52 protein-coding genes and 2 tRNA genes (2 of these 54 only partly in view) are annotated in these 57,671 nt (G+C 59.0%); 35 read left to right on the forward strand and 19 right to left on the reverse strand.

Annotated elements, in window-relative coordinates; all coding sequences use genetic code 11:
- Together MPAL_RS14020 and MPAL_RS15585 are read right to left on the reverse strand one after the other, a co-directional pair.
- Positions 1-1,438 carry the 5' end (the start) of a PKD domain-containing protein gene (locus tag MPAL_RS14020; protein WP_012616812.1) on the reverse strand. The gene continues 3,566 nt to the left of window position 1, outside the view, so the window shows 1,438 of its 5,004 coding nt (coding positions 1-1,438); the start codon lies at positions 1,436-1,438; its stop codon lies beyond the left edge, outside the window.
- Positions 1,428-1,622, reverse strand: coding sequence for a hypothetical protein (locus MPAL_RS15585; RefSeq protein ID WP_148208084.1), 195 nt, complete (start codon positions 1,620-1,622; stop codon positions 1,428-1,430). Before MPAL_RS15585 ends, MPAL_RS14020 begins: the two co-directional genes overlap by 11 nt.
- Before the next feature lie 13 nt (positions 1,623-1,635).
- Here MPAL_RS15585 and MPAL_RS16040 point away from each other — a divergent pair, with 13 nt between their 5' ends.
- Positions 1,636-1,788 (forward strand): hypothetical protein, encoded by a 153-nt coding sequence (locus MPAL_RS16040; RefSeq protein ID WP_158303592.1) that lies wholly within the window; start codon positions 1,636-1,638, stop codon positions 1,786-1,788.
- A gap of 25 nt (positions 1,789-1,813) precedes the next feature.
- On the opposite strand, the gene MPAL_RS00530 is transcribed toward MPAL_RS16040, so the two are convergent.
- From MPAL_RS00530 to MPAL_RS00550, 5 genes are all read right to left on the reverse strand, one after another.
- Positions 1,814-5,758, reverse strand: a complete 3,945-nt coding sequence (locus MPAL_RS00530) for a type IV pilin (protein ID WP_012616813.1) — start codon at positions 5,756-5,758, stop codon at positions 1,814-1,816.
- 6 nt (positions 5,759-5,764) lie between these two features.
- A complete protein-coding gene (locus MPAL_RS00535) occupies positions 5,765-6,820 on the reverse strand; it encodes a hypothetical protein (protein WP_012616814.1) in 1,056 nt (351 codons plus the stop codon).
- Positions 6,821-6,929: 109 nt separating this feature from the next.
- Positions 6,930-8,984: a type IV pilin gene (locus tag MPAL_RS14025; protein ID WP_012616815.1), complete on the reverse strand. Its 2,055-nt coding sequence runs from the start codon at positions 8,982-8,984 to the stop codon at positions 6,930-6,932.
- Positions 8,971-9,987 (reverse strand): hypothetical protein, encoded by a 1,017-nt coding sequence (locus tag MPAL_RS00545; RefSeq protein ID WP_012616816.1) that lies wholly within the window; start codon positions 9,985-9,987, stop codon positions 8,971-8,973. The genes MPAL_RS14025 and MPAL_RS00545 overlap by 14 nt, the downstream gene beginning before the upstream one ends.
- A gap of 433 nt (positions 9,988-10,420) precedes the next feature.
- Complete coding sequence (locus MPAL_RS00550) at positions 10,421-12,187, reverse strand: right-handed parallel beta-helix repeat-containing protein (RefSeq protein ID WP_158303593.1); 1,767 nt, start codon at positions 12,185-12,187, stop codon at positions 10,421-10,423.
- A 202-nt stretch (positions 12,188-12,389) separates the two neighbouring features.
- Between MPAL_RS00550 and MPAL_RS00555 the strand changes: the two genes are divergently transcribed.
- From MPAL_RS00555 to MPAL_RS16050, 6 genes are read left to right on the forward strand one after another with little or no spacing between them, the layout of a single operon-like run.
- Positions 12,390-13,364 (forward strand): radical SAM protein, encoded by a 975-nt coding sequence (locus tag MPAL_RS00555; RefSeq protein ID WP_048145507.1) that lies wholly within the window; start codon positions 12,390-12,392, stop codon positions 13,362-13,364.
- A complete protein-coding gene (uppS, locus tag MPAL_RS00560; RefSeq protein ID WP_012616819.1) occupies positions 13,361-14,131 on the forward strand; it encodes a polyprenyl diphosphate synthase in 771 nt (256 codons plus the stop codon). Before MPAL_RS00555 ends, uppS begins: the two co-directional genes overlap by 4 nt.
- A gap of 49 nt (positions 14,132-14,180) precedes the next feature.
- Positions 14,181-15,575: a zinc ribbon domain-containing protein gene (locus tag MPAL_RS00565; RefSeq protein ID WP_012616820.1), complete on the forward strand. Its 1,395-nt coding sequence runs from the start codon at positions 14,181-14,183 to the stop codon at positions 15,573-15,575.
- Between the two features lie 47 nt (positions 15,576-15,622).
- The gene (locus MPAL_RS00570) at positions 15,623-16,387 is read left to right on the forward strand and encodes a hypothetical protein (protein ID WP_148208085.1); all 765 of its coding nucleotides are present in this window, start codon (positions 15,623-15,625) and stop codon (positions 16,385-16,387) included.
- A gap of 11 nt (positions 16,388-16,398) precedes the next feature.
- Positions 16,399-16,536, forward strand: coding sequence for a hypothetical protein (locus MPAL_RS16045; RefSeq protein ID WP_158303594.1), 138 nt, complete (start codon positions 16,399-16,401; stop codon positions 16,534-16,536).
- The gene (locus MPAL_RS16050) at positions 16,529-16,666 is read left to right on the forward strand and encodes a hypothetical protein (protein ID WP_012616822.1); all 138 of its coding nucleotides are present in this window, start codon (positions 16,529-16,531) and stop codon (positions 16,664-16,666) included. Before MPAL_RS16045 ends, MPAL_RS16050 begins: the two co-directional genes overlap by 8 nt.
- A gap of 7 nt (positions 16,667-16,673) precedes the next feature.
- Here the strand turns inward: MPAL_RS16050 and MPAL_RS00575 are convergent, their stop codons facing one another.
- Complete coding sequence (locus MPAL_RS00575; protein ID WP_012616823.1) at positions 16,674-17,264, reverse strand: undecaprenyl diphosphate synthase family protein; 591 nt, start codon at positions 17,262-17,264, stop codon at positions 16,674-16,676.
- Complete coding sequence (gene polX / locus MPAL_RS00580; RefSeq protein WP_012616824.1) at positions 17,261-18,949, reverse strand: DNA polymerase/3'-5' exonuclease PolX; 1,689 nt, start codon at positions 18,947-18,949, stop codon at positions 17,261-17,263. The genes MPAL_RS00575 and polX overlap by 4 nt, the downstream gene beginning before the upstream one ends.
- Positions 18,950-19,049: 100 nt before the next feature.
- Here polX and MPAL_RS00585 point away from each other — a divergent pair, with 100 nt between their 5' ends.
- From MPAL_RS00585 to cas5d, 17 genes are all read left to right on the forward strand, one after another.
- Positions 19,050-19,679 (forward strand): metal-dependent transcriptional regulator, encoded by a 630-nt coding sequence (locus MPAL_RS00585; protein ID WP_012616825.1) that lies wholly within the window; start codon positions 19,050-19,052, stop codon positions 19,677-19,679.
- Positions 19,676-21,535, forward strand: coding sequence for a ferrous iron transport protein B (feoB, locus tag MPAL_RS00590; RefSeq protein WP_012616826.1), 1,860 nt, complete (start codon positions 19,676-19,678; stop codon positions 21,533-21,535). Before MPAL_RS00585 ends, feoB begins: the two co-directional genes overlap by 4 nt.
- Positions 21,536-21,548: 13 nt before the next feature.
- Positions 21,549-22,262, forward strand: coding sequence for an RAD55 family ATPase (locus tag MPAL_RS00595; protein ID WP_012616827.1), 714 nt, complete (start codon positions 21,549-21,551; stop codon positions 22,260-22,262).
- Positions 22,263-23,018 carry a diphthine synthase gene (dph5, locus tag MPAL_RS00600; protein ID WP_012616828.1) on the forward strand — a complete coding sequence of 252 codons (756 nt, stop codon included), beginning with the start codon at positions 22,263-22,265 and terminating at the stop codon, positions 23,016-23,018.
- Entirely contained in the window at positions 23,015-23,578 is a 564-nt protein-coding gene (locus tag MPAL_RS14030) for a DUF357 domain-containing protein (RefSeq protein WP_012616829.1), read from the forward strand. The genes dph5 and MPAL_RS14030 overlap by 4 nt, the downstream gene beginning before the upstream one ends.
- A gap of 67 nt (positions 23,579-23,645) precedes the next feature.
- The gene (locus MPAL_RS00610) at positions 23,646-24,995 is read left to right on the forward strand and encodes a mannose-1-phosphate guanylyltransferase/mannose-6-phosphate isomerase (protein WP_048144967.1); all 1,350 of its coding nucleotides are present in this window, start codon (positions 23,646-23,648) and stop codon (positions 24,993-24,995) included.
- 152 nt (positions 24,996-25,147) lie between these two features.
- Entirely contained in the window at positions 25,148-27,598 is a 2,451-nt protein-coding gene (locus tag MPAL_RS00615; RefSeq protein ID WP_012616831.1) for a heavy metal translocating P-type ATPase, read from the forward strand.
- A gap of 265 nt (positions 27,599-27,863) precedes the next feature.
- Positions 27,864-28,988: a hypothetical protein gene (locus tag MPAL_RS00620; protein WP_012616832.1), complete on the forward strand. Its 1,125-nt coding sequence runs from the start codon at positions 27,864-27,866 to the stop codon at positions 28,986-28,988.
- Between the two features lie 78 nt (positions 28,989-29,066).
- Positions 29,067-29,924 (forward strand): hypothetical protein, encoded by an 858-nt coding sequence (locus MPAL_RS00625; protein ID WP_012616833.1) that lies wholly within the window; start codon positions 29,067-29,069, stop codon positions 29,922-29,924.
- Positions 29,925-30,170: 246 nt separating this feature from the next.
- Entirely contained in the window at positions 30,171-31,151 is a 981-nt protein-coding gene (locus MPAL_RS00630; protein ID WP_148208086.1) for a hypothetical protein, read from the forward strand.
- Between the two features lie 437 nt (positions 31,152-31,588).
- Entirely contained in the window at positions 31,589-31,768 is a 180-nt protein-coding gene (locus MPAL_RS16055; protein WP_158303595.1) for a hypothetical protein, read from the forward strand.
- Between the two features lie 35 nt (positions 31,769-31,803).
- Positions 31,804-32,286, forward strand: a complete 483-nt coding sequence (locus tag MPAL_RS00635; RefSeq protein WP_048144971.1) for a hypothetical protein — start codon at positions 31,804-31,806, stop codon at positions 32,284-32,286.
- The gene (locus tag MPAL_RS14035; RefSeq protein ID WP_012616836.1) at positions 32,283-32,732 is read left to right on the forward strand and encodes a tetratricopeptide repeat protein; all 450 of its coding nucleotides are present in this window, start codon (positions 32,283-32,285) and stop codon (positions 32,730-32,732) included. Before MPAL_RS00635 ends, MPAL_RS14035 begins: the two co-directional genes overlap by 4 nt.
- Before the next feature lie 84 nt (positions 32,733-32,816).
- Complete coding sequence (gene cas6 / locus MPAL_RS00645) at positions 32,817-33,674, forward strand: CRISPR system precrRNA processing endoribonuclease RAMP protein Cas6 (protein WP_012616837.1); 858 nt, start codon at positions 32,817-32,819, stop codon at positions 33,672-33,674.
- Complete coding sequence (gene cas10d / locus MPAL_RS00650; RefSeq protein WP_048144973.1) at positions 33,664-36,876, forward strand: type I-D CRISPR-associated protein Cas10d/Csc3; 3,213 nt, start codon at positions 33,664-33,666, stop codon at positions 36,874-36,876. Before cas6 ends, cas10d begins: the two co-directional genes overlap by 11 nt.
- A 1-nt stretch (position 36,877) precedes the next feature.
- A complete protein-coding gene (gene cas7d, locus MPAL_RS00655; protein ID WP_012616839.1) occupies positions 36,878-37,864 on the forward strand; it encodes a type I-D CRISPR-associated protein Cas7/Csc2 in 987 nt (328 codons plus the stop codon).
- 11 nt (positions 37,865-37,875) lie between these two features.
- Positions 37,876-38,625, forward strand: a complete 750-nt coding sequence (cas5d, locus tag MPAL_RS00660; RefSeq protein WP_012616840.1) for a type I-D CRISPR-associated protein Cas5/Csc1 — start codon at positions 37,876-37,878, stop codon at positions 38,623-38,625.
- A 305-nt stretch (positions 38,626-38,930) separates the two neighbouring features.
- On the opposite strand, the gene MPAL_RS00665 is transcribed toward cas5d, so the two are convergent.
- A complete protein-coding gene (locus MPAL_RS00665) occupies positions 38,931-40,694 on the reverse strand; it encodes a right-handed parallel beta-helix repeat-containing protein (protein WP_012616841.1) in 1,764 nt (587 codons plus the stop codon).
- Positions 40,695-40,865: 171 nt separating this feature from the next.
- Positions 40,866-42,572: a right-handed parallel beta-helix repeat-containing protein gene (locus tag MPAL_RS00670; protein ID WP_012616842.1), complete on the reverse strand. Its 1,707-nt coding sequence runs from the start codon at positions 42,570-42,572 to the stop codon at positions 40,866-40,868.
- A gap of 205 nt (positions 42,573-42,777) precedes the next feature.
- Here MPAL_RS00670 and MPAL_RS00675 point away from each other — a divergent pair, with 205 nt between their 5' ends.
- From MPAL_RS00675 to MPAL_RS00695, 6 genes are all read left to right on the forward strand, one after another.
- Positions 42,778-43,395 (forward strand): acyltransferase, encoded by a 618-nt coding sequence (locus MPAL_RS00675; protein ID WP_012616843.1) that lies wholly within the window; start codon positions 42,778-42,780, stop codon positions 43,393-43,395.
- A gap of 59 nt (positions 43,396-43,454) precedes the next feature.
- A complete protein-coding gene (locus MPAL_RS14895; protein WP_012616844.1) occupies positions 43,455-43,604 on the forward strand; it encodes a YHS domain-containing protein in 150 nt (49 codons plus the stop codon).
- Positions 43,605-43,683: 79 nt separating this feature from the next.
- Positions 43,684-43,754: transfer RNA gene (locus MPAL_RS00680), tRNA-Gly, on the forward strand.
- A gap of 8 nt (positions 43,755-43,762) precedes the next feature.
- Positions 43,763-44,443, forward strand: coding sequence for a DUF5612 domain-containing protein (locus tag MPAL_RS00685; protein ID WP_012616845.1), 681 nt, complete (start codon positions 43,763-43,765; stop codon positions 44,441-44,443).
- The gene (locus MPAL_RS00690; RefSeq protein WP_012616846.1) at positions 44,443-45,024 is read left to right on the forward strand and encodes an L-threonylcarbamoyladenylate synthase; all 582 of its coding nucleotides are present in this window, start codon (positions 44,443-44,445) and stop codon (positions 45,022-45,024) included. The genes MPAL_RS00685 and MPAL_RS00690 overlap by 1 nt, the downstream gene beginning before the upstream one ends.
- Positions 45,015-45,950, forward strand: coding sequence for a nucleotidyltransferase domain-containing protein (locus MPAL_RS00695; RefSeq protein ID WP_012616847.1), 936 nt, complete (start codon positions 45,015-45,017; stop codon positions 45,948-45,950). Before MPAL_RS00690 ends, MPAL_RS00695 begins: the two co-directional genes overlap by 10 nt.
- On the opposite strand, the gene MPAL_RS00700 is transcribed toward MPAL_RS00695, so the two are convergent.
- Entirely contained in the window at positions 45,930-46,625 is a 696-nt protein-coding gene (locus tag MPAL_RS00700; protein ID WP_012616848.1) for a CRISPR-associated protein Cas4, read from the reverse strand. The two genes, MPAL_RS00695 and MPAL_RS00700, sit on opposite strands and share 21 nt — an antisense overlap.
- Complete coding sequence (locus MPAL_RS00705; RefSeq protein WP_012616849.1) at positions 46,597-48,366, reverse strand: thiamine pyrophosphate-dependent enzyme; 1,770 nt, start codon at positions 48,364-48,366, stop codon at positions 46,597-46,599. The genes MPAL_RS00700 and MPAL_RS00705 overlap by 29 nt, the downstream gene beginning before the upstream one ends.
- Positions 48,367-48,581: 215 nt before the next feature.
- On the opposite strand from MPAL_RS00705, the gene eif1A reads away from it, so the two are divergent.
- Both eif1A and MPAL_RS00715 read left to right on the forward strand, forming a co-directional pair.
- Positions 48,582-48,890, forward strand: coding sequence for a translation initiation factor eIF-1A (gene eif1A / locus MPAL_RS00710; RefSeq protein WP_012616850.1), 309 nt, complete (start codon positions 48,582-48,584; stop codon positions 48,888-48,890).
- A 56-nt stretch (positions 48,891-48,946) separates the two neighbouring features.
- Positions 48,947-49,378, forward strand: a complete 432-nt coding sequence (locus MPAL_RS00715; RefSeq protein ID WP_012616851.1) for a GNAT family N-acetyltransferase — start codon at positions 48,947-48,949, stop codon at positions 49,376-49,378.
- A 96-nt stretch (positions 49,379-49,474) separates the two neighbouring features.
- Here MPAL_RS00715 and MPAL_RS00720 read toward each other — a convergent pair whose 3' ends face one another.
- Both MPAL_RS00720 and MPAL_RS14040 read right to left on the reverse strand, forming a co-directional pair.
- Positions 49,475-50,320, reverse strand: a complete 846-nt coding sequence (locus MPAL_RS00720; protein WP_012616852.1) for an aldo/keto reductase — start codon at positions 50,318-50,320, stop codon at positions 49,475-49,477.
- Positions 50,321-50,423: 103 nt separating this feature from the next.
- A complete protein-coding gene (locus MPAL_RS14040; RefSeq protein WP_012616853.1) occupies positions 50,424-52,937 on the reverse strand; it encodes a PAS domain S-box protein in 2,514 nt (837 codons plus the stop codon).
- Positions 52,938-52,946: 9 nt separating this feature from the next.
- Here MPAL_RS14040 and MPAL_RS16060 point away from each other — a divergent pair, with 9 nt between their 5' ends.
- Positions 52,947-53,084, forward strand: coding sequence for a hypothetical protein (locus MPAL_RS16060; RefSeq protein WP_158303596.1), 138 nt, complete (start codon positions 52,947-52,949; stop codon positions 53,082-53,084).
- Positions 53,085-53,116: 32 nt separating this feature from the next.
- Here the strand turns inward: MPAL_RS16060 and MPAL_RS00730 are convergent, their stop codons facing one another.
- The 3 genes from MPAL_RS00730 to MPAL_RS00740 are packed head-to-tail and all read right to left on the reverse strand — an operon-like array spanning position 53,117 to position 56,323.
- Complete coding sequence (locus MPAL_RS00730) at positions 53,117-53,377, reverse strand: hypothetical protein (protein ID WP_012616854.1); 261 nt, start codon at positions 53,375-53,377, stop codon at positions 53,117-53,119.
- A 58-nt stretch (positions 53,378-53,435) separates the two neighbouring features.
- On the reverse strand, positions 53,436-54,515 hold the full coding sequence (locus MPAL_RS00735) for an ABC transporter permease (RefSeq protein WP_012616855.1): 1,080 nt from the start codon (positions 54,513-54,515) through the stop codon (positions 53,436-53,438).
- Positions 54,512-56,323, reverse strand: a complete 1,812-nt coding sequence (locus MPAL_RS00740; RefSeq protein ID WP_012616856.1) for an ABC transporter permease — start codon at positions 56,321-56,323, stop codon at positions 54,512-54,514. Before MPAL_RS00740 ends, MPAL_RS00735 begins: the two co-directional genes overlap by 4 nt.
- A gap of 79 nt (positions 56,324-56,402) precedes the next feature.
- Here MPAL_RS00740 and MPAL_RS00745 point away from each other — a divergent pair, with 79 nt between their 5' ends.
- Positions 56,403-57,290, forward strand: coding sequence for an ABC transporter ATP-binding protein (locus tag MPAL_RS00745; RefSeq protein WP_012616857.1), 888 nt, complete (start codon positions 56,403-56,405; stop codon positions 57,288-57,290).
- Between the two features lie 150 nt (positions 57,291-57,440).
- Here the strand turns inward: MPAL_RS00745 and MPAL_RS00750 are convergent.
- Positions 57,441-57,514: transfer RNA gene (locus MPAL_RS00750), tRNA-Lys, on the reverse strand.
- A gap of 91 nt (positions 57,515-57,605) precedes the next feature.
- On the opposite strand from MPAL_RS00750, the gene MPAL_RS00755 reads away from it, so the two are divergent.
- Positions 57,606-57,671, forward strand: partial view of a DHH family phosphoesterase gene (locus MPAL_RS00755; RefSeq protein WP_048144975.1) — the beginning only. Its footprint extends 1,404 nt past the window's final position; 66 of the gene's 1,470 nt are visible here — the first part of the coding sequence; it begins with the start codon at positions 57,606-57,608; the stop codon falls past the right edge of the window.

Below are 57,671 nucleotides of genomic sequence, written 5' to 3' on the forward strand. Positions count from 1 at the left end.
CCGTGAAGTTCGCGACCGGCGGTGCCAGCGGTGGAGCGGTGACGGTGATCGTCCTGCTCGTCGTACTGGTGTTGGGGCCGGGGAGGGTGTTGCTGACTGTCAGGTTGACGGTGTAGTTCCCTGCGGTGGTGTAGGTGTGCTGCGGATTCTGGCTGGTGAACGTGGTGCCGTCGCCGAAGTCCCAGAAGTAGGAGAGGAGATATCCCTGTGAACTGTTGCTATCGAAGGAGACCGTGAGCGGCGCCGGTCCGGTCATCGGGGTGGCCGTGAAGGCGGCGATCACCTGCGGATGGACTATGATGACCCGCTGAAAGGGGTCGCTGCTCTCATGAGGGTTGTCTCCCAGGTCAACATTGGCGATCAGGGAAGCGGTGTAGTTCTGCTGGATCGATCCGGGGTTGTAATAGGTGTAGGGGAAGGCCGGTCTTGGATAGGCGTTTGTTGTTCGATTCTCGTCACCGAAGTCCCAGGAGAGGCTGGTCTCATATCCGGTGGTGGTGTTGGTGAACCAGACCTCCATCCCTGAGTTCCCCTCCAGTGGGGAGGCGTCGAATCCAGCGATGGGAGATTTATAGACCGAGATGTAATTTTGCCTGGCCAGGGAGTACGGGGTCAATACATCGCTCTCGTCGGTCAGGTTGAGGGTGACGGTGTAGTTCTTGATGTAGGGCCAGTCTGTCGGTGCTTGATAGTAGGGATACGTGTATGGGTTGGTCTGATCGGTGATGACGTTTGATCCACTATCACCAAAGTTCCAGGATCTCTTGTACGATGACGACCATCCATGGTAATCGGTCAGGTCGGTGAAGTTGATCGGCACCGTCCCGTTGGTCGCGGTGATGTTCGCGATGAAGTAGACCCACGGGGCCGTGGGGTTCTGCGTCGGCTGCGTCCAGGTCGGCCCCTCAGATGGGTATGGGAATGTGATCGGCACGGCCCCGGTGACGGCTGCCGGCGGGTTCCTTCCGCTGCTGCTGTCCGGCGACCAGGCCCCGAGCAGCACCGCTCCACCGCCGCCGGTCATGCTGGCCAGACCGGTGCCGGGCCAGATCAGCTGCACCTGATCGATCTTCCTATCGGCGGTAAAACTCAGGTTGTCCCCGATGGAATAAAGTTCAGGTGTAGTAGAAGAGAGGCGTGTAGATAATCCGGAGGAGTTAGTGAGGTTGAACGCTGATGTTTTGTCCTGGGCGGTTGAATCGCCGCTGTAGAGGACCATCAACTTCGCACCCGAGAGGTTCAGCGTCTCGCCGCCGCGGTGGATCAGCGAGATGTTGGTGTGGCTGTCATCTGCCCAGAAGTCGAGGGCCACGGCCGGCACCTTCTCCGGTTGCGGAGCTGAGAGCATCGTGATCCCCATCAGCCCGACGGCTGCGACGAAGATCGCGATCAACAGGACGACCCCCATGATCTCAGCGTTTCCCTCGTTATTCACCATGGTTATGGTACACCTGCAGCCCGGGCGGCAGGGCTGCCATTGATCCAATGATAGTAGTCCGTACTGCCTGATAACCCTCTCTGATTGAGCAGATCTGTCCGGTGTACACCCGCTGGTGCATTCCGTTCTTCAGCCCGACCCCGTTCCGACCCCGGCTGGAAACCGGGTATCTCTCTGTCTGCACGATCGGAGAACCGATGATGACCAGACAAGAGCATCACCGGTACCCCGGCCGGCAGGAAATGATTGGTTTCATCACCGGGTGCCGGTTCGCCCCCGACCATGCAGGGAGGATACGCCGGCTGATCCGGATCCGACGGCACACACTGCAGGCGGATGGGCATCGTTGAAAAAAAGGTTGAGAGAGTACCTGGTTCAGGCAGTGAACAGATCATAGGTTCCACTGCAGACCAGGTAGGTTCTCCCATTCTGGTAGTTGAAGTTCAGCACGTTGCTATAGGGGGCACTCTGTGGAGCAATCGCATACACATTGACACCCCAGTCCTGGTATGGCCACCAGGGCGGGTTGATGATATTCGTCCCGTTCACCACGAACTGGGCCCCCGAGTTGTAGGAACTCATCACGTAGGTGAGCGTGGACTGCCAGTTGGTATATCCATTCACCCAGATACCCGTGATCTTACCTGTGGCGACCAGGTTCCCGTTGAAGTACACCTTGACATGGTCGAACTGGTAGGTGCTGATCTGAGTGTTGGAGATGTAGATCTGCCCGTTTGCCTGATCCCCGTCCATCATGATCGTAACCTGAGTCTGCCAGGGGATCCTGAACTTATTTCCACTAACGATATCCAGTCCGGATGCGAGGGTGGCTGAGGAATCCATTTCAATCCAGTCATCGGTATGGGCGGGCTGTGGCCATTCGCGCCAGGTGGTTCCAGTGAACCGGATGTAGGTCCCGTCCTTCAGCACCCCGATGTTCATCGGGTTGTTCAACAGGATCTGGTTTCCTGCGGTGGCGGTCATGTGGTTTCCGAAGTTGTCCCCGGTCACCTGCTGGTGTTTGTCCGCCCGTCCCTGGTTCAGGTTCTCGACATCGTAGTATTTCGGACTGATCGGGTAGGTCTGGTTCCAGCCGGATTGTTGCACCTCGACCACGTGGTAGTGGTCCTTGGGGAGATTGCTGATGATATAGTAACCGGTGCTGTCGGAGACCGTCTGGTTCACCACGTGCCAGTCCTGGGCCGTCCCCTTGCCCTGGGCCTGAACGGTCCAGCCGGCCAGTGGCGGTTCGCCACTGTCCCAGACTCCGTTATTGTTCTGGTCGTTCCAGATATACCCGGCGATCGAGTAGGGTCCGACCCCGTTGATGTCGAAGTAGGCCTGGATCGTGTGGTTCCCGTTCACCTGCGTGAAGTTGAATGAACTGGCCTGGCCGATCGAGATGCCGTCGACGACCACATCATCGATGGTGTTGCCGCTGCCGGCCGCGATCGTGTAGACCTGATTGTCTCCGTAGTTCACCGAGGTGATCCCGGCTGGTGTTATGCTGCCACCGCTGCCGGCCGTTGCGGTGATCGTGTAGACATTCTTTGCGAAGTCAGCCGTGATGGTGTGGTTCGCTTCGAGCGGGGCGAACGTATAGTTCGGGGCCGGCCCCTGCATCGCTCCGTCGACGATGATGTTGACGATATGGTAGCCAGGGATGGCGCTTACGGTGAACGACGGGATCGCATGGTAGGCATACCCCAGTGACCCGGACGGGGTGATCGTCCCGAGCGGTCCGGTGTTCGCGGTGATCGTGTATATGACCTGCGTGAAGGTGGCCGTGATGGTGTGATCGCCCTGGATGTTGGTGAGTGCGTAGGTCGTAACCGCTCCCTGTGAGACCCCGTCGACCGTCACATCAGCGATCGTATACCCGGTCGCCGGCGTGATAGTGAAGGTTCTGGAATCTCCGTAGTTGGCCGTCTGCGTGCCGTTCGGCGTGATCGTTCCATGATCCCCTGCGGTCGCGTTGATCGTGTAGGTGTTGATCGCGAAACTGGCGTTGATGGTGTGACTCGCCTGGATGTTGGTGAAGGTGTAGAGGTACGAGGTGTTGCCTGCCGGAATGGTCTGGGGCGTGCTGTCGACGGTCACACTGTTGATATGGTATCCGGTGTTCGCGGTGATGGTGAAGTCCTTCGATTCACCGTAATTGGCCGGAACTGCGCCGTTCGGGTTGATCGTCCCATGGTCCCCTGCCGATGCGTTGATGGTGAACGTGTCGACCACAAACGTCGCAGCCAGGGTGTGCGGCCCGGTGACTGGCGGGAACGTGTAGGTGTTCCCGGCCGGGGTGACCGATGTGCCGTCGACCGTCACCGTGCCGAGGTGGTATCCCGCCTCAGGGGTGAAGGTGAAGGTTGGCGTGTCGTTGTAGTCGACCATCTGCGTGCTGTTCGGAGTGATGCTGCCGTGGACTGGTGGGGTGACGGTGATGGCGAACCGGTCGACTGTGAAGGTCGCGACGACCGTGCAGTTGCTCGTGATACCCGGGAGTGTGGAGGTGGTGTTGTCGACGATCGGCAGCTGCTTCTGGCTGCCGTCCTCGGCGGTGTAGGTCACGGTGTCGATGTGATGGCCGGTGGTTGGCAGGTAGGTGAAGTTCACCTCTCCGTTGTAACCGACGTTGACCGTTCCGGAAGTGCCGGCCGCGACCGTCTGGTCGTTCGCCCGGACCGAGCCGTTCAGGCCGGAGGTGACGTTCACCGTGTAGACATTGGCTGTGAATGTTACCGTGGCAGTGTAGTTCTGGTCTACACCCGTGGAGAATGTGTATGGGCTCGTTGTCACTGTAGTGGATGCGCCTTTGTCCCCGCTGATGATTGCCTTGTCGAATTTGAACCCTGCGATGTTTGTGAATGTGAGCGTTGGCGTTTCTCCTGCGGTAAGATCGAATGGACTATTGTTCACTAACGAAGTGCCATTGCAGGTGATACTTCCCTTCAGTGAATCGAATATCGGGGTGATGGTGTAATGTGCTGGCGCAGGTGGTGCTATCTCTGCGAATGTTACCGTGACAGTGTAGTTCTGGTCTACACCTGTGGTGAATGTGTATGGGCTCGTTGTCACTGTAGTGGATGCGCCTTTATCCCCGGTGATGATTGCCTTGTCGAATTTGAACCCTGCGATGTTTGTGAATGTGAGCGTTGGCGTTTCTCCTGCGGTAAGGTCGAATGGACTATTGTTCACTAACGAAGTGCCATTGCAGGTGATACTTCCCTTCAGTGAATCGAATATCGGGGTGATGGTGTAATGTGCTGGCGCAGGTGGTGCTATCTCTGCGAATGTTACCGTGACAGTGTAGTTCTGGTCTACACCCGTGGAGAATGTGTATGGGCTCGTTGTCACTGTAGTGGATGCGCCTTTGTCCCCGCTGATGATTGCCTTGTCGAATTTGAACCCTGCGATGTTTGTGAATGTGAGCGTTGGCGTTTCTCCTGCGGTAAGATCGAATGGACTATTGTTCACTAACGAAGTGCCATTGCAGGTGATACTTCCCTTCAGTGAATCGAATATCGGGGTGATGGTGTAATGTGCTGGCGCAGGTGGTGCTATCTCTGCGAATGTTACCGTGACAGTGTAGTTCTGGTCTACACCCGTGGTGAATCTGTATGGGCTCGTTGTCACTGTGGTGGATGCGCCTTTGTCCCCGCTGATGATTGCCTTGTCGAATTTGAACCCTGCAATGTTTGTGAATGTGAGCGTTGGCGTTTCTCCTGCGGTAAGGTCGAATGGACTATTGTTCACTAACGAAGTGCCGTTGCAGGTGATACTTCCCTTCAGTGAATCGAATATCGGGGTGATGGTGTAATGTGTCGATGCTGACGGTGGGTTATCTGTTGAGTTTGAACCCGAAGAAGGCTCCCCGACATCGCTGCCCTGGTCTCCCATGACGACCGACCGGAGTGCCGTCTCGCCGGCTCCGTTGCCGGTGTAGACCAGGGTCACCTTGGCTGGCTGTGATACGGCCGGGAAGGTGAGTGGACTGCCGGACGACCAGTCTTTAGTGGCGTTGAATGTTTGAGATTTTGTACCGTCCAGGTACTGCACGACAAACTTGTAATCCCCGTTGGGGAGGGTATCCCCTCCGGTATGATACAGGGTCAGGTTTCCCGGGTTGTAATTCGCCAGGAAGTTCACATTCGGGATCTCCTTGGGCGCTGGCTGAGAGAGGAGCTGTGTCCCGACGACGGTGCCGCCGACGACCACGAGGGAGAGGAGGAGGACGACACCGATCACCTCAGAGACACCCCACTCGTGCCATCGCTGCCGTTCTTCACCGGATGAACCCCGGCGATCCTTATTGGTTTTCATTATTGGTCACTCCATCATGGACTGCACATTCTGCAGGTGTGCAATGTAGTCTGCCTGCGATACGGTCAGGTTCACGGAGGAATCCTGAGGGGCGTCGATTGTGATCCGGGCGTCGGTGGTGTTTATGATGGTGGCCAGGGGGCCGGGCAGTGTGGCGGTGCTGTTGGCAAGTCCGCTTCTGACTGCGTTGTTGAAGGTGTCGACCCACATCTGGGCATAGGGTGCACTTCGCGTGTGGGCGGTCAGCGTAACGCTGGTGAAGGTTTTGTTGGCTATCACATAGTCCGGAGGGTCGTTCAGCCAGGTCCTGACCATCACCGGCGAGGAGGTGCCGATCGCTCCTTCAGTGGTCCCGGCCATGTTGACCAGCATGAGGTTCACCTCTGGACTGGTGGTTGCATTGACGATCGAAATCGCCGGATAGGCCAGCACCGAGATGTCGGCATTACCACTGGTGGCATTCTGGACCAGGAAGACCCCGCCGTCCTGGTAGGTGTAGGTCTGCTGGATCCAGTAGTTGTTCTGCGATTGGAACTCCAACCCCCGCAGGGATACATTGGCATAGTCACTGGTGCTGTTGGTGGTGATCGTAAAGTTCTCCCCGTATTCGGGAAGCCCGACCCTGGCCGACGAGCGGATCGGGGCGAGGATTGGAATGAACATCCGGGCAGGTGTCGTGCCGCTACCGGTGGCCGGGTCGAGAACCTGGGAGAGGGTCGTCCCGCCGGAGGTTATGTCGAACAGTTCTGTCTGGTTTGTATACAACCAGCTCAGAGCATCCATAGAACTGGCATCCTGAGAACGAGGGTAGTGATAGGATGGAGATAAGGTGTCAAACGGTGAAGGGACATGCGGCGGACTGTTCATCCAGAGCGTGTCCACCTGGGTCTTGTAGTTGACGAACCAGTCCCGCACCTGGGTCATCTTCTGGATCTCGTCCTCGCGCCCCTGGGCGGGCACAACATACGTTATATAGAGCGAAATTGCAGCCATTACAAGCGCAAGAATCAGAACAAACCCGACAACTTCTGATAGCGCTTCATCATCCAGACCAGGGGACATTCTTCAGCAGTGTACCTAAGCATCCGTAAAATATATAATACTTGAGTTTTCGCCGTGCAGGTTGATATGCAGATGCGGGTGGCGGAACCTGGGATAGGTTCTGCCCTGCTCAGGAGGGCCTGAGATCGTAGGTATTTCCACTGCCGGCCTGGTTGATGATCTGCGGGGAATTCTTATCCGCGGTGATCTGGATATATGAGTCGGTCACTGGCAGTTGGTACCGCGAATCATCCTTGTACCACCCGAGGATCGACTGGGTCTGGGTTCCAAAACCCGTCCCTCCAGTGACATTGAGCTGTTGGAAGTTCTTCACCTGCAGGTTCTCGGTGAACGCGGTCCAGAGGGCGAACCTTGGATTGTCCTTCGAGATGCAGTTGTCGATGGTGATGTCGCTTGACCCCTTGATCACGAGGAAGCCGGTGTTCTTGCTTCCGGTGTCCGTGCAGTTGACGAACTGGGAGTTGATACCGCCCTGGACATAGAACCCGGCGTTGGCGTTGTCAACCGAGGTGCAGTTGGTCAGCGTGGTGTTCCGCGAGAGGTAGTAACCGGATTGGAAGAAAGCGCCGCTATAGGTCGACCGGCCGTTGTCGATACTGGTGCAGTTGTCCAGTGTGACATTCTCTGACCTGGTCCGTGGCCCGATATCCTCTCCGTTATCACCATACCGGGCACCGGGCTCGAAGTGGAATCCCGACTCCCAGTTGTTGTCTGCATAACAGTTGTATACGTGACATTCGATCAGGTCCTGCCATTCGTGCAGGTCGAACCCGGTGATCCACTCGGACCGGGATTGATGTTCTGCTGAAACGGTACTGGTTGAACCATTGATATAGTTGACCGTGTCCCCGGCTGATCCATATCCACAGTATGAGGCCACGCAATTTACAAAGAGCGTATTGCTGATGGAATATGGCACATTGTTCCAGTTCTGATTCATGTTCCAGCCGTGGGTGTTGCATTCGCGGGCTGTACAGTTGAAAAATTCAATGTTTGAAAGAGGCTGGCCGTCAGCCCATACAAAGAACATCCCGTTGATTGGAGCTTTGTTCGCTGGCGGCTCGTTCGGGTCGTGATTCGCGGAGAGTTCACCATGGTTTCGACTGGTTACATTCACACCCTGAACACTGACATAACTCGAAACGATCTCAACACCTCCAGTTCCCTCAAGGTTGAGCCCGCTGATGATCACATTCGGGGCACTCACCTTGATGTAACCATCGTTGTAAGAAGGTCCATTCATGGGGAGATAGACCGTACCTGGATTCTGAGCCATGAGTATCTTGTAACTGTTGTCGAAACGGATTGGCCCGTTGCAGACATAGACACCGTCGAGCATCACCACCCTGCCATAATTGTGCAACTCATCATTGATCGTGTTCACATCAGTGAATCTAAACAGATTTGGGGCACTCATACCACCTGGGACTGTGCTTGTGATAACGTCAGGTGGGGTATCATAACTACTGTCGGAGTTGCCTGAGGTATAGATATAGGCAGTGGTGTTCATCCATTCTGACTGACCGGCCCAGTCGGTGTAATCGATACGCGGCTGAATGTTCGACCAGTTGTATGGTCCGACCGGCGGGTAATGGGTCACCTGCTGGGTTGGGAGCGGCACGATCCCCTCCGGGTACTGCTCCGGGTGCTTCCCCAGGATGTACTCGAAGAGTGACGAGAAGAACCCGTAGCCTCCTTCCCCTGTCCCGACAGCGTTCACCGAGGTGATCGTGACGTTCCCTGAACTGCCCGAGTACACGACCGTGACATTGTCGGTCAGGTTCGCATCGCTCCCCCTGAGGGTCAGCGAGTTCCCCACCGACCAGACCGTGGTGTCCGCCGGGGTACTAGTATTGTTGTTGACGAAGCTCTTATTCAGAGGCCAGGGTGTCTGGTCCAGGTAAACCAGGTACTGGCCGGGGTTCAGTGCTTCCCCGCCATTGTGGACCAGGGTCACCGTCCCGTTCTGGTCTGCCCCGATGACGATATTCACCTTCGGCACCTGGGTCGGGAGCGGCTGCGAGAAGAGTGCCACCCCGACCAGGGTTCCGCCGGCGACGACGAGGGCGATCAGCAGCACGGCTCCGATGATCTCGGAGACCCCTGCGTCGTGCTCGATATGGCGTCCGGCCGGCCCCGGGATGCCCCGGTTACTGCCCGACATTCTGGAGGGTCACCCTGTATTCAGCCTGCGTCAGATCGAGGTACACATGATAGGGATCGTTGGGATCGGCGGCATTCGACCCGGCTTTGATATTCATAATTGCGGTTTTATCGTTAATCGGGGTGTTGTTGAATGTTCCACCAGGAGAGATGAAACTTATATTATTATACTGGAGCGACATCTGTCTCCCGGCGTTTCGAAATGCTTTGTCCCACAACTGGGCAGCGGTTGGTGAGTTCATGACCGCTATGACCGTCACATTGGAATATTGTTTGTTGGTGGTATCGACGAGATTTTCGGTCAGCCGGGTGTCCACCCGGAGAGGACCGGTCCCACCGATCGATCCGCGACCCTGGATCTTAAGACCGGCGATGGAGACCTTGGGCATGATATATTTGGTGGTTTCGTTAACTGAAACAGTGACGTTGTACACCGAGATCGCTGGTGCAGAGACGATAGAGACTCCGTCTGACTGATTCAGAAAGACCCCGCCCATCTGGTAGTAGTAGGTCTGCTGGATCCAGTAGTTGTTCTGAGTCTGGTACGACATCGACCCCATGGGGATCGAGACATCCAGAGGTGTTGTGACTGTTCCATTGGTATCGGTCTGACTGCCGATAACCCGCAGCGTCCCGTCCAAGTTCGGCTGCCCGACCGACATCAGCGCCGGCGACCCCTGCGGCTTCATGAATGACAGAAAGACCCCGCCGGCCTGGGTGTTCCCCCCCGCCGTCCCGAGGTCGAACGAGGTGCTGATCATCGTCCCTGCCAGCCGGTGATCGGTCAGGTTCGAGATCGAGTTCATCCAGAGGGAGTCGAGCGTCCCCTTGTAGTCCACGAACAGATCCTTCACCTGGTTCATATGGACGATCTCGTCCTCGCGCCCCTCCGCTGGGACGACATAGAGCAGGTACAGTGTGGAAGCCACCACAATCAGCCCGAGTATCAGCACAAACCCGATGATCTCAGAGAGGCCGTCCTCGTTGCGCCCGGATGTTGGCAATAGAAGAGAGTCCGTCTGGAAATTATATAAGACAATGCGAGAGCGTCTCGACAGGAAGCCGAGAACATCGACCGTCTCTGACCATCAGAACGACCCGGTTGCTCTGGTCCCGGTGCGATTACCCGGACCAGGTCGACAACAGGAGGGTATAGAGCAGAATGAATCTGGTGAACAACACCCCTGGGTTCCTTGCGGTATCAGGAGCGTATCATCAAAAAATGGGGGTATCGATAAAGGAGGTTATCATGCGATGTACACCCCGAGCTCACTAGGTGCTGGTAGACTCTTCATCCCCAGTCACTGCTCAGTGTTGGTGAAACAGGTATATTGTTCTTCCTGCGTAATACCGTGAGATCCAGCAATATTCTGTCGACCTGAAGACGGTGGGGTTCTCCCCACCTCGAAGAAAACCCGTCAGCATCCTCCGCGCCCTTCAGGGGGTTAACGTATACCGGTTTCCATCCCCTTCCTTTGTGATCGGCGAGAGGGATCCTCCGCCCGTGGTGGTGATCTCAAAGGTCGAGTGGGTCACCGGCTTCTGGTATGTCTCCTCGTCCCGGTACCACCCGAGCATCGCGAGCGTCCCCCGGGCTCCACCCGGTGAGACCTGCGTGAACCCGTTGAGGGTCAGGTCGTCCGTCGACGAAGCCCAGAGCGACCAGATCCTCGGGTGGTCGGCAGTGCAGTTCGAGAGCGTGATCCCTGACGACGACTTGATCACCAGCCAGCCGTACGTGGACTGCTCGTCCTGACATCGATCGAAGGTCAGGTTCGAACCACTCTGCACAAAGTAGCCGGCGTTCCGGTTGTGAACCGCCCGGCAGTTGGTCAGCACCGTATTCTTGTGCACGTAATACCCGGCCATGAAATAATGGGCCGGGTTGGTGTTCCGGTAGCCGTTGTTCTCTGAAAGACAGTTCTGGAGAACGACCCCGACGGTCCTGGTCGCCGGCCCGATCTCCTTGCCGCTGTCGTCGACCCGTTCGCCGGGCTCGAAGTGGAATCCCGACTCCCAGTTGTTGTCGGCGATGCAGTTGAGCACCTGGCAGTCGACCAGATCGTTCATCTCCTGCAGGTCGAAACCAGTGGTCCACTCAGACCGGGAGTTGCCGGCCTCGCCATAGCCGCAGAGGGCCGCATAGCAGAAGACGAACCGGGTGTTCTGGATCGCGTGCGGCACCCGGTCGGTGAAGTCCTGGTTCATGTTGAACCCGTGGGTGGTGCAGTCGTAGGCCGTGCAGTTGTAGAATTCGATATCCGAGAGGTCCTGATGATCGGCCCAGACGAAGAACATCCCGTTCCCTGCCGACCGGTACCGGACCCCGTCGGTGCCGAGGGAGGTCGCGTAGACGTCCTGCACCCGGACATGGCTGGCCGAGATCATGATGAACCCCTGCGCTGCCGTGCTGAATCCGCGGAGGGTCACATACGGTGCCGATACTTCGATCGGCTGGTAACCGTCGGTGCTGTTCTTCACCTCGATGATCGTCTGGAAGGTCCCGGCCCCGGCCAGGGTCGTATGGGTCGGGATGACGATCCGTCCTGAACAGTGGAAGGTTCCGTCCATCAACTGCACCGAGGCACCGGTAGCCAGTGCCCGGTTGATCACCACCTGGTCGTCGGTGCCGGTGCATCGGAACTGGGCTTTCGAGGGATCGGCCGAGTTCGCGGCCGCCACCGTCACCATCCCCGGGGTGACGGTATCGAACCCGGGCGACGGGGTGGGTGAGGCCGGCCAGGTATAACTGTGCGCTGGCGCCTGCACCCCCTGTACCTGAGCGTTCGATTGGGTGGGGAACGCCATCGACCAGGGGGCGCCGGCGGTGGTCAGCACGAAGTCCTCGGCGTAGACCGACTGGATGATCGTCCTGTGCGAGTCGGCGGTCACCAGCGAGACCCCCTGCACCGGCGAAGTGGCGGGGATGATCATCATCGACCCCGGTGCGAAGATCCCGTTCTGTAACGGCGGGGAGTAGGTGACATTCTTCGTCTCGTCGACCCCATCGACGAGCACCAGGAACGAACTGTTCGAGAGGGACGCCCCTCCGCTGTGGTAGAGGTGGATCGAACTGGCGTCATACCCGGCTGTCAGGTTCAACGACGGCGTGGCAGGAGCAGGTGTCAGGGCCATGAGGCCGATGCCGGCCAGGACAGCCAGCAGCGCCATCACGGCCACGGCGACGAGGAATGCCTTTGCCATGGGGGGGAGTTCGCCTGCTGCTCTCCGCAGATCGGCGAGTATTTCGGGGATCGAAGGGGTCATGGTGCTTCAATTGCCCGAGAAACCCCGGACACGTATGTATCTGTTGATGGGCAGGGAATAAGAGGTTTCCTCGCCGGTCACAATGCATATCCTGATAATCCTCCATCTCCTTGATTATACAAGTGGTGATGATAGTCAGATGCTGAGCCAGGGCTGTGTCCTCTGTATGGAAGGGGCGAAGATGGTCCTGTTTGTGACAGGTGAGTGTGGCCGGTCCTGCTGGTACTGTCCCCTCTCTGCAGAGCGGAAAGGGACGGACCAGGTCTATGCCAATGAGCGGCCGGTCAGCAGCGATGACCAGGTGATCGCCGAGGCAGTGATGATGAGCGCCCTCGGCACCGGGGTGACCGGCGGCGAACCGCTGCTGGTCCTCGACCGGGTGGTCAGGTATACCTCCCTCTTAAAGGAGGCTTTCGGCCCGGAGCACCAGATCCACCTGTACACAGGAGTTGCTCCGACCGAGTCGGACCTGCAGGCGATGCAGGGGCTCGTCGATGAAATAAGGCTTCATCCCCCGCAGGAGTGCTGGAAGGAGATCCTCTCCACCCCGTTTCTGCGATCGGCGGTCAGGGCGAAGGAACTCGGGTTTGCGATCGGTGTCGAGGTGCCGGCGCTGCCGGGTCTCGAGAACCTGGCGGCTCTGCTGCCGTACCTTGACTTCATGAACATCAATGAACTTGAATGGGGCGAGACCAACGCCACCGGGATGCGGGACCGCGGCTTCGAACTCGAGGACGATGTTCACAACGCGATCCTCGGGTCGGGGGAATGGGCTGCCGCCATCTGTGACGATGAGAAGGTCCACTGGTGTTCGTCGTCATTCAAGGACTCGGTGCAGCTGCGGGAACGGCTGAAACGGATCGCCGTCAACACGGCCAGGGATATCGACGAGGTGACGCCGGACGGCACCATCATCTATGGGGTCTGCGAGCCGAACGGTGACCCGAATCGGGTCGAATCCTGCCTGGAGGAAGGGACCTATCTCTGGTGCGAGGACCACTTCGAGGTGATCTGGTGGATGCTCGCCGAGCTGGCCCCGACCATCGACGGAAGGTGTTCGATCGTCGAGCGGTACCCCAACAGGGGCATGATCGTCGAGGTGACGCCGCTGTGAAGATCCGGTCACTGATCGACCCGATCTATGAACGGTATCTGAGACTGCAATGCCGGAACATGCCCCGGCATATCGCCATCATTCAGGATGGCAACCGCCGGTTTGCCCGAAAGATTGGGGTCGACACCGCGGTCGGTCACCGGGCCGGTGCCGATATCACCGAACAGATGCTCGAGTGGGCCGGTGACCTGGGGGTGCAGCACATCACCCTCTACTCCTTCTCAACCGAGAACTTTCACCGGGATGCCTCAGAGGTGCAGGAACTCTTCGACCTCTTCCGCGAGAAGTTCCTCTCGATGGTCAAGAACGAACGGGTCCACCGGCGGCATATAAGAGTGCAGATGGTCGGGGACCGGACCCTGCTGCCATCAGACCTGCTCGCTGCGATCGAGCAGGCCGAGGCCTCGACCGCCGGGTACCATGATTTCTTTCTGAACATTGCCATCGCCTATGGGGGGAGGAACGAGATCGTCCAGGCCGCAAAGCGGATCCTCGCCGAGGTGAAGGATGGCACGCTCGCCCCTGAGGCGATCACCCCGGCGATGGTGGAGAACCATCTCTATGAAGGGAACCCTCTCCCGCCGGTGGATCTGATCATCCGGACCGGCAACGAGTACCGGACCTCGAACTTTCTCCCCTGGCTGGCCAATGGAAATGAGTGTGCGGTCTACTTCTGCGCACCCTACTGGCCGCTCTTCCGAAAGATCGATCTCCTGCGGGCGATCCGGGTTTACCAGCAGCGGAACGAACCAATGGGTACGGCATGAAGGACAGAACAGCGTTCTTTATCTGGGTGTGGGGAGATATCAGTAGCTTATGATGTACTGCCATAACTGTGGTGCGCGGATCGCCGGCAGTGAGGACAAGTACTGTACGACCTGTGGGGCACGGCTGCATGCCTCCCCGGCAACCGAGACACCGGTAGCGCCTCCTGTCTCTTCCCAGGTCTCCGAGCCGGCGGTTACGGCCAGGGACGGGTTCTCTGGCGGTCTGCGTTCCCGGGCGGAAGGGACTGACGAGGTGAGGCCGGCTCCGGTGGCGAGACCGCCGGTGATCGCAGTGGATGAACACCCTCTCCAGCCGCTTTCGCCTCCCGACCGCCCGGTTCTCCCGCTCGACGACCTCCGGACACGTCAGGTTTCAGCAGAGGACCTCCGTCCTTCGTCCCGGTCTCCTCAGCCCAGACCCCTGCCCGTGGATGAGCAGCGGCAACGGCTCACTGAGGAGGAGGCACGGCGGAACGCCCGCCATCTCGAACAGGCCCGGCGAAGTACCCCGGTCAAACCCGATCCCCCGAAGCCACGCCTCCGCGAGGCGAAGGGCTGGGTCCCCTGGCCTGAAACAATTCCAGAACAGGAGAAGGAGAAAGTACAGGAGTCCCCGGTTGAGAGGCTGAACCGGATGGTTCCCGGTGCCCTCCAGCAGAAGGATCCTGAGGTCGCACCTGAAAAGATCGACAGGGAGCAGCCGGTGATCGAGCGTCATCAGGATCCCGCGGTTGAACGGCGCCCACCGGTCGCACCGCCGATTTCCCCGGTCAGAGCAACGACCTTGGAGCCTTCGCCGGAGTCGGTGGTGCCGGATGATGATCCGATCATCCCCTGGGTCACTCCCCTTCCGATCAGCATCCCTGAACCGGTGAAGAAGGTGCCCCTGTACGAGGTTCCACAGCGCCCGCCGGTTCCGCCCAGACACCCCACCCGCCCCAGAAAAGGAAAATACCGGGGTTCCAGCCTCTTTGAAGGGGACGGTCGGGGGATCAAACCCTCCTGGATCCTTGCTATCGCCGGGATGATCGTGCTGACCCTGGTGATCTTCACGATCTTTCCGGTGCAGAACTCTGCCGACCAGCAGGGGAATCACCTGAAGATCAATCCGCTGACCGGGGGCATCGTCAACTCCACGCCAAGCCAGACCACCACTGTCAGTGCTGACAGCACCGATCTGCAGGTCACGATCAACTACAAGGGGGCCTGGTCAGGAAAGATCGTATCGAGCGGTTCGATCTATCGTGAGATCCCGATCAGCGGCGTTGGAATCAAGGTGATCCCGGTGAACCAGCAGACCGGGACGGTGAGCGTTCAGGCCCAGAAGAAGGATGATTCGCGGGAGTCGCTGGATGTCAAGATCAGCCGGGGGACGGCCGTCCTTAAGGAGGGTTCGACCGTCGATCCCTCCGGCAGTCTGACCGTCTCTGCCTCGCTCAGTTGAACGATCGGCCAGAGATCCCCTCCATTTTTTTATAGAATCCCGATCAGGTGGTACCTATAGTGCTGGAGGAGTCACTGCTCTTTATTGATGATGTCGAAGCGGACCAGTTCATCAGGTTCATGAAAAGCAAGGACTGCCGTACACAGAAGAGGCGTGAGGGGCACGTGGTTGAAGATATCCTGATGAGAGGGTCTGTTGGCAATCTGATCGCAATGCTTGAAGAGATGATCGCGGCAGATCCAGAATCATACGGTGAATCAACAGAGAATGATAAACTCCTGTTGTTCCAGACACTCATGGAACCGATAGAAGAAGAGATGACCAGCGAAGTCATGATTCCTCTGATGCTGGCTGAGACAAGACTGGCCAGGGATTACATCGCAGATGTGAATACCCGGTTCAACGAGGGAGATGTCTTCGCGACATCAGAATTCTCCATTGGTGCCGAACTGGACAGACCCTCCCTGGAACGGATGGTTGAGGGAAAGTCCAGAGATGAACAGATATCATCTCTGGGTGAGCTATTATTTTTGGCACTTCACCTGAAGATCATGAAACAGAATAACCTGATACAGGAGGGTCCAGATGGAGTTATTCTGCGGCAGAAGATGAACCCTGATGACGTGTCGATCGAATACAGGGTGACCGATCTCGCGCGAATCGACATCGAGGTGCAGAACGCTCATCACCTGTCCCTGGTCAAAAGGGTCAGTTTCACTTCCAAAACCCGGGTCCTCATCGATCCCTCTCTCTACTGTATCTGTTCTGATGATGAGCTTCTGGACGCCATCGCCCCCCTCTCATCAACATAGACAGAGTCAGTTTGGAGCACCTGCTCTTCAACTTCTATTACAAGGGCATCGTCGTCGATCAGATCCTCGATCTGATCGCCGATAAAGGGAAGCACCCTGTCAGCGATCCCCGAACAGATAGGGCCTCTGGTCCTGGAGGTGATGAATGATACCTCTGAGAATCAGTTCAAACCCATCGCCCAAATCATCCCTGAGTTTGTGACAGGTCTTGTTGCAGATCTCCGAAAGGTCGGGGTGATCAGGGGGAATGATACAAAGATCCAGTTATCGGGAACCTGAAAGATGATCAGGCCCCGAACCGACGCACCCTGGACTGATAGTCCCGGAGAGCCCGGAGAAAGTCGACCTTTCTGAGGAACTTCCAGTTCACATCTGAGAAGAAGAGTTCAGAGTAGACCGACTGCCAGATCAGAAAATCGGTCAGGTGATCCCCGCCAGTCTTGATCATCAGGTCGGGGGTGTAATGGAAGGTCAGGTAACGTTCAAATACCGATTCGTCCACGGCCTCGGGGGCGATATGCTCCTCAGCCATCGCCCGGATGCAGGCAGTGATCTCCTCTCTGCCGCTCTTCCCGACCGCGACCGTCACCGCGATCCCCTTTCCGCTCTGCTCTTCATGCACCCCGCAGTGGAGGGTCAGTGCTGCGATCGAACTGATCCTCCGGATCGCCGGCAGCAGGGGATCCATCGATGAGGGATCCTTTGTCGAGATATGGAAGATCACCCCTTTGATCCCCATCTCAACAGACCAGGTCACACAGTCATAGAGTTTGTCCGGGGCCTCGCGGAGATCCTTCTCATCGACCATGATGCAGATCTGCTCGGGAAGGACCGTGATCTGCCGGGCCAGGTGCCGGGCGTAGAGCCAGTAGATCATGCGGCCCACTCCAGCACCGACGAAAGGTCTCTGGTGTTCAGCAGGTCTGCCGGCCGGCACCATCCGCGGCGGGCCATCAAAAGCCCGTAGGACATGTTCTCCAGTTCAGAACGCGCATGCGCATCGCTGCCGAGAGAGATGACGATCCCCCCATCACGGGCTTCTCTGACTGCGGTGTCGTCCATGTCCAACCTGAATGGGGAAGCATTGATCTCCAGGGCGGTCCGGTGGAGAGCGGCGGCCTCGATCACCCGGTGCAGGTCGACCGCGTACGGATCCCGCTGCCCGAGTACCCGCCCGGTCGGATGGCCGATGATATCCACATGTTCGTTCTCGATCGCACCGATGATCCGCCGGGTTATCTGGTCTTCCTCCTGATGAAACCCGGAATGGATCGAGGCTACCACCAGGTCCAGGTCCTGCAGTGTCCGGTCGGGGAGGCCGAGCGACCCGTTGGAGAGGATGTCCACCTCGATCCCGGCCAGCACCTGGCAGGATGAAGTGCGGTTCACCATCTCGATCTCGTGTTGCTGATCTCTAACCTCTGCAGCAGAGAGACCGTGAGCGATCCCCAGTGAGGCCGAGTGGTCAGAACAGATGATGTACTGATACCCCCGTTCCTCTCCGGCGGTGGCCAGCTCAGCAATCGTCATCGAGCCGTCAGACCAGCGGGAGTGAACATGCAGATCTCCCTGGAGGTCGTCCGCCATCACGAGGGTGGGCAGCGTGTGTTCCCGGGCTGCCTCCACCTCGCCCCGGTCCTCCCTGAGTTCCGGCGGAACGGGATCCATTCCGAGCATCGAGAAGATCTCCTCCTCGGTCGCCGCCGTTCTGTGTGCACCGGTCGTCCGCTCCTCGACCCCGTACTCGTTCAGCCGCCAACCGGCAGAGAGTGCGATCTCGCGGAGTTTGATGTTGAAGTCCTTCGACCCGGTCAGGTAGAGGAGCATCGGGCCGCACTGGTCCGGGGTACAGAACCTGACATCGACCCGCTGCCCCATGACCCGGATCGAGGTTCGCTTTTCACCCTGATCGATCACCTCGTCTGCCAGGGAGACCAGCCGCGAGTTCACCTCGGCCGGCGCTTCGGTGGAGACGATGTCGATATCCCCGATCGTGGCCCTCCCTCGCCGATACGATCCTGCGATCGTGTAGGTCCCTTCAACCAGCAGAGCCGTCACCTCTCTGAGCACAGCCTCTGCAGCAACTCTGGTCATCCGCCCGGTCGACCGCCGGTGGCGTGCGATCGCCTTCACCAGTTCCTCCTCCTTCTTCGCCCCGAACCCCTTCAGGGTGCTGACCTGGTGGGCCAGGGCGGCCTTCTCCAGGTCTTCGATCGTCGAGATCCCGAGTTCATGCCAGAGCCGGTGGACGGTCTTCGGCCCCACCTGATCCAGTTCGAGGAGGGCGATCACCGAAGCCGGGATCGACTGCTGCAGGTCCTGAAGCAGGCTGCTCTCTTCGCCGGCGCAGAGTTCCCTGATCTGGGCCGCGGTGTGCGGCCCGATCCCCGGGACCGCCAGCACCTGTTCGGGCGCCATGCTACAGACCGGCTCCCCAAGCCCTTCGATCGCCATGGCAGCCCGTTGGAATGCCCTGACCCGGAACGGGTCCTCTCCTCTGATCTCAAGCAGCTGGCTGATGAACCGGATCGTATCGGCCGCCTGCCTGTTGGTACACCCCATATATAACTTACGTAATCGGTTTTCTTTCCATAAGAGTATTCCCGGCAGGCTGAACCGACAACCAAATCCATAACCGTCCGGGAGACGTAACCTCTTGTACATGGAGAGGAGCTGCGAAGAGGACCTGCTTGAGGCGGTGCTCTGTCTTGGGGCCGGGGATGGTGCAGCCCTTGGTCCGCTGGCTTCCCGCCTCCACCTCACCCCCCAACGACTGCTCCCGTTGATTGATGATGCGGTCAGGGCCGGCACCCTGACCCGGTCGGAGGGTCTGATCGGCCTGACCGAAGAGGGACGGGAGATCGCTGTTCGGATCGATCGCCGGCACCGGACCCTGCAGTGTTTCCTGACCGAGATGCTCGGCATGGATCCCTCTTCGGCATCGGACGAGGCCTGCCAGATCGAGCATCAGATCTCGGACGAGACGATCTCCCGCCTCGGCACCTACATGGCCCGTCCGGGTGGAAATCCGGAATGCCCGAGGCGCTGCAGCAGCCGGAAACCCGCGGTCAGGACGCTGCAGTCCTTTGACGAGGGGACGGTTCTCCGGGTCAGCACGATCCGGCAGTGGGGTCATTACACCCGGCTGCTCGATCTCGGGATCCTTCCGGGCGAGGAGATCAGTATCCGGAGGAAACTGAGTAATGGGGCCGTCGTAGTCAGGGTGAAGGGGTGTGACATCGCCCTCAGCCCGGAGATTGCCACCTCGATATCGGTGGAGCGGGTAACATGAAAGCAGCCCTGATCGGGAACCCCGGGGTCGGCAAGTCGCTGATCTTCATGCAGTTGACCGGGCTCGGGGTCGAGGTCGGGAACATGCCCGGTTCGTCGATAGAACTGATGTCCGGCACGGTCTGCGTGGACCGGGACCAGAAGGAGTGGCTCGACCTCGTCGACATGCCTGGCCTCTACTCGCTCGATGGGCAGGGGGAGAAGGAGGTTCTGGTCAGGCGTGTGCTTGAGGAGCCTGAGGTCGACGCCCTGATCGTGGTGCTGGACGCCACCCGGTTCGAACGGAACCTGTACCTGCTGCTGCAGATCGCTGAGTACCGGATTCCGATGATCGTCGTTGTGAACCTGACCGACGAGGCGATCAAGGAGGGGGTCTCAATCGACACCGACGCCCTCGCCACCCTCCTCGGCGTCCCGGTGATTGGAGCCGCCGCTGCTCTCGGAACCGGGATCGACCAGATCGTCCCGGCCGTGATGAAGTCGGCGAAGGTATCGACGATCGAGGTCCCCTATGACCACCAGGTCGAGGCGGCCCTCCGTTCGTTCCAGAAGACGATGGGGATCGGACGGCGGGTGGGGCTGCAGGCGATGCAGGGGATCAGCCCGGACCCTGAGATGCTCGAGGTGACCGCGATGGTCGTAGAGGAGATCGAGAACCGGCACCGGATGTCGGTGAACCAGATCATCGCGACCAACCGGCACAACTATGCTCATTCGCTCTCTGGACGGGTTCTCTCCACCGGGACCCATCACCGCCGGTTCGACCTGGACCGACTTCTTACCCGACAGTTCCCGGGGATCCCGATCCTGGTCGGGGTGATCCTCTCGATGCTGTTGATCGTCTTTGCGATCGGCGCCCGCCTCGAGGATCTGATCGTCTGGGGGTTTACGACATACCTGATGACCCCGATCCAGGGTCTCGTCCTCCCGCCCCTTGTTGCACAACTGGCCTACTCGGTGGTGCTCGCCCTCGAATCGGGGTTCGGGATCGCCTTTCCGTACATCTTCACCTTCTATATCCTCCTCTCGATCCTCGAGGACTCGGGGTACATGACCCGGGCCGCTTTCCTCGCCGACCGTGCGATGCACCGGCTCGGGATGCACGGTGAGGCGATCATCCCGCTGGTACTCGGGTTCGGCTGCAATGTCCCGGCCGTGATGGGGACAAGGCTCCTCTCCTCGCGCAGAGAACGGGTCATCGCGGCCTTTCTGATCACGATGGTCCCCTGCTCTGCACGCACCGTCGTCATTTCTGGTATCGTCGCCAAGTTCGTCGGGGTTCTACCGGCGCTGAGCATCTACCTGATCGTGCTGGTGCTGATCCTGCTCACCGGGGTGATCCTCTCCCGGGTCACCCCCGGGCCGCAGTACGGGATGATCCTGGAGATGACCCCCCTTCGCCGGCCCAAGGCCGGGATGGTGCTCCGGAAGTCCTGGCTTCGGATACAGGAGTTCCTGGTGATCGCGATGCCGCTGCTGCTCATATCCTCGGTGATCCTCGGGCTTCTCGGGTTCTACGGGGTGATCGCTATGTTCCAGCAGGCCGCCATCCCGATCTCCGAAGGGCTGCTCGGTCTCCCGAGCTACGCATCGACGGCGCTTCTCTTCGGGATCCTCCGGAAGGAGATGGCCTTTGAGACCCTGACGGTGCTGGCCGGGACCGCCGACCTGATCACCGTGATGACAAAACTGCAGCTCTATATCTTCGCCCTGGTCTCCACCCTCTTTGTCCCCTGCATCTCCACCATCGCGGTGCTGAACCGGGAACTCGGGGCGAAGGTGGCCGGGCTGATCACCGTCTATACGGTGCTGCTCGGCCTCGGGATCGGAGCACTTATACACCTGCTGATGGCATGATTCAGTACTCGATATGTACACGTTCCAGACTGGCATCCCCCTGATCGATGAAGTGGCCGGCGGTCTCCCCCAGGGATCGAATCTGCTGATCCTCGGTCCCCCCCTGACAGAGTTGGCCAGGATTGGGTACCTGCTCGCCTGTCCGCGGCCGGGCGATTATACGCTGCTGGTCACCACCGATGACGATTACCTGGAGGCCCTGACCACGTTCCGCTCGCTTGGGGCAGAGCGGGCCGCGATCGGACTGATCGACACGGTCACCCGGATCTCCAACCCGAACATCGCTGAGGCCGACAAGCTGAAGTTCACGGCCAGCCCGACCGATCTGACCTCGCTCGGGATCAAGTTTGGGAAGATGGTCGAGGCGATCTTCGCCGGGCAGTTCCCCGATTATGACGAAGGTCTCTTTCCACCCCCGGTCAGGGTGATGCTCAACTCGATCTCGACGCTGTTGATGTACCGGAAGCTCGAGGAGACCTACCAGTTCCTGCATATGCTGACGACCAGGGTGAAGAAGATGGAGGGACTTGGACTCTATACGCTCACCTCGACCTCCTTCGATGAGCGGACTATCTCGGTGATCACACAGTTGATGACTCATACGCTCGAAGTGAAACGGGAGGATGATACGATGTCGATGCGTATAGTTGGACGAGGAATCAGGCAGAGCGCCTGGATCCAGTACCGGTACCAGGATGAAGCGATCACCTTCCCAGGGGGGGACTGAATGCTCACCTTTGTGGGGCTTGGGCTCTATGACGCCGGCGACATCTCGGTGAAGGGGCTGGAGGCTGTCAGAGCAAGCGATGCGGTTTTTCTGGAGTATTACACCTCCCGGCTGATGGGGACGACGATCGAGGATCTGGTCAGGGCCTATGGGAAGGAGGTGATCGTCCTCGCCCGGGCCGATGTCGAGCAGCACCCCGAGCCGATCCTGGACGCCGCCGCAGCCGGCGACGTGGTGGTGCTGACCGGCGGGGATCCGATGGTCTCGACCACCCATATGGACCTCCGGCTTCGGGCCGCCGCCCGCGGGATCCCGACCGGGATCATCCATGGCGCCTCGATCCAGACCGCGGTCTGTGGGTTGACCGGGCTGCAGAACTACCGGTTCGGCAAGTCCTGCTCGGTCCCGTTCCCACAGAAGAACTGGTTCCCTCTGACCCCGTACGAGGTGGTCCGGCAGAACCTGGCTGCCGACCTCCACACGCTCGTCTACCTGGATATCCAGCAGGACCGGTACATGCGGGTCGGGGAGGCGATCGACCTGCTCGAGGAGATGGCTGTCCGGGTGGGCGGTTCCATCACCACCTATATCGGTGTCGCACGGGCGGGATCGGTCAGTCCGGTGGTTCGGGCGGGGACAGCCGATCATCTGCGCGGAATCGACTTCGGTGGGCCACTGCATGTGCTGATCGTGCCGGCCACCCTCCACCCGGTCGAGCAGGAGTACCTCGAGGTCTTCGCCGGGCTATCGGTATGAGGATCGCCGACGGGCTCGCTGCCCTTGGTGTCGGCCTCGAAGGGGCAGTTCCCTCCGCCCCTGAGAAGACCCCGCTCTGCTCTCTCGGTGGGGAGGTGATCGAGATGGCCCGGTCGTACAGGGAGGATGGTCTCTCCTTTTTTATACTGGGGGATCAGGTGAACGCCCTCGCCTCTGCTGCCTACGGGGCCGGCTGGCTGGACGCCGGCGGGACGCTCGGGCTGGTCAGGGGAGGAGGGCCGGTCGGGCTGCTGTTGATGGAGGGGCCGGTCGGCCCCGATCAACAGGAGCGGCTGGAGGAGAAGGCCGGGCGGTACATCCGGATGCTGGACGAGGCCCTCGGCTCGGTCGAGGTCGCCCCCGACCCCGGCTCTTCGCTCTTTCCGGTGGCGCACAGGATCGAAGCGGTCGCCACCCTCTTCTTTCGCGAGGCAATGCTCCGGCAGGGATCGTTTGAAGAGAGCCTGAGTTGCTCGAGTTACGGCTATGGCTGGCTGGACTGCGGGGCCCGGGGCGGCCTCTTCCGGGTGGTTGCGGCCAGACACCTCTTCACGCTCTGATCTGGGATACACTTCGAAAGGCCGGGATCACAGAGGGCTTATGCCCGTGTACCACCAATACTCTCTCATGAAATGTATCATCCTTGCAGGGGGTTCAGGGACCCGGCTCTGGCCGCTATCAAGGGTTCAGTTCCCCAAACAGTTCTTGAAGATCGGTGACCACTCGCTCTTTCAGGCCACCTGGCTGCGAGCCCGGAAGCTGGCGTCCGCCGACGAGATCTATGTGGTGACCAACGAGGCCCACCAGTACCTGGTCAACAACCAGCTCGAGGAGGTCGGGGCCACCCTCGACCCTGCTCATCTGCTCAGGGAGCCCTGCGGCAGGAACACGCTGCCGGCGATCGCCTGGGCGATGGCGACGATCCGGGCCGAATGCGGTGATGCCATCGCCGTGGTCTTCCCGAGCGATCACCATCTGGATGAGGCGGCCCTGCAGGAGATCGAGGCGGCCGTTCCGCTGGCCGAGGACCACCTGGTCACCTTCGGGGTGAAGCCGGACTGTCCGCACACCGGGTACGGGTATATCCGCCCCGGCGCCCCGCTGGTCTGCGGGTCGGCGGTCGACTCCTTCAAGGAGAAGCCCGATAAGGAGACCGCTGAGGGTTACTGCCAGGCCGGTTACCTCTGGAACTCGGGGATGTTCCTCCTCCGAACGACGATCTTCTTCGAGGAGCTTGAACGGTATCAGCCGGCGATGGCCGCGGCCTTCGCCGCCGGGGTGCCGGAGGAGTACGCTGCCCTCCAGAACCTCTCGATCGATTACGGGCTGCTTGAGGTCTCCGAGCGGGTCGCCGTGGTCCCGCTGGACTGCGCCTGGTCGGACATGGGGGACTTCAAGGCTCTGTATGATCATGCAGCCCACGACCCGAAAGGGAATGCAGGGAAGGCCGAGTACATCGATGCGACCGGTAACTATGTGCATGCGAAGGGGAAGGCGATCGGCCTGATCGGCGTGAACAACCTGGCGGTCGTCGACACCGGGGATGCGCTGCTCGTCTGCGCCAAGGATCAGACCGACAAGGTCCGGGACCTGGTGGCCCGGTTCAAGGGGCAGCAGAACGCGATCACCGAGCATCACCTCGAGGAGCATCGTCCCTGGGGATCTTATAAGGTCCTTGAGACCGGGCCGTTCTACAAGATCAAGCGGGTCACGGTCAGCCCGGGCAAGTGGCTCTCGCTTCAGCTCCACTGCCACCGGTCCGAGCACTGGATCGTCGTCAGCGGGATGGCCGAGGTGCATCTGAACGGTGACACCCAATTCCTCTGCCAGGGGCAGTCCACCTTCGTCACCACCGGCTCTCGACACCGGCTCGGCAACCCGGGCCGGATTCCGCTTGAGGTGATCGAGGTGCAGATCGGCGAGTACCTGGAAGAGGATGATATCGTCCGGTTCGAGGACAAGTACGGTCGGGCCTAGGCAGACAGAACAATTTGCAGTTCGTTCAGGATAGGACCAGTCTCTGACTCCTGTGAGTCAAAGATCGGTATCGGTCCGGAATGGTGCGTTCAATACGATATCCGGTGCAGAAATGCACACTTTTTTTAGGGCTGCGGCCGATAGGCATTCGTATGGAGGAGACAGAGAAGGCCGAGCTGCAGATCAGCGGGATCCACTGCGCCACCTGTGCGGTCACCATCGAGGAGGCGCTGGCCGCGGTGCCGGGGGTCGAGAAGGCCGAGGTGAACATCGCGACCAACACCGCGACCGTCCACTACGATCAGGGGAAGACCGGCCTTGCCGCCCTCGAAGGGGCGGTGACTGACGCCGGGTACGAGGTCGTCCGTGCCGAGGCGGTGATCCGAATCGGCGGGATGATGTGTGCGGTCTGCGTCCAGACGATCGAGGCAGCCCTTTTGGATCTGCCGGGGGTCTCCACGGCGACGGTGAACCTGGCCAGCGAGAAGGCCTATGTCACCTATAACCCCTCCCTCACCTCGGTTGCGGTGATGCGGGAGGCGATCGAGGGGGCCGGGTATACGTTCCTCGGCCTCGACAGGGAGGTGACCGACGAGGCGGTGGATGCTGCCCTCAAAAAGGACCTCTGGGACAAGGTGAAGCGGTTCTCGGTCGGGTTTGTGGTGGCCGGCATCCTGATGGCCATCATGTTCCTCTTCCCGATGCTTCCGTACATGGGGCTCGTGATGCTGGTGATCAGTCTGCCGGCATTCGTCTATGTCACCGCCCCGATCTTCTCTGCGGCCGCGACGGCGCTGAAGCACGGCGCGCTGACGATGGACGTGATGTACGCGATGGGCACCGGGGTGGCGATGGGCGCCTCGATCCTCGGCACCTTCTCGATCGTGCTGACCCCCGAGTTCATGTTCTACGACACCGCCCTGATGCTCGGTGCGTTCCTGATGCTCGGCAGGTTCCTGGAAGGACGGGCGAAGGGAGCGACCTCGCAGGCGATCCGGGCGCTCATCGCCCTCCAGCCGGAGACGGCGACGGTGGTCCGGGAGGACGGGCCGGCCGAGATCCTCCTCTCCGAGGTGGTCGTCGGGGATCTGTTGATGGTCCGCCCAGGTGGGAGGGTCCCGGTGGATGGCACGGTCACCGAGGGGGAGAGCAGTGTCGACGAATCGATGATCACCGGCGAGCCGATCCCAGTCCATAAACTCCCCGGGGATCAGGTGGTCGGCGGGACTCTCAACGCTACTGGTGCGCTGACCTTCCGTGCCGAGAAGGTCGGGAGCGAGACGATGCTGGCCAGGATCGTCCAGATGGTCAGCGAGGCGCAGGGCTCGAAGCCGCCGGTGCAGCAGATCGCAGATCGTGTGGTCGCCTGGTTCATCCCGGCCGTGCTGGCTGTTGCGGTCCTTGCGTTCCTGGTCTGGTTTCTCCTCCTCCACGCCCCGCTGGTCTTCGCCCTCTCGACGCTGATCGCGGTGCTGGTGGTGGCCTGCCCCTGTGCGCTTGGACTGGCCACGCCGACGGCGGTGACGGTCGGTCTCGGTCGCGGGGCGGCGATCGGAGTGCTGGTCAGGAACGGGGACGCGCTCGAGGCCGCCGAGAAGGTGACGACCGTCGTCTTCGATAAAACCGGAACACTGACGGTCGGGCGTCCGGAGGTGACTGCGGTCATCGCCACGGCTGGCGACGCGGCCAGGGAGAGCCTCCTCGCCATGGCGGCTGCCGTCGAACTCAACTCGCAGCACCCGCTTGCTGGCGCTGTTATCAGGGCGGCCGAGAAGGCCGGTGCCCCCCTCCCCAAATCTACGGGGTTCACCTCGTCGAGTGGTCGCGGTGCGTCGGCCCTGATCGACGGGAGGACGGTGCTGGTCGGGAGCGGTGGATATCTGGACGAACTGGGGGTAGAGGCAGACCTGGCCCTGGTTGCTCAGGCGGCTTCGCATCAGCAGGCCGGTGAGACGGTCGTGATGGTTGCCGTCGACGGACAGATGGCCGGATTGATTGCGATCGCGGACGTGCTGAAGCCATCCGCCCCGCCAGCCGTCGCTGCCCTGAAGAAGTCCGGCCGGAGGGTCGTGATGCTGACCGGGGACGCCCGGGTCACGGCCGAGGCGGTGGCCGGGAGGGCCGGAATAGATCTGGTGATCGCCGGGGTGCTCCCCGACCAGAAGGCCGCCGAGGTGAAGCGGCTGCAGCAGCAGGGGGAGGTGGTCGCGTTCGTTGGAGATGGGATCAACGACGCTCCGGCCCTGGCGCAGGCTGATGTCGGGATCGCGATCGGCAGCGGGACCGATGTCGCCGTCGAGACCGGGTCGATCGTGCTGATGCATGAGGATCTCCTGGGTGTCGTGGCCGCCCTCCAGCTCTCGGCGAAGGTGATGCAGCGGATCCGGCAGAACATCTTCTGGGCATTCGCCTACAACGGGCTGTTGATCCCGCTCGCCGCCGGCGTGCTGTACCCGTTCACCGGGTTTCTGATGCGCCCCGAGTACGGCGCCCTGGCGATGGCCCTCTCCTCGGTGACGGTCATCTCGCTCTCGCTGCTGCTCCGTACCTACACCCCGCCGGCTGTCCGGCAGAGAGGGACTGGATCAGCACTCAGCGCCTGAGATCATCCCCTCTCTTTAATGCGCGGCACATGTCAGGGGCTGCGCGCTGAGTAAATAACCGTTATTGGCCCCTGTTTCACCGAAAGGCGTGCTTGTTCGCGCCGGCTTCCGGTCCTATGGCCGAGATAAAATCTATAGTTGTTCCTGGAAATCTATAAATGTACGGCGGGATTTGACCCCCGCATATAAACCATGCCCGCAATCTTTCGATCAGATGGGTGAATCCAGTCACAATCCTTTTAAAACCTGCTATCAGAGTATTGTTATGAAGTTTGGCAAGCATCTCATAGTGCTCTTACTCCTCTCGCTCTTCTGCATTGCATCAGCAAGCGCAGTAGGGACTGGCACCTTCTCGATCTCCAATGTCGGGAACGTATCAGTCGGAGAGACAGGCGTAGCAACAGTCTCTGTAAACAACAACTGGAACCCCAACTTTGGGGACACGTATGTCTACGTCACGTTCGATCCAACTGCGATCGAGTTCGTCAGCTCGACCATCAAGGTCCCGAGCAACACCACCGATGTAACACTTGTCGGGAGCGGCAAGGTTCAGATCTCCCTGGGAGACTTCAAGCACGGATACCCGGCCGGCAGCTACCCACTCGCTGAGCTCACCTTCAAGCAGCTCAAGAGCGGGATCAACCCCATGACCGTCACCATCGACCATGTCCGGTACTGGTCCTCTGACCTGACGACCTTCACCGACATCACCGATTCGGCATCTGCAGTCAGCGGCGTCTTCTCCACCGGAGCAGTCGCAGCCTCGGTCATCCCCGGCATGAACAATACCACCGCGTTCCTTGCAGCCAATGGGACTGCAGTCGGTTACGTCATCCCGAACCTGACCAACGTGACGGTGACTCCGACGTATACGATCGTGAACATCACAAACGTCACCACTCTTGTTACCGTCAACCCGAACGTGACCTATGTGATCCCAACACCGTATTCCCAGAGCAACTATGCAGGCAGCGATGACTATACCGGTGTCGGCGCAAAGAACGCGACCGCAACCCAGACACCTGCCGTCAACGTCACCCTCAATGCAACCGCCAACAAGACAGTAATCAACGCAACTGCCAACAAGACAGCACTCAATGCAACTGCCAACGCAACTGCACTCAATGCAACCATCAACAAGACTGTGCTCAACGCAACTGCCAACGCATCTGCGCTCAATGCAACAGTCAATGCATCTGCAATCAACGCGACCATCACCACGACTGCGAACGCAACCAACGTGACCGTTCAGAAGACGATCGTCTCCAATGCGAGCACCTCAGCACCTAACGCGACTGCAACCCAGAAGTCCGGAATGGCCGGTGGCCTCCTCTCTCTGGTTGCGCTCGGTGGTGTTGGTCTGCTGCTGATTGCACGCAGAAACAACTGATCCAATCGATACTACCCCATTCTTTTTTCTGCTCAACAGTTCCAGTCTGTATTGTATATCCATGATCATGTGGGGGAGATGGTGAGTATCAGAGAAGTTGCCGCACGGAAGAGTCGACACCTGGTGAGAAACCGGGAGTGGGTGCAGGGTGAGCAGCTGATCGCGGTGGTCTGTAAGGATCAGGCACTCACGATTGGATCTCAGGTCCTGCTTGCAGCCAAGAACGGGGATCGGGTGATCGTCTATGACCTGACGTCGACCGATGAGACGGCCAGGATCGCTGCTGAGGCTGGTGCAGAGGTGATCATCTGCACCAGTCCCGGGGAGGCGCTGGTCAGGGCCTCGAATGAGGCGGCCTCAGCCGGTGCTGGAGTGATCGTGGTGCTTGCAGGGCTGCTCTATCTCTTCCCTGAACAGGGGCTCGCGGTTTTGAGCACAGCCATGTCCAGCAAAGGGGCCGACTGTGCGATGGTCGAAGGGCCGGCGCCTGCCCAGATCGAGGGATGGCGTGCGCTGATCCTCCTCTCTGCAGCCGCAGCCGCAGTGATCGGCTCCAGCGCCCCGCAACCGACCGCCCTGGCGGTCAGCAAACTGGTGGAACGGGCCGGTCTGAATGTATATCTGCACCATTCCGACGAGCAGGCGATAGGATCGTCCCGGATACCGCGGTCTGAGAAGCTGATCAAAGTCAAAATGCTCGCCCGGGACCTGCTCTTCTTCGCGCATCCAGTCCCTTCATACCTGCTCTATGGAACGGTGATGCTGGTTGTCGGCCTCCTCTCCCTCTCTGCCGGCCGGTTCCTCTTCACCCTCCCCGGCTCTGTCGGCCTGGCCCTGCTCGGCGCCGGCCTTTTCGTCGCAGCACTTGGGCTTGTGCTGCTGACTGCGGCCCTGCTGATCAACTCGCTGGTCATGATCCCCCGGGAGTGCCGCTGACCGGCGGTGCATTCTTTTTTTATCTGGGCATTATTAGCCTGTAAACACCCGGAAACCACCCCTCTGCTTTAAAACAGGGACTTTCTGCAGGTCTTTCAAAAACTAAAAACACCGGATGTCTGATTGAGAAAATGTATATAATCTCAGGACTTATGGAAATGGATGATTGGATCAGCGATCGACTGGGCCAAAGACTGTGTCGATATTATTCTACAACGGCGCTTCCGCGCATATCTGAGGGAGGAGATGCCCAGACTCCTGCCGCTGACCACCCACTATCAGGAATTTCTGGAGAGCGACCCGTCCCTCCGGCAGTCGCGCTTCGACCACACCCTCCGGCCATCAAAGGCGCTTAAAATTTTTGCTGACCTCCGGGACCGGCTGGTCGCCACCGGGGTCACTGTCACCGACACCGCCATCGACCTGGACGACTTCGCCCGGTGGCTGAAGGAGTTCTCCGGGCTCGAACGGTTCTACCGGACGTTTGGGGATATGCACATCGAGAAGTGCCTGGAGCATTACCTGGTCTACCGTGAGCTCCACCTGACCAAGGAGGACGTCTACATCGACATCGCCTCTGCGAAGAGCCGGTGGGCGCCGATCCTGCGCAGGCAGGGGATGAAGGCCTACCGCCTGGATCTGATCCACAAGAAAGGGATCCATGGGATGGACATCGGGGCCAACGTCGTCGAGACCGGCCTCCCCGATGGTTTCGCCTCGGCCCTCTCGACGCAGTGTGCGTTCGAGCTCTTCTATGGGGATACCGACAAACAGTTCATCAAGGAGGCCGACCGGATCCTCAACGATCACGGACGATGTGCGATCCTCCCTCTCTACCTGGACGAGACCTACTTTGTGCTCCACAGTCCCTACACCCTCCCGCCGGTTCAGGAGATCGATGATGACGCCACGAGGATCTGGCGGGATGACACCTTCCAGGCTTCCTACACCCGTCACTACTCCCCTGAGGCTTTTGCCCGGCATGTCCTCTCGGTGGTCCCCCCGACCCTCTCGGCGCGGGTCGTCTCCATTAACAACCTCGGGGAACTGATGGAGCGATATCCTGGCGAGCGGATCTACTGTTCGTTCATGCTGGTCCTGGAACGAAAGGCGGTCCAGCCGATGAAGAAGGCCATACCTGTGGCGACTGCAGAGTCCAGGAAGCAGCCTGTCGGGCACTCGCCCCGCACCGAGCAGCCGATCGCTGCGAAGACCTCCTGGAAGTGAATCACTTCCATTTTATCGTATCGATCGTTGAGTAGCCGCTCTTTTACGTTGCAGCCTGATCTCTCCTGATCCGGTATTTCTTCTAGACTTCTCCGGGTTGTTGTTGCAGGTGAACAGGTCGAAGAAGGTTATCATCGCCTCTGGAGATCTTCCAGCCGAAGACCAGTGCAGCCCTGAACCATGCCGGCGATCAGGCATCTGCCTGTTTTTGATCCTGAAATAGGACGGATCTCATCGCTCTCCTGTGAAACGGCACACTTTTTTTCGTGTATTTGCTGCCATATCTGGGCAGAAATGCCCTCAGATCAGATCCTTAGAGAAAATTATATCTCCTCTTCTGACCATATACTATACACTGAACCTCTACCGTTTGCATCGAGACAGATGATGCGACGGTCTTCTCTGGAAACCGGAGAGATCGTCACGGCAGGTGGTGAATGGAGACTTGCATCCAACCAGGGACTGTGGTTCTGGCCCGTCAGCGGCATGACGGCAACCGACCCTCTCTCTCTGCGAACTCCAAGGACGCCGAAACGACTGGAAAAATTGCCGAGGTAAGACCTCCGGCTGTCAATCGGATCAGCATTGCCCCTTCGGCGGCATTGCTCCTTGGATAGGATAAATGGAAACCATCAGGTGGATAAAAACACGGGTGTATCGGAGATTAAAGGTACTGTTTCACGAGTTTCTTGACGAGGAACTGGAGACACTCCTCCCGATCACCCTCCATTATCAGAGATGTGTTGAGAGCGCTCCGGGGGACCGGCAGTCGCAGTATGACCGCACTCTTCCCCCCGCGGCACTCCTGCCGCTCTTTGGATCATTGAAGGACAGGCTTGGCGGAGCCGGGATCCCGGTTGGAGAGTTGAGTATCGACCTCGCCGATTTTGAAGCCTGGCGCCGATCGATCCCTGGTCTCGAAGACACCTATTTCCTGCTCCAGAGTCCCTACGTCCTGCCGCCACCAGCGACGGTCGAATTGGAGGCAACGGAGGTCTGGCGGGACGACCGCTCCCGGGCGCTGTACTCACGCCACAGCTCGCTCAAGGCCTTCTCTCAGGATCTCTCCTGCTTCTCTGTCCTTCATGCGATGAAGGGGGCAGATCAGTCCCTGGCTATGGGGGGAGGACGATGAGAATTGCAGGTGGAGCAATCATTTGCCTGGTGATTACAGGGCTGTTGCTCGTCTCTCCGGCTGTGGCGGCCGAGACCGCACAGGACTACTTTGATCAGGGGATCGTCTTCGACGACCGCGGCCAGCACGAGAGAGCTCTTGAGGCCTACGAGCAGGGGCTCACGATCGAACCCACCAATGCACACCTCTGGGGGGCCAAAGGGAGGACGCTGCTGATCCTGGGACGATATCAGGAGTCAGCAGATGCGTACAACCGGTCGGTACGCCTGGACCCCTCACAGGAGTACGCCCGCAAAGGGGAACAGGACGCGCTCGACAAGATCAGCGGAGTATCAAACGCCACGCCGGAGCGAACGACGACACCAGCCGCCGGATTTCCCTGGTGGATTGCCATCCTTCTCATCACTGGAGCGGCAGCGATCGCGGCCCGCGGCCGGAGGCGCTGAGGAGGAATCTTATGATAATTCAGTGGGAATGCCTCTCTGTCGATTCTGATACCGGGGGTGTGGGCCTTCTGCCAGGAGATGAAGATGCGCAGGCTTGATCTCATACTCGTGGCAGACGAGCCCTTTGAGATCCCTCTTCATGAAGGGTATCAACTCTACTCAGCCCTCCTGGGACTCATGAAGGGATCGTCTCCGAACGTCAGTCAGCGGGTTCATGACTCGCCCATCTCATCCTTCTCGCTTGGAGGATTCAAAGGTCCCTTTCAACAGACTGACAGCGCGAACCGCAAACGTGTGATTCCCAACCAACCCTACCACCTCCGGATCGGCATTACAGACCCGCGCGACGAAGAGATCCTTCATCATCTGGCAATGCCGTTCATCCTGGGACACAGGGTGCTTTCTCTCGACCAGGGCGATTTCAATGTCGTGCATATCGAAGATCAGAGCGTCTCGATCGACGACTGGGTGCATCAGAATCGGAATTATACCCGACCCCTGCTCGAGTTCAACTTTGAAACCGTGACCTGCATCCAGTACCGGAACAGCACGGTAACTGAGATGTATCCGAATCGAATCGCAGTCTTCAACTCCATCCTCTCAAAGTGGAATCGAGTTTTCCCCAACGAGAATCGACTGGATGCCAGCCGTGATGACTTCGGCAGATATCTGGTGGAACGGCCGAACTTCTTCAACCTCGCCACCTACAGCGTACTGACGAACACAGTCACAGATCAGAAAAAAAGGCTAAATAAACCCATATTTAAGCAGGGCTTCGTCGGTCCGTGCCGGTATTCCTTCACCACAAACACCCCAGAGTGGTTCAGAACCACCATTCTCCTCCTCTCCCGCTTTGCCGAGTATTCAGGCGTCGGTTCGGGTGTGGCCCGGGGATATGGACAGGTGAAGGTCACGGTCCAGGGTGGTGCCAATGAGGAGTGACGGGAGTACCTCCATGCAGGAGCAGGTGGAGACACTCCAGAGGACAACCGGGCGTAGGATCCCCTCGTACCGAGCGTTGACGGATTATTTCACGATGGTCGACCTGGCGATTGCTGCTTCCCCGTACGCTCTTCTCCCTGCGAAGAACGTGGAATTCGGGAGAGTCGATCAACCGATGCTGAATCACATCCGCAACGGTGTCTGTGCTATGGTCGAACTGAACGAAGTACTTCTTACCCTCAAATCCTCTGCAGCCCTCTCTGAGGCCGGGGTGCGAGAGGCGGTCGCCCTCTTTGCGGTCCATAATCTCCACCAGTGCATCGATCGGGACCGGAAGGAGCAGACCAATACCCCGGCTGCGTTTGTAGAGACGATCGCGGATGAGTTCGGGCTCGCTGCGTATGCTCCCACCCTGACCCCTGCAGATTATCGAGCCGTCTCTGTCGCGCTCCAAAGCGCTCGAGGCGATCCTGCCGGGATGTCGCGAAAGGGTGCTGACCTTCTCCGATGGCTCAAATTCGCGGAGACCCTGGCCGGCCAGATGAGTTCCTCGGTCACCACCTCGATGCGCACGGCGCTTGAGGCGATAGATCCCGGACTGGCCTTCTCGTATCACCGGTTCCAGGAGCCGATCGGGATCCTCACGAACCTGGTGCACACGGGAGTGTCTGCATGGATGGGGCAGAAGGGGGTATATCCCCTCCTCGTCTTCGAGACCGGCGTGCTTTACATCGGCCCCCATGATGTCGAGCCCGGTGCCCTGGACTTGGAGGCGGTGATGCAGATCTATCGCGAGTTCGAGCATGTGCTCAACTCCTGCCATGCTGCAATCTCTGATCCCAGGGAATTCTCCAGGAGTATCTCCGTTCAGGGTACCAAGGGACTCTACTCGGCGGAAGATGCCTCCTTCTTCTACTCGGGGATTCCGACGGTGATCAAGGGGTTCATGGCCGCGGCTGTACTGCGGGAAGAGGCGAAGAACAGGACGATCGAGATCGATCTGGTGGAACCCTCCCTCCTTGTCAAGAAAGCGAACCTCGAGATGCAGCATCCGCCGGCAACGGTCATCGACATCCTCAGAGCCTTCGTCACCAGGGTTGTGATCGACGGCCAGGCCAGAGAACCTGGCGACATCCGGATCGTGTGTCGACCGCACTCTGTGGATCAGAAGAAGTACGTGCTCCTTCCCGAATCGGTGCTGATCGATGGCCGTCCTGTCGAGGGAACGCAGTTCTCGATCGAAGGTACCGGTCTCCTGCCAAGCCAGGTGGGATATCGGCATCACCTCAAGGAGGACTTTGGGATCGATATCGGATGGGAGGCCGGCGTCATCTCCTATGCCCGGGCTGTCGCAGGGCTGCGAAGAGCGATCATCGTTCCGCTTGCAGCGGTCGGAGCGCTCTCCACGACCGACCCGGTCCTCGAGACCTGCCGGCTCTTCCAGATCGACGAGGATCTGGCCAGGCGTATGGCGGAGTACGCTCGCGACCACCGGGGCAACGACCATCATACCGTCGGGGGGTACTGGAACTACGGGTACGCCATAGCCCGTGCCCTGCTGGATCATGAGGTTAACGGCGTTCGTTTCAGGGACCTGACGCCCGACCGGAAGATTGAGTATCTGGAATCCCTGACCGATGCATTTCTCTCGGGGATCTCGACAGAAGCACTGGACTCCTTCAGGTCAAAACTTCTCTATCCCTACCAGGAGAAACTCCTCGTCTGGTTCTCTGAGAACCTGAACCTGAACGGTTCGATAGCCTATGGGATCTTCGAGAATAAGATCTCGAAATTCGGTGCGTACTGCCGTGGCAGGGGGATCTGCCGACTGACCGGGGACGCTCCCTTCGACAATGAGGAGAAGGTTCCCTCGAGGGATGCCTCCATGCTCGGCTTCTCGTTCTCGAACAGGGGTTTGATCGGGGGAGCCGAGCCTAAACTCTCCGTATCAGTGCCGGTCGAGGTCGAACTGGGTCTGCGCGAGATCGGCCACCAGATCAGGAAAGGATCGGACAAACTCTACTTTCGGCTGATCCCGGACTCCTTTCACACGCCCCTCATGACGCGGATCCTCTCGGACCTGCTCAGCCGGTTTAATACGGGGGCTCTGACGAATGTCCGGGCCCTGGCCCTGCGGGTGCTGGACGGTACTGCGCTCGACCCCGCTGCACTGGCACAGGAGTTCTTCGCTGAGAGCGGCGGCCGGTCTCTCTTCAGGTATACGGCCACCGGATTCACTGGCTGCAATTCCACCCTTTACGCAACGTACGATCTGGTCTTCAAGAAGGTGAAAGAGAACGAGACCGAGTTCTGGTTCTTCGGTGCGTACCTGGGTATGCTGCTCGCGGCCGCCACAGGGTGCCGGGTGGTGGTGGGTGACAACCCGATCTGCATGACGAGCGGCAACCAGTTCTGCGGGATGGTCCATCTCGAGGCGCTTCCTGCTGCGGTCAAGCATCTCTTTGGGGATACCATTCGGCTCTCCACGCTCCCTCTTGTTCTCAGGAGAGCTTCGCTCCTCGTGGTGCTCGGGTATGAGTACAGACCATATAACAGAATCGAGGATAGGTACTTTTCGAAACATCTGCAGACGATTCGAAATCGGGCTTGTCCCGGGAGTACCCTTCTCAAGCAACTCTGGAGGATGAATTCGCGGAAGGATGCGAAGAAGAGGGTGCAGAGCCGGCCGACCCTGCTCCTCGAGTGGGCACTCGAACTTGATTGGATCGCAGGTGATCAGATGACAATCCAGACACTTCATGAACTGGCTCTTCTTGGGATGGACGTTGCCGTCCCGAAGGGATATGAACCGTATAAACTCGAACACCTCTTCCGGGAGGCGGTCAGGGCCATCCTCACACGGGGAACTCAGCAGTATCAACGCGAAGACTACGTCGACGCGGTGATGGGCCGATTGTTGAAGATGATGAAGCGGGCCGGGGAGCATCAGTTCTACGGTCTCAATGGACAATCTCATTCAGAATCGACATTGAGGTTTGCCGAGGCCTTCGTCGACCATGTCTTCTACGGGCTCTTCGATGGCAATCCAGGAAAGTTGAAACGGGCAGAGAACGACCTCGCCGACGGGTATTATGCGGCCACGCTTCAACTGCGCAATCAGATGTACGCCGGGAAGAAGACGGGCCTGTCGGTCGAATCATCCAACGCGGGGAACCAGACCGCATCTGAGGGTGGATATTGACATGAACGACGACGTGATTGAACGGTTCAGGGAAGCGATCAGGAATTATACCCTCGAAAAACCCGAGAAGAAGCCGAAAGGCCGATATGTAACCATTCTGATTCTCCGCGAGTTGCTCTCGGCGGCCCGATTCACGACAGATGGCGTGGAGGCGAACTCTGCGATCATCCGGGTGGGGGAGGCTGATAAGATCGTGGGCAAGCTCTTCGGTCGCAAACAGGTGGCGAGCGATCGCCGGATGGCGAAGGCAATTCAGCGGGATCTGATCGATGAAGAGATGAAAGAGATCAACCGGAACTGGGACGGGTGCTCGATGGAGGTCACGAAGATGTGTCAGCAGTGCCCGGAGTGTGCTCTCTTTGGAAGCGCTGCATCCGAGGGGGGAGTCAGCATCACCTCGCGGGTGATGTACGACGAGGCGTATACCATCCGGGACCTGAACGCCGTGGTCGAAGAGTTCTTCCAGAACGCACCCGGGGACGCCTATGTCAGGAAGCCGACCCCCGGGATCCGCGAGCCGGACTTCTTCAAAGAGGGCGTGCTCTTCCCCTGTGTGATCACACTCAAGGACGTCACCCCTGAGGAGGTTCTCTTCTTCTTGAACATCACTGATCGGAATGCACGGTATGGTGCAACCGGGACCCGATTCGGGAAGACCAGGAATCATATCCTCGGGGTCTATGCCGGCAAGCGTGAGGGACCCTCGAGCCTGGAAGTGACCCGTGCGATCATCTTCGCCCTGGCTGGAGGACTGGATTCGGCGTCGATCAGAACGGTGATGACTGCCGATACTCTCGACCTTGAAGCGGTCAAAGCGGCAGCCATTCATGGGTTTGAAGAACGTGCCGCTCGGTACAGGATCACCTTCCCTGCGGCATTCGATGAGGCCGGAACGGCTGAAATTCTTGGGGAGATCCAGGATGACACCTCTTTCAAGGCCATACTCGAGGCCCAGATTAAGAATTTACACGGATTCACTACGGTATGAGGATGGAGTCCATGCAGACGATCCATGCAGGCGTGAAGATGAGGAACCTGAGGGGGTTACGGGTTTACGAAGGGGTACTCGAACTCATGGGAGAACTCTTCTTTGCCACCCTCGAACCTGGAAACCGGTACGTGACGAAACCGCTGATCCTGAACACGGCACTCTATTATGCCCTGGGATACGCACAGGGTCTGTACGTGAACCGGACTGCGGGCCGGTCGAAGCGACAGCGACCGACCTATCGTGAGGATACGGCAGCACTGGCAGACCGGGTCTATGTTTCGGTGGCACGGCCGATCACTCCACTTCGTCTGACAACAGAGAATGCAAACGCCTGTGGCGACGACTACGTGCAGCCGAACCACCCAAAGAAACAGATAAACTCGCCGACAGGAAAGATGGGGACTCGAACACAGATTCAACCCGGAGCCCGGTTCCGCTTCTTCGTCATGTCGTTCGACGGGAGTGAGCCCGGTCTCCCGGCGTACATCCGCATCGGGAAGAAGCGGACCAAGGCTCTGATCGAGTGGACAGCGCTTTCGGTGCAGCAGAAGACGGGTTTGTTCATGATGAACCATCCGGTGCTCGTCGACGACCTTGCCCGGATGCCGGTTGGGGATCTCCGGTTCTCTCGAATGATTCCCTTCGATGTGATCGAGCAGGGGTGCTTTGAGGGTCCATTCTGTTCCTTCGTCTGTTCCAATGGGGATCCGATTAAATTCCCGACTGATCTCCGGTTTTTGCAGCGGGGGCGGGTGTGATCGTTGAGGAGTTCTCTCTGCGGCGATCCGATGGCAACCATCTTCTGGTTAGAGGATCAATTTGAATAATTGGGGAGATTAACCCACTCTTGCATCAGAGGAGAGAAAACCCGTTAGGGATTGAAATACATCTGCAGGTGCAGTAATTCATTGAGTTGGATCAGAGGAAAGAAAACCCGTTAGGGATTGTCGCCGTAGTCGGACTGGATCCAATCACCCCTGTGGTGTAGTGCATTTGGAAAGAAGACGGGATCCTCGTCTATCTCTTCATCGCCTTATTCTCAAGGAATTTGTCCGAAAAAAGGTTAAAAAGCGTAGGATCGGCCACCGAAGCCGCCCCAGGATGAGCCGATCGCCGTGGCCCTGAATGAGGAGGTCGACGTCGTCACCTGCAGTTTGTTCAGCCCTCCACTCTGGAATGCAGATGCACCCCCAAAGGTTCCAAACCCACCGGAGGAGAACCCGGTCCCTTTTCCAATTGAACTCCAGGGATCACTGCTCGTCGAGACCTGAGTCACGACTGGAGTCGCGGTCGCCACCGGTGTTGTGGTTGCGACGATCGTCACCGGGGTGGTGCTGACCGCCACCACCGAGCCGGTCACATAGACCGGCGGGACCGTGGCCGCGATGATATCAGCTGGCATCGTCGGTAGCTGGTCAGCGGATGCCGTCTTCAGCGAGTAGGTGTTGCCGCTGCCGTCCTTGTTGATGATCGGTAGGGATGAACCGTAGGCCGTGATGTCAAACGAGGAGCCCTCGACCGGCAGTTCGTACTGCGGCTGGCTGTAGTAGTAACCGAGATTGTCCTGGTACCCGCTCTCTCCGGCGGCGTTCGCTTGGAAGAAGTTCTTCACCTGGAGGTTCTTGGTGAACGCAGACCACAGAGCCCATCCCTTGTCGTTCCGTGCCTGGCAGTTGTTCAGGGTGATATCGGCGCATCCCTTGACGATCTTGAACCCGTAGGTCGAGCCCTGGTCGACGCAGTTGTTGAAGGTCGTGTTCAACCCGTCGTGGACGAAGAACCCGGCGTTCTTGTTGTTGACCGAGATGCAGTTGTTGAGGATCGCATTCCGGTGTATGTAGTAGCCTGAGACGAAGACATCATGATAGGGCGCCTGGGCCGGGTTGCGCTGTCCGTTGTTCCTGCTGACGCAGTTGTTGAGGACGACGTTCTTGGTGTTCAGATACCCCGGCTCGAAGTGGAACCCGTTCTCCCAGTTGTCCTCGGCGAGGCAGTTGTCCATCTCGACGTTCTGCAGGTCGTTGTCCTCCTGGATGTCGAACCCGGTCGCGAACTCCGAGCTCGAGCCGTCAGGGACCCCAAACCCGCACCTGACCGCCTGACAGTTGATGAACTTCAGGTTGCTGATCGCATAACTGCCTGAACCGACTCTGGTCCCGTCCTGCATTGTGGACCGGTTGGCGTTCATGTTGAAGCCGTGGGTGTTGCAGTCGATCGCCTTGCAGTTCTGGAAGGTGATCTCCCCGGTGTGGTCGTTGTCCACCCAGATGAAGAACATCCCGTTGCCACCTGAGGGGTATCGTATGCCGTTAGCTCCGATCGAGGTGGCTGTGATGTCCTGGAGGGTGACGTGGTTAGTTCGGATCAGAAAAAACCCCTCGCCGCGGAGGGTGAACCCCTTCACCAGCACGTTGTCCTGGTAGATATGGATCGGCTGATAGGGGTCGACCGCGTTGTAGACATCGATCGTCGTTTTATCCTCGCCGGCCCCCAGGAACTGCGAGTTCGCCGTCGGATAGATCCAGCCAGAACTGTGGAAGGTCCCCTCGGTCAGTTGCACGATCCCACCCTCTGCTGGGAGCATGTTGAAGGCATTGTTGATCTCGATCTGGTCATCGACACCATCGCAGAAGACCTGTGCGGTCTCCTTCGAGGTCTGACTGGCATCAGCCGCTGCGACGACGACCGTGGCGGTCGCTGCTACACTCTGGATCAGACAGAGCACCAGCAGCGCCCCGATGATCACCTCTATTCCCCATTTACCTCTCATCCTCTCCACCTCTCTGATTGGAAACCCGACCGGCAAGGCCGGCTGTAGGATCCTCATAATTAATTCTCTCTTTGCACTGCACCTACATAATCTGATCGACGTATAACACTGCGCCGAAGCCCTCCTGATACTCTCGGCTATGCCGTAAGTGAGTCCATCTGAAGGATGGAAAAAAACTAAAAAAGGGTATGAGAGATTTTGGTCTTGTTCTGGGGAACAGGATCCAGTTTAGAACCCGAAGGTTCTGCCAGTGAAGCCGCCCCACGTCGAGCCGATCGAAGCGGCAATGGACTGGGAGGATGACACCGCGACCCCGAGTGCATTCCCTCCACTCTGGAAGGACGAGGAACTGCCGAAGGACCCGAAACCGCTTGACGTGGAGCCGAACGACTTCCCGAATCCACTCCAGCCGTCAGAGGTCGTCGTGGTTGTCTGGGTCGCTGCCGGTGCCACAGTGGTCGCCACTGCTACAACCTGCGATACCTGGGTGGCACCCTGCGTGGTCGCCGAGTACCCGGTCACATAGACCGCTGGCACCGTGGCCGCTGTGATATCAGTCACGGTCGGCACCTGGTCAGCGGATGCTGTTTTCAGCGAGTAGGTGTTGCCATTGCCGGCCTCGTTGATGATCGGCAGAGATGAACCGAAGGCGGTGATGTCAAAGTTCGAATTCGTGGTCGAGAACTCATACTTTGGGCTGCCATAGTAGAACCCAATGTTGTCCTGGTATCCGCTCTTACCGCCGGCATTGGCCTGGAAGAAGTTCTTGACCGTAACCTTGTCTGAGAATGCAGTCCAGAATGCCCACGCCTTTTCGTTCCGTCCCTGGCAGTTGTTCAGGGTGATATCTGAACTCCCCTTGACGATCTTGAACCCGTACGTCGACCCGATGTCGACGCAGTTGTTGAAGGTCGTGTTGGAACCGTCGTGGGTGAAGAACCCTGCGTTCTTGTTGTTGATCGCCACGCAGTTGTTCAGGATCGCATTCCGGTGGATGTAATACCCTGATACGAAGACATCGTTGAAGGGTTCCACAGCCGGGTTGCGCTGCCCGTTGTTCCTGCTGACGCAGTTGTTGAGGACGACGTTCTTGGTCCCCAGGTAGCCGGGCTCGAAGTGGAACCCGTTCTCCCAGTTGTCCTCGGCGAGGCAGTTATCCATCTCGACGTTCTGCAGGTCGTTGTCCTCCTGGATATCGAACCCGGTTGCGAACTCCGAACTGGATCCGTCAGCAACACCGTACCCGCACCGGATCGCCTGGCAGTTGACGAACTTCAGGTTGCTGATTGCATAACTGTTGGTTCCGGTCCTGGTCCCGGTCGAATTGATACCCGTATCCCGGTTGGCGTTCATGTTGAAGCCGTGGGTGTTGCAGTCGATCGCCTTGCAGTTCTGGAAGGTGATATCCCCGGTATAATTGTTATCCACCCAGATGAAGAACATCCCGTTGCCGCCGGATGGTTTACGAACGCCGTCAGCCCCGATGGAGGTGGCTGTGATGTCCTGGAGGGTGACATGGTTGGTCCTGATCAAGAAGAACCCCTCACCACGGAGGGTGAACCCCTTGATCAGCACGTTGTCCTGCTGCACATGGATCGGCTGGTAGGCATCGGTCGCATTATAGACATCGATGGTCGTCTTGTCCTCGCCTGAACCCAAAAACTGCGAGTTTTGACTTGGATAGATCCAGCCAGAACTGTGGAAGGTTCCCTCCGTCAGCTGCACAATTCCACCCTCCGCCGGGAGCCGGTTGAACGCTTCATTGATCCATGCCTGATCATTCGTGCCCGGACAGACGATCTGGGCGGCTGCCTTGGAGGCCGGGCTTGCATCTGCTGCTGCCACGACGATCGTCGTGGTTGCGGCCACTGTCTGGATCAGACAGAGCAACAACAGTGCCCCGATGATCATCTGTATCCCAATCTTACCTTTCATCCTTGTTTCACCTGGTAGTTTTCTGGATCGGGCTGAGGAGCAGCTCCGCCCAACAAATACTATAGTTTAAGCGTTGGTAGTGGAACTACATAACCTCATCTCTTTCTGCATGCAGGTTATCTCACTATAAGGCATATCCGCACTGTTGACCACCTGGCTTCTGTTATCCTTATATCCATGCGCGGGAAACCAAGTACTGACTATTGTGTATGACGCCATCTATGAGATCAAATATCGGGCGCGACGCCTGATCGATACTCATCCGCTGCTCTACCGGATGCTTGAGAAGAGCTGGTATGTGGCTTACTGGTCGATGATATTTGGCGCCAACATGACCGGCAAGATCCCGATTCATCATCTGCGGGACTTTCTCTACCGGACTGTCTTTCATATCCGGCTCCCGAAGTCTTCGACGATCTATGGTGGCAGCACCTTCTTCTCGCCCTGGAAGATGCGGGTTGGCGAACACTCGATCCTCGGGGACCATGGATTCTTCGATGCCCGCGAGAAGATCCTGATCGGGAAAAATGTGAACATCGGAAAAGAGATCCGGATCTACACCCTTGAGCATGACATCCTCTCTCCAACCTTTGGGGAGAAGGGCGGACCGGTGACGATCGGTGACTGGGCGTACATCGGTTCCCGGGTGACGATCCTCCCGGAGGTCACCATCGGGGAAGGTGCGGTCGTCGCCTCGGGTGCAGTCGTGACCAGGGATGTCCCCCCCTGGGTGATGGTCGGCGGTGTGCCGGCCCGGTACCTTCGGGACCGGCCCAAGGTCGATTACACTCTCGGTGAGTTCGCCAAGATTCTCTTCCAGTGACCAGGGGGACCGAACTCTTTTTCTTGTCTATCAGTCTATGACTTGACGGAGAGATATGAATGGCGATCGATCCGATCTGTAAAATGACGGTGGATGAGAAGACAGCGAAATTCACCAGCGAGTACAACGGGAAGACCTACTACTTCTGTGCGCCCGGGTGCAAGAAGACCTTTGAGAAGGACCCGGCCCGGTACGCAGATACGGTATGATCGGCCCGATTCCCTCTTTTTACGGGGCCTGGACAAAAAGATACTTATCCGTGGCTGAAAATAACTGTATACCAATACTGCGATAGTAGTCTAGTGGTAGGACAGGAGCTTCCCAAGCTTCTAACTCGGGTTCGAATCCCGGCTATCGCATCGATTTTATGAGCGAACCTGACGCTCCTCTCTCTGCAATCCGGATCATTGCGGAGAACAGGAAGGGTGTGCTGCGTGATATTGCTTCGGTGGTCGCTGATCATCAGGCCAATATCATGATGATCCACCAGGAGACGTTTGAGTTTGGACCATGTCGCGGACTGGCAGAACTCTATGTCGAGTACATGGGCTCCACCGACCAGCAGCGTCTGATCACCGACCTCGCTGCAATCCCGTCGGTGAACGGGGTCCGGGGATACCACCCATTCTCTGACATCTACGGCTCCCGGGTGATCATCATCGGCGGCGGCGCTCAGGTCGGTCAGGTGGCGGTCGGAGCGATCAACGAGGCCGACCGGCACAACATCAGGGGGGAACGAATCTCGGTGGACACGATCCCGCTGGTCGGGGAGGAGACCCTGGCCCTGGCCGTCGATGCGGTCTCACGGTTGCCTCGCGCTTCGATCCTGGTGCTGGCCGGATCCCTGATGGGCGGAGCGATCAGCGATGCGGTCGATCGGGTGAAGCGGGCCGGGATCCCGGTGATCACCCTGAACATGGCCGGGAGTGTTCCGGAACATGCGGATCTGGTCGTGACCGATCCGATTCAGGCCGGGGTCTTTGCAGTGATGCACGTCTCAAAGCGGGCGGTCTTCGATATTGCACGGGTTCGAGGGAGAGTCTTCTGATGGACAGAATTAAAGAAGCAGTGAAGGTGTTGCACCGGGATGGACTGGTTGTCTATCCAACCGATACGATCTATGGACTCGGGGCCGACGCCCTCTCGGATGAGGCGGTTGCGGCGGTCTACGAGGCGAAACACCGGCCTCTTGCCAAGCCGATCTCGATCGCCGTCAGCGACCGGGACATGCTCGCGGCGCTGGCCGTGGTGACCCCTGTGGCGGAACAGTTCATCGAAGCGTTTCTGCCGGGGCCGTTCACGGTGGTGCTGAAGGCGAAGAAGGTTCTTCCTGAGACGCTGACCGGGGGGACCGGGATGATCGGACTCCGAATTCCGGACCACCCGATTGCGCTCGAACTGATCCGAGAGTTCGACGGCCCGATCACCGCCACCTCGGCGAACCTCTCCGGCGGCAAGGACCCGGTGACGATCAACGATGTGCATGTCCGGTACGACCTGCTGATCGATGCAGGCCGGCTCACCGGTCTCCCTTCGACGGTCGTCGATCTGGTGGATATGCGGATGATCCGCCCTGGCGAAAAATTCGACGAGGCTGCTGCGTTTCTCCGGAAGATCCGATGCGACTGAGTCTGCCCCTCCGGATCCGCGATTTTCTGCTGGACCTGGATCGGTGGATCTACGCGGTCGCCGCCTACGACAACGAGGAGCGGGCCGGCTGTCTTCTCCGGTATGTCCCGGACTCTGCAGGGGACCGAGTGGACTCTGCCGGGAGGCGATACCGGAAGGTCGGGTTCGAGGAGGGTTACGAGCTCCTCCGCGACAACAAACCTGAGTTCCTGGACCTGCTCCACCGGGTGCCCTACGACCAGGTCAGCAGGATCCTGAAGCCTGAACTCGAGTGCAAGCGGGTTGAACGCGAGGAGCCGCGGGTGAAGGCGATAGCAGATCACCTCGCTCTTGGCCCCGGCACATATGGATGCAGCGGTTCGCGCCTCTGCGGCCTCGCCAATGCCCAGTCCGACATCGACCTGGTCGTCTATGGGCCTGCCTGGTTCACCGCTCAGCAGCACCTGCAGCAGGCCATTGCGGAGGGAAGGATCCAGGACCTGGACGAGAAACTCTGGCAGCGAGTCTATGCCAAGCGGAACCCGTCGATCTCCTATCCGATCTTCCGGGTGCATGAAGAGCGGAAGTGGAACCGTGGGCGGATCGGAGGTACCTACTTCGACCTGCTGTACGCCCGCTCCTACGACGACCTCGCCACTGCCCTCCCTTCAGGGAAGGGGGCGGTGCTCGGCAAGGAGACGGTCGAGGGGGTCGTCACCGATGACCGGCTCGCCTTCGACGCCCCGGCCATCTATCCGCTTGAGGGGGCGACGGTCGATAAGGTCCTCTCGTTCACCCACACCTATACCGGCCAGGTCCGGGCAGGGGAGACCCTGCGGGCGAAGGGGATGGTCGAGCAGCATGGTGACGAGCGGTGGCTGGTCGTCGGCACCACCCGCGAGGCGAAGGGCGAATATATCATCTCCCTAACCCTGCTCGAAGCGTGACGAGGCCCCCTGCCGGCAGCGGTCGGCAACCGGGCAGTTCGTGCAGGGCGGGTTCAGCGGCCGTTTTGGGACTTCACCGCTGATCACCCGTGCTGCGGTGTCTCGTCCCGTTAAAGCGGCCCGCCGATCCCGGGGTGAGATCGGGCAGGTCCGGATCACGCCATCCGGGAGATAGACGACGACCCCTTCCCTGATCGGCATGTGGTAAAGTTCCTCCAGGCAGAGGGCATAGGCCGTGACCCTGATCCGGTCGGTGGTATAAATCCCTTCATTCGGTGCCGACGAGGACCTGATCACCCCGAAGAGACCATGAGGCCCGCCGGCCAGGTCGACGGTGCCCAGGATCCGGTGCTTTTCTGACCGAACAGGTACGTCCTGCTCGGTGAAGGGCGGCCAGACCATCGTCCTGCAGGCGAGGAGAGAGGTCGAAAGAAAGATCTTCATCGCCGGGTCGATCTCTGGCATCACCGCCTGTACCTCCTTCCAGAGCAGGTCCGGGTCAGTGGACGCTCCACGATGGCAGGCGATCTCTTTTGCAATCACGTACCTGGCCGATGGAGGTTGGTCCAGACCCTGAAGATGATAGAGTCGGAGCGGGCAGCGGTGGGCTGTCACCAGTTCAGAGACCCTGACCGGCCGTGACCGATCAGAACCGTCCCGGGTCAGTGGCCACATCGATCACCACCACCTCCTTTGATGCGAGCCCGGCCGTGACCGCCGGACCGAGGTCCTCCGGCTTCTCCACCCTGACCCCGACAGCCCCGCAGGCCTCTGCATACGCGGCAAAGTCCGGGTTGACGAGGTCGGTTCCGTAGTTTTCGTAGTTCTCCATCATCTGCTCGACCCGGATCATCCCGTACTGCCGATTGTTCATCACGACGATCACCATCGGCAGGTGGTACTTCACCGCCGTCACCAGATCCCCCATCGCCATCACGAACCCGCCGTCCCCGGTGATGCAGACCGTCGGCCGGTCCGGATAGGCCAGTCTGGCTGCGATCGCCCCGGGAAAGCCGGCCCCCATCGTGGCCAGGTAGCCCGACATCACGAAGACCTGCCCGCGACTCTGGAAGTTTCGACCAAACCACCAGCAGTTCTCCCCGACGTCCACCGAGATGACGGCCTCCTGCGGGACTGCCCCGGAGAGGATCTTCATGATCGTGGGGCCCGGAATCGGGCTCTGCATCACCGCTTCGCTATCGATCTGGTCGGTCCAGCGCTGCTGCATTGCCCTGATCTCCCTGGTCTGCCCGGTCTCTTCTCGCTCCCGAACCAGCCGCGTGAGCTCCTCAATGATGAGAGCACAGTCCCCGAGCAGGGGGATAGTTTGGCTGTTCTTGCCGAGTTTCAGGGGGTCGCGATCCACCTGTACGATCGGCCGATCCAGAGGGACGTTCGTCATCGAGGAGAACCCGACCCCGAGGGTGATCAGCAGGTCGGCACCGTTCACCAGGGTTCGTGCATCCGGCGAACCGACGTTGCCGAGGATCCCGATCACCTGCCCGGTCCCTTCCGGAAGGATCCCCTTGGCCCGGAACGTGGTCAGGATCGGGGCCTTGAGACGTTTCGCGAGTTCGGCTACGGCTTCTCCATCCCGATAGGCTCCAAACCCGGCGATGATCACCGGTCTTTTCGCCTGATCGATCGCCCTGGCGGCCTGCTGCAGGTCATCTTGTTGGGGCATCACCTTCAGGTCCATGAGACACCCCGGCCCGCTGCAGAACCTGACATCCAGAGGCTGCTTCTGGATGTTGTTCGGGACCGAGACCTGGGCAACCCCATGCTGGAGGATCGCACTCTTTAGTGCCGTCGTCATGATCTGGACGGTCTTTGAACGGTCATGGATCGTGGTGTTGTAGACGGTGATCGGCCGGAAGAAGGCGTCCTGATCGATCTCCTGGAACCCGCCCGGCCCGGTATACTGATGCTCGACCTGCCCGTTCAATGCGATCAGGGGGGCGTGATCCTCCTTCGCGTCATAGAGGCCGGTCGCCAGGTTGGTCGCCCCGGGGCCGCCGATCGTCAGACAGACGGCCGGCAGACCGGTCAGCTTCCCATAGGCCGCTGCGGCCATCGCCCCGTTCGCCTCGTGCCTGACGATGATGTACTCGATCCCCTCCTTCTTTCTGATCGCGTCGACGAGGCCGAGCGAGGAGGTGCCCGGGATCCCGAAGACGTACCTGATCCCTGATGCAGCGAGGTGGTCGATGATCACCTCGCCGACGGTGGTCGTCGCAGAACTGTGCGGGTCAGCATCCGGGACCCGGAGAAAGGCATCCTTTCCCGCCCTGCAGATCGGGCATCGCCAGTCTTCGGGCAGGTCAGTGAAGCGGGTACCTGCCGGGGTTCCGGTCTTTGCTTCTCCATCCTTCTCGTCATAGATATATCCACAGATCCTGCATCGCCACGCCGTCATCAGTGATCTCACGATCTATCCTGCACCACCCTTCATATAAAAAACAGACCGTCTGGCAGCTGGCCAGGCTGTGTCTTTATTCAGGGAAATATTAGTTCATTATGGGCTTATATGCCGGGTTGGAACGATGTCTGCCCCTTCAATGAGTAGAAATATATTCTCGTAATGCATAGATCGGGATCGATGAGTCGGAGTGAGCGGAAGGGGCGTGTGCTGTGACCGGGAAGAAGCCGGCTCCACCTCAAGGTGAGGAGATCGTCAGGGCCAGGCTGCCTCAGAAACGGAATAGTGAGATCTTTGGACGAGCCGAGATGATGATGGGAGCCAACCATATCCGCGTTCGGGGGGAGGACGGGGTGACCAGGACTGGGCGGATCAAGGGCAAGATCAAGAAGAAGGTCTGGATCCGCGAGGGTGACATCCTGGTCGTCGTCCCCTGGTCGTTTCAGGACGATAAGTGCGACATCGTCTACCGGTACACCGCTCCTCAGGTGGACTGGCTCCGCCGGACCGGGCACCTCTGACCTCCCGCTTCTCGATTTGGGGCAATGCTTTTGCCCCTGGTGCAGTACAACTGATCATGGTGACCGTGACCGTACGCGAACTATCGACCGATGAATTTCCACTCGTCGAGGCCCTCTGGGTTCACTACCATGGACAGAAGACCGACAGAACCATTGACCGGATCGTCGGGGCCTTTGTCGACGGAGACCTCGCGGCGGTGGCCCGGTGCCGTCGCCATCCTGACGGGCTTGAGGTGGACGGGGTCTTTACCTCAGAAGAGCACCGTGGTCAGGGGCTGGCCCGCCTGGTGATGAAAAAACTCCTTTCGATCGTTGGAGACCATCTGCTCTACCTCCACTCCACGCTCGTCCTGACCCGGTTCTATGGCTCGCTCGGGTTCGTTGCAATCCCAGAACATGACCTTCCTCCCACGATAAAAGAGCGACTTGCGTTCTGCTTTGGCGAGATGAAGGGGTGTGGGGTCACCCCGATGCGGCGAAACCCCTGAACCTCTCCTTCGTTGAAGGCCTCTTTTTGGCGATCTCGTTCGCCCTGACCCTGTCGATCAATCCGGGGGATCTGCTTAAGATCGGTTGATGGGGGGTCAGACCCGGGATCGGTAGTAGGCGAACGCTGCTGCATGCGGCAGAAATACCGCTGCCAGGCGGTCTGCTTCCTCTATTTCAAGCGGACCAGCCCTGCCGGCCGTGACGAGTGCCAAAACCTCCTCTTCGGTGCCGCAGCCGACGATCACCTGATCCACCTGCTGGGCGAGGGCGAACCGGATCAGCACATCAGCGGTGATCCCCGCCTCTGGGAAGAGGTAGTGGCCGGCGCCGAGGGTCTTCATTCCGATCACCCGGATCCCATGGTTTCTGGCCGGCTCCATGATCGTCTCCAGGAATCCGCCTGGCCCCACTTCGTTTGGGTTCACCGGCATCAGCACCGTGTCGATCGGCCAGTACTCCACCGCATGGGCAAGGATCCCGGGATCTGCATGACCGGTCGCCCCGATATACCTGGTGACCCCGGTCTCCTTCGCCTCCATAAAGGCACGGAGTGCCCCTCCGGGTTTCTCCATCTCCAGCAGGTCATGGTCTGTCCGAATATCATGCACCTGCCAGAGGTCGAGGTGGTCGGTGTTGAGCGCAGTGAGGGAGCGTTCCAGATCGGTCATCGCCCCGCTATAGGTACGGGCTGCCGACTTGCTGGTCAGAAAAGACTGGTTCCGCTGCTGCTGATGATCCCGCCAGAACTCACCATAATACTCCTGGCTCCCGGCATAGGCGACGGCCGAGTCGAAGTACCGGATCCCCTCTCTATAGGCGGCCTCGATCACTGTGCGGGCGGCTGCATGCCGGCCGGTTGACCTGAGTACCCCTTCGCCCCCGAGCCCGACCCGCAATTTTCCGGGAAAAGGGAGATCTGGAGTGGGATTTTTTTTGGGCATATGGATCGGTATTCTTCTACAGATGGTTCAAGGTAATAAATATTGTGAACCATCTGACCCGGGGAACATCAGTTCAGATCGCCATTTCTCCCTGTTTTATTCTCTACCGGATACTTCCCTGTATCCTGGTGGACCTGCCTTCTTCGATGATCGGGGATGCGTTCACCTCCGCGGTGCACTGGCTGCCATCGATCCGCAGCACTCCGATCCCGAGTGCCTCCCCCTGTGAGGAGGTCCCACCATCGATCAATCTTCTGATGTATGCACCGACCCATTCCCGATCACTGGTGACGATATACCTGAGGAATGACTGTCCGATGATATCATCCGGCACCACCTGACCAAAGAGGCGGGCGAGCGTCCGGTTGGCGAAGGTGATGATCCCTGCAGTATCGAGGATGAAGAGACCATCGCGGCTCTCGTCGATCAGGGATCGGAGCTGCAGTTCGTTCTCTCTGAGCATCTCGATCCGGGTGCGGAGTTCCTTCTCCTGTGCGGCCAGGTGCTGATGTGCTGCACGAATCACCTCTTCGGCATCTTTGCGCCCGGTGATATCCCAGTATGTGGTGATCCTAAGTATCTCGCCGTCGACGGTGATCTGGTGGGTGTGCATATCAGCCCAGAACCTCGAGCCGTCTCTGCGCAGTCTCTGCGCCTCGTACGGTTCGTACGAGGCGATAGCCACCTTCTCCCGGATCAGTTCAACAAACTCTGGGGCGACCAGGGTGAGCATGTCTCTGCCGATCATCTCATCATGCGAGAACCCGAAGAGTTCGCAGGCCCGTTCATTGAGGTCTCTGACGATGCCTGATTCGTGGATGACGATCCCTTCAACTGTCGCTTCGGCCAGTTGTCGGAACCTGGTCTCACTCTCGCGGAGTACCCGATCGTGTTTGGCCAGTATCTCATTCTGGGCACGGAGTTCCTTATTTCTCTGCCGCAGGGCTTCTCTTGTCCTCTTTCGTTGAATGATCCGCCACATACCACCCATCAACAGCGTCAGCTGGCGGACATCCGCGTCATCGTAGTCAGATGGTTTGTTGCCGACCCCGACCACGATCACGATCCGATCCCCATCGAAGATCGGTACGTTCATGTGACAGGTCAGGGGAACGTGACCCCTGGGCAGCCCCTTCTTCAGACTGCTCTCTGCCTGGTAATCGTTGGTGATGACCGGAGACCGCTGCCTGACCGCCTCCCCCCAGAGGCCGGTTTCATCGATCGGGTACCGGATCGGTCGCTCTGCAACTCTGCACTCCTCCATCGCAGACTTTGACCATGCATACATCGTCAGGATCCGCTCGTCCTCATCGTAGAATGCGATATAGCCGATGGTGCTCCTGGTAAGACGGACCGCCTCATCCATCGCAAAGGTTACCAGTTCATGGATCGTGGCCGTCTCCTGTTCGTTGAGCCGGACCAGTGCTTCGAGCCGTTTCTCGTCGAGGATGAGTGCTTCCTGTGCCAGCTTCTGTTCGGTGATGTCGAGCAGAGAGACGACACTCTTTCCGGTGCCCGGGATGCTCCCGAAATGGATGAGAACGTTGCGGATGCTCCCCTGACTGGTGACGAACCGGAACCCGTATTTAGCAGGGATCTTATCGGGGCTGACTCTGCGGTGGTGGTGGTGGTGAAGATCCTTTACAAGCTCCAGGTCATCCAGGGCGATGAACTCAGTCCACCTGAGGGTTCCTTCTATCGCATGGGAAGGCTCACCCCAGAGATCTGCAAAGGCTTCGTTGGCCCGCGAGATGATGCCGTCCTCTTCGATGATGACCGTCGCCGCCTCGGTATACTGAAAGAGAGCACGGTAATACTCCTCTGACAGTCTACGAGCTTCTTCGGCCCTCTTCCGCTCTGTATTGTTGAATATGACGCCATCGAAGACAAGCCGGCCCATCTCGACCAATGGGTTGGAGACGGCACTTATCCAGATCTTCTTCCCTGAGGGCTTGATATACTGCCCTTCAAACTCCCAGATGGTTCTGGTGCTGATGGCGTGCCGAACTGAACTTATAAACCGTTCCTGGTCCCCCTGCACGATCTGTTCAGTGAGCTGGTCAAAGAAGGTGGTGGGTTCGTTCTCAAGGCCGAGGATCTGCCGGCTTCGCTCACTGATATAATTGAAACTGATCGTCCCGTCAGGGTTCACCGAGAGTCGGTAGACGACGCCGGGGATGTTGGTGGCCATCGCGTTCAGCTGTTGTTCCCGCCGCTTCAGGGCATCCTCGGCCCTCCGGCGTCGGATAGCCTGGCGGACCTTCTGGATGAGTTCGGCGAACTGGGCCAGGGGGTCCCCTCCCTTCTGAAGGTAGAAGTCCGCCCCCAGGTCAAAGGCCCTGATCGCCACCTCCTCGCGTCCCCGCCCGGTGAAGAGGATGAACGGGAGGTCAGGATACCTGCTCCGGATCTCCTGTAGCAGTTCGATACCGTCCCGCTCTGGCATCTGGTAGTCGGAGATGACCAGATCACACGAAGTGCTCTCCAGAGATCTCAGTGCCTCCTCGACCCCTGTGGCAGTGGTAACTGAAAATTCTCCTGTCCGTTCGAGGAAGATCGTACCGATCTCAAGCAGGGTCGGCTCGTCATCCACATACAGGAGGGAGTCCATTGTCATGATATCTGGATGAAGAAGAAGGAAATAGGTTTCTATCCCGGTTTTCCAGGGATAATGGAGGATTATCCACTACTGATTGTCAGAGATACGATATTCCAGATGGACTGCACGCATTTGGATGATCATCATGAGATGAGGAAAGGATGACGGATGGTCAATCATGTTCCCGGGTCATTATCTTACTGCCCGGTCTTTTCAGATTGGGACGCCCAGTCCTTGTTTTCGGTCAGAAATGCCTTCTCCTTCTCTGCGGCTACCTGCGGATCCATCGTCGCCGGCATACAGATGCATCGGTGTTCGACGAACCTTCCCTGGACGAAATGGCCGGGTTCGCCACCCTTTTTGCAGGTGCCGAAGGTATCGGTATCAAAGTCATGATACATCAGTTCGTGCCCCAGTGCGGTGCACTCCTGCTGTGCCTTCTCCCAGTTCTCTGCCATATGCGAAACTGGTCGTACAGGTATATAGTGGTTCTGGAAGGTTATGATCCTCCTGGGATCATCCCTCGATGAACCGCCTGGTGATGATCCCAGCGTACTTCGTCGTCAGCATCGAGAGGAGAACGATCGCCGCTAGCACACCGGCCAGGATGATCCAGTGCTCGTCTCCAATCGCCCCGATGCTCAGCCGTGCGATCAGGTTCAGGGGGTTCAGCGGGAAGGCCAGGGCCCCGAGCATCACGATCACCAGCGCCGTCGAGAAGATGAACTGTGCTGAGGTCCGTTCCCGATAGTGAAGGGCCGTCAACGCTCCGAGCAGCACCAGCAGAAATGACCCGGCCGTGACATGGAAGAGGATCTCTGGTCCGTGCAGGATCCCGATCCCGTTCATCTGCAGCAACACCATCCAGGCGCCGGCCTGGATTGGAACCAGTACCAGGCAGGCCGCGATCTTGCCCCAGATCACCTCGGCGAACGAGACCGGGGCGGTGAGCAGCACCTCGAGGGTTCGGTGCTCGTACTCCTCAGTGATCAGATCGATGATCATCGCCGACGAGATGATCGCCGGCATGAAGACCAGCAGGGGGATGAGCAGCCCGTAGACGAACTCAAAGAAGTCGGTACCTTCGGTCTGGGCAGGGAACTTGAGGGGGATCGGCACCTCGGTGATCCTGGCCGCCCGGACCTGCCGGAGCTCCTTCTCGTAGGCGACGAAGGCGTCCTTCAGTCGGACATTGACGACGGCCGATTGGAGATCGTTCTGCTGGGTGTACAGCGTGACCCTGATCGGATCGATCGCATCCGGTCGGGTATCGGGGACATAGACCACTGCAGAGAGTTTTCGCTCAGAGAGGGCTGCGAGGCCGGTGGAGAGGTCCATCGGGTAGACCTTGAGGTCCTTTGCCTGGTCGATGTACGACGCGAGCGTTGAATCGTTCCCTGCGTAGCCGATCCCGTATTCGGCATGCGAGTACCGGGAGATCGCCGCAGGGTCGTACATCGAGGTGAGCCCGACCATCAGGAATGAGGAGAAGAGAGCGATGAAGACCTGGAGCATGATCGCAAGGATCAGCGTCCGCTCGTTCAACAGGCTCTGTATCTCCTTTTTGCAAATAATATAAACCGTCCGGAATTTCACAGTGACCACCCCATGATCAGTACCAGGTTATAGAGGGTATGGACTGCGGTCGCCAGCACCAGTCCGGGGATGTACCCACGTTTTCCACCCACCTTCAGCGATACTCCGACGATCAACACCCCTGCGAAGTGGAGGAGAAACGGCATCCAGAGCACCTGCAGCGAGGTGAAGAGGACCGACCCGAAGACCGACTCGGTGATCTGGGTCAGCGTCACCAGCAGCAGCAGTTTCTCGCCGACCAGGAAGCCGATGGCTGTGACAGCCGCGGCCGGGATGAGCCGTCTCCAGGTGAAGAGGTCCGGGAGGACGGTCCGGAACGCCACGAGCCCGATCGATTTTACCAGTTCCTCGATGAAGGCCGCGGCGATGATCAACAGCACCAGCGAGTACGGCATCGGGAGGTTGAAGAAGAGGACGAGCGTCATCATCTGCGCCATGAAGACGAACGGGATCAGGAGCAGGTTCAGCAGGAAGAGCGAGAGGAACGGCCGTTTCTTTGAGAGTGCGGTTCCGATGAACTCTCTGACCCGCGGGACCAACCGGTGCTGCGAGAAGAGCTGCTCCTCGCCGAAGTTCACGACCCCGATGTAGAAGAGGACCAGGCTGGTCAGGTAGAAGAGGATCGTCGAGTAGCCGTAGTCTGCCAGCGTGAACCCATCCCCCTGCATCGAGAGGACGATCAGCGTCAGCGGCGAAATGAGCGAGACGACATGGACGTTTGCGAAGATCGAGGGGAAGAAGAGGTATGACGTCGCGATCGTCGAGAAGAAGATTGAGATGAACGAGAGTTCCTTGTAACTCCGTGCGATCATCCCGATGATCATCGCGCTGGCCAGGAAGAAGAGGATCACCGGGAAGAGGGCGGCCAGGATCACGAGGGAGGCGTGCAGTATGAGCAGGAGCACGGTCGCCGCCAGGAACATCAGGAGCAGGTAGGGCAGCGCCTTGCCAAGGATGATCGCCACCGGGTGGATCGGTGTCGAGAGGAGCGGTTCCCCCCGCCGCTCCACCCGTTCGTTCATGATGCTCATCATGAAGAACTGGGAGGTGAAGTACAGCGGGAAGATGAAGACGAAGATCAGGATGATCGAGTCGAACGGCAGGGGCGGGGAGATCTGCGAGGGTATCTTGACGTTCGCCTCCTGCTGCACTCCCTTCGATGTGAGGATGTTCGAGTACCTGGCCACCTGATCGTTCTGGTCGGAACTGCTGGCCACCTGCTGCCGAAGCTGGTCCGGGGCGATATCGATCGCTGCCGGCGGGGTGGCGACCTGCACCACGGTCCCTTCAGGCACCGGCTGACCTGCGGGGGGTGGTGCAGCCACCTGCTGCCCGGACTGGGTGGCGACAAAGTCGAGTTCACTCTTCACATTCTGCAGGTCGATCCAGAGCGGGTATGCGGCGAAGAGGTCCGGCTGACTGGTGTAGACTGCGTTCACGTACCGACTGTAATCCCGGGACAGGGTCAGCAGCGCAGCCCGGCCACGCTGAGTCGGGGCTGAGGTCGCCTGCCCGTGGGTGACGACCAGGTCGTACCCCCCGGTGCCCGTCAGCACGGTATCGGTCGGCAGCGTTGCAACTGTGAACCGGGTATCCCCGGCGAAGACACTGGCCAGCACGGGGTCGTCGACCCCGATCGTGTACAGTTTGTCCTGCAGGTGCATTCCGTTCTGGGCGGCGAACCCGGTGACGGCGATCAGCAGGATGAAGAGCACGATTGAGAGGGGAAGCACATCCCTTCTCATCATCGTCAGCGATCGCTTCACCTCCCAGCGGGCGATGGTCAGGGTCTGAGCGAGCAGGTGCATGATAGGGTCCGATTATTCTCTAATTGAGGTGGTATGCACCATGATAAAATATAACTGGTGTCTGGGGCAATAGCGAAGTATGATAACTGCCCGGTCGCTGGTCAAGGACTATGACGGGTTCATGGCACTGAAGGGGATCAGTTTTGAACTGCAGAAGGGTGAGATCTTCGGTGTGATCGGGCACAACGGGGCCGGCAAGACCACGCTCTTAAAGATTATGGCCGGTCTGGTGAAGCCGACCTCCGGTGAACTGTCCATCAACGGGGTGGACGTGATCCGGGACCCCGGCACCCTGAAGGCCAGCCTCGGGTACCTCCCCGAGGAGTCGCGGGTCTATGAGACGATGACCGTCCCCGACTATCTCCGGTTCTTCGGCGAGCTCTACGGGCTCGACCTTGCGACGATCCGGTCCCGACAGAAGACGCTCCTCACTGCTCTCTCCCTTGAGGACGAGGGAAAGAAGATCGGCGAGCTCTCCAAGGGGATGCGCCGGAAGGTGGCGATCGCCCGTTCCCTGATCCATGATCCCGATCTGCTGATCTATGACGAGCCGACCTCCGGTCTCGATCCGATGACCTCCCGGTATATCAGTGACTACCTTCGTTCGCTCCGAGACCAGCAGAAGACGATCGTGATGTCTGCACACAACCTCTTTCAGGTGGAGGCGCTCTGCGACCATGTGATGATCCTCCGCCGGGGCGAGATCATCGCATTCGGTTCGATGCACGAACTCCGCGAGCAGTTCGGCTCGCTCACCTACCACCTCTTCTTCTCGCTTCCGCCGGGGATCAGTCTGGATCCGATCTGGGAGGCGGTGGTCGAGGGGGCTGGGTATATGACCGCTGCCACCGACCTCGCTGCTATGAATCGGCAGACCGAAGTGATCACTGCTGCCGGCGGCCGGGTGGAACGGATTGAGTCCCATTACCCCTCGCTTGAGGAGATGCTGGTGAAGATCGGAAAATGAATGTCGGCGCCCGTTGACAACCGGGCTCTCCCTCTCTTTTTTCAGCGGATATGGATCATCAGAGGAGTACCTGCCGTCCTTCGCATTGTACCAGAAGAAACGTAACCGTCGGGGGGCATGACATGAGAAGAATCGACAATCAAATGATAGCGGGCCTGAAGGGATTTGAACCCTTGGCCTACGGATTAAGAGTCCGTCGCTCTACCGAACTAAGCTACAAGCCCACCAGTTGACCTACTATGATTGATCACCCAATGGTATAAGCCTATCGGATTCCCCTACCTTAATATCCTGACAGATACCACCTCTCATCATATGCCTGAACCTGACCAGCGAGACGACCCGGGTGAGGTACAGTATATGATACTCGGGTGCGGGAGT

Origin of the sequence: Methanosphaerula palustris E1-9c, assembly GCF_000021965.1 — an archaeon.
GTDB classification, from domain to species: domain Archaea; phylum Halobacteriota; class Methanomicrobia; order Methanomicrobiales; family Methanospirillaceae; genus Methanosphaerula; species Methanosphaerula palustris.

What these genes read in the sequence shown, in the direction of transcription:
- MPAL_RS16040 (WP_158303592.1), top strand. Translation starts at nt 1,636, where the DNA reads ATGATGACCAGACAAGAGCATCACCGGTACCCCGGCCGGCAGGAAATG.
- MPAL_RS00530 (WP_012616813.1), bottom strand. Translation starts at nt 5,758, where the DNA reads ATGAAAACCAATAAGGATCGCCGGGGTTCATCCGGTGAAGAACGGCAG.
- MPAL_RS00535 (WP_012616814.1), bottom strand. Translation starts at nt 6,820, where the DNA reads ATGTCCCCTGGTCTGGATGATGAAGCGCTATCAGAAGTTGTCGGGTTT.
- MPAL_RS14025 (WP_012616815.1), bottom strand. Translation starts at nt 8,984, where the DNA reads ATGTCGGGCAGTAACCGGGGCATCCCGGGGCCGGCCGGACGCCATATC.
- MPAL_RS00550 (WP_158303593.1), bottom strand. Translation starts at nt 12,187, where the DNA reads ATGGCAAAGGCATTCCTCGTCGCCGTGGCCGTGATGGCGCTGCTGGCT.
- MPAL_RS00555 (WP_048145507.1), top strand. Translation starts at nt 12,390, where the DNA reads ATGCTGAGCCAGGGCTGTGTCCTCTGTATGGAAGGGGCGAAGATGGTC.
- MPAL_RS00565 (WP_012616820.1), top strand. Translation starts at nt 14,181, where the DNA reads ATGATGTACTGCCATAACTGTGGTGCGCGGATCGCCGGCAGTGAGGAC.
- MPAL_RS16050 (WP_012616822.1), top strand. Translation starts at nt 16,529, where the DNA reads ATGAATGATACCTCTGAGAATCAGTTCAAACCCATCGCCCAAATCATC.
- MPAL_RS00575 (WP_012616823.1), bottom strand. Translation starts at nt 17,264, where the DNA reads ATGATCTACTGGCTCTACGCCCGGCACCTGGCCCGGCAGATCACGGTC.
- polX (WP_012616824.1), bottom strand. Translation starts at nt 18,949, where the DNA reads ATGGGGTGTACCAACAGGCAGGCGGCCGATACGATCCGGTTCATCAGC.
- MPAL_RS00585 (WP_012616825.1), top strand. Translation starts at nt 19,050, where the DNA reads ATGGAGAGGAGCTGCGAAGAGGACCTGCTTGAGGCGGTGCTCTGTCTT.
- feoB (WP_012616826.1), top strand. Translation starts at nt 19,676, where the DNA reads ATGAAAGCAGCCCTGATCGGGAACCCCGGGGTCGGCAAGTCGCTGATC.
- MPAL_RS00595 (WP_012616827.1), top strand. Translation starts at nt 21,549, where the DNA reads ATGTACACGTTCCAGACTGGCATCCCCCTGATCGATGAAGTGGCCGGC.
- dph5 (WP_012616828.1), top strand. Translation starts at nt 22,263, where the DNA reads ATGCTCACCTTTGTGGGGCTTGGGCTCTATGACGCCGGCGACATCTCG.
- MPAL_RS14030 (WP_012616829.1), top strand. Translation starts at nt 23,015, where the DNA reads ATGAGGATCGCCGACGGGCTCGCTGCCCTTGGTGTCGGCCTCGAAGGG.
- MPAL_RS00610 (WP_048144967.1), top strand. Translation starts at nt 23,646, where the DNA reads ATGAAATGTATCATCCTTGCAGGGGGTTCAGGGACCCGGCTCTGGCCG.
- MPAL_RS00615 (WP_012616831.1), top strand. Translation starts at nt 25,148, where the DNA reads ATGGAGGAGACAGAGAAGGCCGAGCTGCAGATCAGCGGGATCCACTGC.
- MPAL_RS00620 (WP_012616832.1), top strand. Translation starts at nt 27,864, where the DNA reads ATGAAGTTTGGCAAGCATCTCATAGTGCTCTTACTCCTCTCGCTCTTC.
- MPAL_RS00625 (WP_012616833.1), top strand. Translation starts at nt 29,067, where the DNA reads ATGGTGAGTATCAGAGAAGTTGCCGCACGGAAGAGTCGACACCTGGTG.
- MPAL_RS00630 (WP_148208086.1), top strand. Translation starts at nt 30,171, where the DNA reads ATGCCCAGACTCCTGCCGCTGACCACCCACTATCAGGAATTTCTGGAG.
- MPAL_RS16055 (WP_158303595.1), top strand. Translation starts at nt 31,589, where the DNA reads ATGGAGACTTGCATCCAACCAGGGACTGTGGTTCTGGCCCGTCAGCGG.
- MPAL_RS14035 (WP_012616836.1), top strand. Translation starts at nt 32,283, where the DNA reads ATGAGAATTGCAGGTGGAGCAATCATTTGCCTGGTGATTACAGGGCTG.
- cas6 (WP_012616837.1), top strand. Translation starts at nt 32,817, where the DNA reads ATGCGCAGGCTTGATCTCATACTCGTGGCAGACGAGCCCTTTGAGATC.
- cas10d (WP_048144973.1), top strand. Translation starts at nt 33,664, where the DNA reads ATGAGGAGTGACGGGAGTACCTCCATGCAGGAGCAGGTGGAGACACTC.
- cas7d (WP_012616839.1), top strand. Translation starts at nt 36,878, where the DNA reads ATGAACGACGACGTGATTGAACGGTTCAGGGAAGCGATCAGGAATTAT.
- cas5d (WP_012616840.1), top strand. Translation starts at nt 37,876, where the DNA reads ATGCAGACGATCCATGCAGGCGTGAAGATGAGGAACCTGAGGGGGTTA.
- MPAL_RS00665 (WP_012616841.1), bottom strand. Translation starts at nt 40,694, where the DNA reads ATGAGGATCCTACAGCCGGCCTTGCCGGTCGGGTTTCCAATCAGAGAG.
- MPAL_RS00670 (WP_012616842.1), bottom strand. Translation starts at nt 42,572, where the DNA reads ATGAAAGGTAAGATTGGGATACAGATGATCATCGGGGCACTGTTGTTG.
- MPAL_RS14895 (WP_012616844.1), top strand. Translation starts at nt 43,455, where the DNA reads ATGGCGATCGATCCGATCTGTAAAATGACGGTGGATGAGAAGACAGCG.
- MPAL_RS00685 (WP_012616845.1), top strand. Translation starts at nt 43,763, where the DNA reads ATGAGCGAACCTGACGCTCCTCTCTCTGCAATCCGGATCATTGCGGAG.
- MPAL_RS00690 (WP_012616846.1), top strand. Translation starts at nt 44,443, where the DNA reads ATGGACAGAATTAAAGAAGCAGTGAAGGTGTTGCACCGGGATGGACTG.
- MPAL_RS00695 (WP_012616847.1), top strand. Translation starts at nt 45,015, where the DNA reads ATGCGACTGAGTCTGCCCCTCCGGATCCGCGATTTTCTGCTGGACCTG.
- MPAL_RS00700 (WP_012616848.1), bottom strand. Translation starts at nt 46,625, where the DNA reads ATGTGGCCACTGACCCGGGACGGTTCTGATCGGTCACGGCCGGTCAGG.
- MPAL_RS00705 (WP_012616849.1), bottom strand. Translation starts at nt 48,366, where the DNA reads ATGACGGCGTGGCGATGCAGGATCTGTGGATATATCTATGACGAGAAG.
- MPAL_RS00715 (WP_012616851.1), top strand. Translation starts at nt 48,947, where the DNA reads ATGGTGACCGTGACCGTACGCGAACTATCGACCGATGAATTTCCACTC.
- MPAL_RS00720 (WP_012616852.1), bottom strand. Translation starts at nt 50,320, where the DNA reads ATGCCCAAAAAAAATCCCACTCCAGATCTCCCTTTTCCCGGAAAATTG.
- MPAL_RS14040 (WP_012616853.1), bottom strand. Translation starts at nt 52,937, where the DNA reads ATGACAATGGACTCCCTCCTGTATGTGGATGACGAGCCGACCCTGCTT.
- MPAL_RS16060 (WP_158303596.1), top strand. Translation starts at nt 52,947, where the DNA reads ATGAAGAAGAAGGAAATAGGTTTCTATCCCGGTTTTCCAGGGATAATG.
- MPAL_RS00730 (WP_012616854.1), bottom strand. Translation starts at nt 53,377, where the DNA reads ATGGCAGAGAACTGGGAGAAGGCACAGCAGGAGTGCACCGCACTGGGG.
- MPAL_RS00740 (WP_012616856.1), bottom strand. Translation starts at nt 56,323, where the DNA reads ATGCACCTGCTCGCTCAGACCCTGACCATCGCCCGCTGGGAGGTGAAG.
- MPAL_RS00745 (WP_012616857.1), top strand. Translation starts at nt 56,403, where the DNA reads ATGATAACTGCCCGGTCGCTGGTCAAGGACTATGACGGGTTCATGGCA.